At 66.8% G+C, this 56525-nt stretch carries 56 protein-coding genes (1 of these 56 running past the window's edge); 27 read left to right on the top strand and 29 right to left on the bottom strand.

The features are described 5' to 3' along the window. Positions 1-716 carry the 3' portion of an ATP-binding protein gene (locus tag Q0309_RS16145; RefSeq protein ID WP_299443542.1) on the top strand. The gene continues 151 nt to the left of window position 1, outside the view, so the window shows 716 of its 867 coding nt (coding positions 152-867); its start codon lies beyond the left edge, outside the window; it ends in the stop codon at positions 714-716. Positions 717-729: 13 nt separating this feature from the next. Here Q0309_RS16145 and Q0309_RS16140 read toward each other — a convergent pair whose 3' ends face one another. The 7 genes from Q0309_RS16140 to Q0309_RS16110 form a co-directional block, all read right to left on the bottom strand. Continuing rightward, complete coding sequence (locus Q0309_RS16140) at positions 730-1338, bottom strand: MerR family transcriptional regulator (protein WP_299443539.1); 609 nt, start codon at positions 1336-1338, stop codon at positions 730-732. Positions 1339-1379: 41 nt separating this feature from the next. Then, positions 1380-1697 (bottom strand): integration host factor subunit alpha, encoded by a 318-nt coding sequence (gene ihfA, locus Q0309_RS16135; protein ID WP_299443536.1) that lies wholly within the window; start codon positions 1695-1697, stop codon positions 1380-1382. Positions 1698-1977: 280 nt separating this feature from the next. Further along, the gene (locus tag Q0309_RS16130; protein ID WP_299443533.1) at positions 1978-2952 is read right to left on the bottom strand and encodes a beta-ketoacyl-ACP synthase III; all 975 of its coding nucleotides are present in this window, start codon (positions 2950-2952) and stop codon (positions 1978-1980) included. After that, on the bottom strand, positions 2952-4013 hold the full coding sequence (gene plsX / locus Q0309_RS16125) for a phosphate acyltransferase PlsX (protein ID WP_299443530.1): 1062 nt from the start codon (positions 4011-4013) through the stop codon (positions 2952-2954). Before plsX ends, Q0309_RS16130 begins: the two co-directional genes overlap by 1 nt. Positions 4014-4082: 69 nt before the next feature. Next, positions 4083-4265, bottom strand: coding sequence for a 50S ribosomal protein L32 (rpmF, locus tag Q0309_RS16120; RefSeq protein WP_299443527.1), 183 nt, complete (start codon positions 4263-4265; stop codon positions 4083-4085). A gap of 148 nt (positions 4266-4413) precedes the next feature. Next, positions 4414-4989, bottom strand: coding sequence for a DUF177 domain-containing protein (locus tag Q0309_RS16115; protein ID WP_299443524.1), 576 nt, complete (start codon positions 4987-4989; stop codon positions 4414-4416). Continuing rightward, complete coding sequence (locus Q0309_RS16110; RefSeq protein ID WP_299443521.1) at positions 4986-5627, bottom strand: ubiquinol-cytochrome C chaperone family protein; 642 nt, start codon at positions 5625-5627, stop codon at positions 4986-4988. The genes Q0309_RS16115 and Q0309_RS16110 overlap by 4 nt, the downstream gene beginning before the upstream one ends. Positions 5628-5810: 183 nt before the next feature. On the opposite strand from Q0309_RS16110, the gene bamE reads away from it, so the two are divergent. Further along, a complete protein-coding gene (bamE, locus tag Q0309_RS16105) occupies positions 5811-6314 on the top strand; it encodes an outer membrane protein assembly factor BamE (protein ID WP_299443518.1) in 504 nt (167 codons plus the stop codon). Positions 6315-6337: 23 nt separating this feature from the next. Here the strand turns inward: bamE and Q0309_RS16100 are convergent, their stop codons facing one another. The 4 genes from Q0309_RS16100 to Q0309_RS16085 are packed head-to-tail and all read right to left on the bottom strand — an operon-like array spanning position 6338 to position 9718. Then, positions 6338-7276 (bottom strand): branched-chain amino acid ABC transporter permease, encoded by a 939-nt coding sequence (locus Q0309_RS16100; protein WP_299443515.1) that lies wholly within the window; start codon positions 7274-7276, stop codon positions 6338-6340. Then, entirely contained in the window at positions 7276-8139 is an 864-nt protein-coding gene (locus Q0309_RS16095) for a branched-chain amino acid ABC transporter permease (protein ID WP_299443512.1), read from the bottom strand. Before Q0309_RS16095 ends, Q0309_RS16100 begins: the two co-directional genes overlap by 1 nt. A gap of 20 nt (positions 8140-8159) precedes the next feature. After that, the gene (locus Q0309_RS16090; RefSeq protein ID WP_299443509.1) at positions 8160-8864 is read right to left on the bottom strand and encodes an ABC transporter ATP-binding protein; all 705 of its coding nucleotides are present in this window, start codon (positions 8862-8864) and stop codon (positions 8160-8162) included. Further along, positions 8861-9718: an ABC transporter ATP-binding protein gene (locus Q0309_RS16085; RefSeq protein WP_299443506.1), complete on the bottom strand. Its 858-nt coding sequence runs from the start codon at positions 9716-9718 to the stop codon at positions 8861-8863. The genes Q0309_RS16090 and Q0309_RS16085 overlap by 4 nt, the downstream gene beginning before the upstream one ends. Before the next feature lie 281 nt (positions 9719-9999). Here Q0309_RS16085 and uvrA point away from each other — a divergent pair, with 281 nt between their 5' ends. The 7 genes from uvrA to Q0309_RS16050 all read left to right on the top strand — a co-directional run bounded on the left by uvrA (position 10000) and on the right by Q0309_RS16050 (position 16323). Then, positions 10000-12858: an excinuclease ABC subunit UvrA gene (gene uvrA / locus Q0309_RS16080; RefSeq protein WP_299443503.1), complete on the top strand. Its 2859-nt coding sequence runs from the start codon at positions 10000-10002 to the stop codon at positions 12856-12858. Positions 12859-12951: 93 nt separating this feature from the next. Beyond that, entirely contained in the window at positions 12952-13827 is an 876-nt protein-coding gene (locus Q0309_RS16075) for a DUF2971 domain-containing protein (protein WP_299443500.1), read from the top strand. Further along, on the top strand, positions 13827-14624 hold the full coding sequence (locus tag Q0309_RS16070) for an Rpn family recombination-promoting nuclease/putative transposase (protein ID WP_299443497.1): 798 nt from the start codon (positions 13827-13829) through the stop codon (positions 14622-14624). Before Q0309_RS16075 ends, Q0309_RS16070 begins: the two co-directional genes overlap by 1 nt. 26 nt (positions 14625-14650) lie before the next feature. Next, a complete protein-coding gene (locus Q0309_RS16065) occupies positions 14651-14977 on the top strand; it encodes a nucleotidyltransferase family protein (protein WP_299443494.1) in 327 nt (108 codons plus the stop codon). Between the two features lie 74 nt (positions 14978-15051). After that, positions 15052-15357, top strand: a complete 306-nt coding sequence (locus Q0309_RS16060) for a nucleotidyltransferase substrate binding protein (protein WP_299443491.1) — start codon at positions 15052-15054, stop codon at positions 15355-15357. Between the two features lie 18 nt (positions 15358-15375). Beyond that, on the top strand, positions 15376-15819 hold the full coding sequence (locus Q0309_RS16055) for an Rpn family recombination-promoting nuclease/putative transposase (protein ID WP_299443812.1): 444 nt from the start codon (positions 15376-15378) through the stop codon (positions 15817-15819). 45 nt (positions 15820-15864) lie between these two features. Then, a complete protein-coding gene (locus tag Q0309_RS16050; protein ID WP_299443488.1) occupies positions 15865-16323 on the top strand; it encodes a hypothetical protein in 459 nt (152 codons plus the stop codon). 16 nt (positions 16324-16339) lie between these two features. Here Q0309_RS16050 and Q0309_RS16045 read toward each other — a convergent pair whose 3' ends face one another. From Q0309_RS16045 to ectA, 3 genes are all read right to left on the bottom strand, one after another. After that, complete coding sequence (locus tag Q0309_RS16045) at positions 16340-16732, bottom strand: ectoine synthase (RefSeq protein ID WP_299443485.1); 393 nt, start codon at positions 16730-16732, stop codon at positions 16340-16342. 106 nt (positions 16733-16838) lie between these two features. Further along, entirely contained in the window at positions 16839-18131 is a 1293-nt protein-coding gene (ectB, locus tag Q0309_RS16040) for a diaminobutyrate--2-oxoglutarate transaminase (RefSeq protein WP_299443482.1), read from the bottom strand. A 58-nt stretch (positions 18132-18189) separates the two neighbouring features. Next, positions 18190-18693, bottom strand: coding sequence for a diaminobutyrate acetyltransferase (gene ectA / locus Q0309_RS16035; RefSeq protein ID WP_299443479.1), 504 nt, complete (start codon positions 18691-18693; stop codon positions 18190-18192). A gap of 714 nt (positions 18694-19407) precedes the next feature. Between ectA and Q0309_RS16030 the strand changes: the two genes are divergently transcribed. The 11 genes from Q0309_RS16030 (at position 19408) to Q0309_RS15980 (ending at position 31706) form a co-directional block, all read left to right on the top strand. After that, positions 19408-19650 (top strand): hypothetical protein, encoded by a 243-nt coding sequence (locus Q0309_RS16030; RefSeq protein ID WP_299443476.1) that lies wholly within the window; start codon positions 19408-19410, stop codon positions 19648-19650. 262 nt (positions 19651-19912) lie between these two features. Next, positions 19913-20572, top strand: a complete 660-nt coding sequence (locus Q0309_RS16025; protein WP_299443473.1) for a VTT domain-containing protein — start codon at positions 19913-19915, stop codon at positions 20570-20572. 158 nt (positions 20573-20730) lie between these two features. Beyond that, entirely contained in the window at positions 20731-22491 is a 1761-nt protein-coding gene (frdA, locus tag Q0309_RS16020; RefSeq protein WP_299443470.1) for a fumarate reductase (quinol) flavoprotein subunit, read from the top strand. Next, the gene (locus tag Q0309_RS16015) at positions 22488-23237 is read left to right on the top strand and encodes a succinate dehydrogenase/fumarate reductase iron-sulfur subunit (RefSeq protein ID WP_299443467.1); all 750 of its coding nucleotides are present in this window, start codon (positions 22488-22490) and stop codon (positions 23235-23237) included. Before frdA ends, Q0309_RS16015 begins: the two co-directional genes overlap by 4 nt. Then, on the top strand, positions 23234-23626 hold the full coding sequence (locus Q0309_RS16010) for a hypothetical protein (RefSeq protein WP_299443464.1): 393 nt from the start codon (positions 23234-23236) through the stop codon (positions 23624-23626). The genes Q0309_RS16015 and Q0309_RS16010 overlap by 4 nt, the downstream gene beginning before the upstream one ends. A gap of 2 nt (positions 23627-23628) precedes the next feature. Further along, entirely contained in the window at positions 23629-23976 is a 348-nt protein-coding gene (frdD, locus tag Q0309_RS16005; RefSeq protein WP_299443461.1) for a fumarate reductase subunit FrdD, read from the top strand. 32 nt (positions 23977-24008) lie between these two features. Beyond that, positions 24009-27095, top strand: coding sequence for a malto-oligosyltrehalose synthase (gene treY / locus Q0309_RS16000; protein ID WP_299443458.1), 3087 nt, complete (start codon positions 24009-24011; stop codon positions 27093-27095). A 177-nt stretch (positions 27096-27272) separates the two neighbouring features. Beyond that, on the top strand, positions 27273-27566 hold the full coding sequence (locus tag Q0309_RS15995; RefSeq protein ID WP_299443455.1) for a hypothetical protein: 294 nt from the start codon (positions 27273-27275) through the stop codon (positions 27564-27566). A 118-nt stretch (positions 27567-27684) separates the two neighbouring features. Beyond that, the gene (locus tag Q0309_RS15990) at positions 27685-29205 is read left to right on the top strand and encodes a UbiD family decarboxylase (protein ID WP_299443452.1); all 1521 of its coding nucleotides are present in this window, start codon (positions 27685-27687) and stop codon (positions 29203-29205) included. Between the two features lie 99 nt (positions 29206-29304). Next, positions 29305-30648: a TldD/PmbA family protein gene (locus Q0309_RS15985; RefSeq protein WP_299443449.1), complete on the top strand. Its 1344-nt coding sequence runs from the start codon at positions 29305-29307 to the stop codon at positions 30646-30648. Positions 30649-30656: 8 nt separating this feature from the next. Next, positions 30657-31706 (top strand): low specificity L-threonine aldolase, encoded by a 1050-nt coding sequence (locus Q0309_RS15980; protein ID WP_299443445.1) that lies wholly within the window; start codon positions 30657-30659, stop codon positions 31704-31706. 38 nt (positions 31707-31744) lie between these two features. Here Q0309_RS15980 and glgC read toward each other — a convergent pair whose 3' ends face one another. Beyond that, positions 31745-33070 carry a glucose-1-phosphate adenylyltransferase gene (glgC, locus tag Q0309_RS15975; protein WP_299443442.1) on the bottom strand — a complete coding sequence of 442 codons (1326 nt, stop codon included), beginning with the start codon at positions 33068-33070 and terminating at the stop codon, positions 31745-31747. 234 nt (positions 33071-33304) lie between these two features. Here glgC and glgA point away from each other — a divergent pair, with 234 nt between their 5' ends. Beyond that, a complete protein-coding gene (gene glgA, locus Q0309_RS15970) occupies positions 33305-34747 on the top strand; it encodes a glycogen synthase GlgA (protein WP_299443439.1) in 1443 nt (480 codons plus the stop codon). Positions 34748-34812: 65 nt separating this feature from the next. Continuing rightward, positions 34813-37290: a glycogen/starch/alpha-glucan phosphorylase gene (locus tag Q0309_RS15965; RefSeq protein WP_299443436.1), complete on the top strand. Its 2478-nt coding sequence runs from the start codon at positions 34813-34815 to the stop codon at positions 37288-37290. Positions 37291-37330: 40 nt separating this feature from the next. Here the strand turns inward: Q0309_RS15965 and Q0309_RS15960 are convergent, their stop codons facing one another. Both Q0309_RS15960 and Q0309_RS15955 read right to left on the bottom strand, forming a co-directional pair. Next, complete coding sequence (locus Q0309_RS15960; protein ID WP_299443433.1) at positions 37331-38101, bottom strand: sulfite exporter TauE/SafE family protein; 771 nt, start codon at positions 38099-38101, stop codon at positions 37331-37333. Then, positions 38098-39321 carry an MFS transporter gene (locus tag Q0309_RS15955; RefSeq protein ID WP_299443430.1) on the bottom strand — a complete coding sequence of 408 codons (1224 nt, stop codon included), beginning with the start codon at positions 39319-39321 and terminating at the stop codon, positions 38098-38100. Before Q0309_RS15955 ends, Q0309_RS15960 begins: the two co-directional genes overlap by 4 nt. 176 nt (positions 39322-39497) lie before the next feature. Here Q0309_RS15955 and Q0309_RS15950 point away from each other — a divergent pair, with 176 nt between their 5' ends. From Q0309_RS15950 to Q0309_RS15930, 5 genes are all read left to right on the top strand, one after another. Further along, complete coding sequence (locus Q0309_RS15950; protein WP_299443427.1) at positions 39498-40469, top strand: HAD-IIA family hydrolase; 972 nt, start codon at positions 39498-39500, stop codon at positions 40467-40469. An 83-nt stretch (positions 40470-40552) separates the two neighbouring features. Then, the gene (locus Q0309_RS15945) at positions 40553-42550 is read left to right on the top strand and encodes a methyl-accepting chemotaxis protein (RefSeq protein ID WP_299443424.1); all 1998 of its coding nucleotides are present in this window, start codon (positions 40553-40555) and stop codon (positions 42548-42550) included. 41 nt (positions 42551-42591) lie between these two features. Beyond that, positions 42592-44388: a SpoIIE family protein phosphatase gene (locus Q0309_RS15940; RefSeq protein WP_299443421.1), complete on the top strand. Its 1797-nt coding sequence runs from the start codon at positions 42592-42594 to the stop codon at positions 44386-44388. A gap of 103 nt (positions 44389-44491) precedes the next feature. After that, complete coding sequence (locus tag Q0309_RS15935) at positions 44492-44908, top strand: hypothetical protein (protein ID WP_299443418.1); 417 nt, start codon at positions 44492-44494, stop codon at positions 44906-44908. Further along, positions 44905-46077: an extracellular solute-binding protein gene (locus tag Q0309_RS15930; protein ID WP_299443415.1), complete on the top strand. Its 1173-nt coding sequence runs from the start codon at positions 44905-44907 to the stop codon at positions 46075-46077. The genes Q0309_RS15935 and Q0309_RS15930 overlap by 4 nt, the downstream gene beginning before the upstream one ends. A 17-nt stretch (positions 46078-46094) precedes the next feature. On the opposite strand, the gene bfr is transcribed toward Q0309_RS15930, so the two are convergent. From bfr to Q0309_RS15870, 12 genes are all read right to left on the bottom strand, one after another. Next, positions 46095-46583 (bottom strand): bacterioferritin, encoded by a 489-nt coding sequence (bfr, locus tag Q0309_RS15925; protein ID WP_299443412.1) that lies wholly within the window; start codon positions 46581-46583, stop codon positions 46095-46097. Positions 46584-46761: 178 nt separating this feature from the next. Continuing rightward, positions 46762-47004, bottom strand: a complete 243-nt coding sequence (locus tag Q0309_RS15920) for a (2Fe-2S)-binding protein (protein WP_299443409.1) — start codon at positions 47002-47004, stop codon at positions 46762-46764. 75 nt (positions 47005-47079) lie between these two features. Then, on the bottom strand, positions 47080-47730 hold the full coding sequence (locus Q0309_RS15915; protein ID WP_299443406.1) for a class I SAM-dependent methyltransferase: 651 nt from the start codon (positions 47728-47730) through the stop codon (positions 47080-47082). Next, a complete protein-coding gene (locus Q0309_RS15910) occupies positions 47730-48428 on the bottom strand; it encodes a methyltransferase (RefSeq protein ID WP_299443403.1) in 699 nt (232 codons plus the stop codon). The genes Q0309_RS15915 and Q0309_RS15910 overlap by 1 nt, the downstream gene beginning before the upstream one ends. After that, positions 48425-48895, bottom strand: coding sequence for a YtoQ family protein (locus tag Q0309_RS15905; protein ID WP_299443400.1), 471 nt, complete (start codon positions 48893-48895; stop codon positions 48425-48427). Before Q0309_RS15905 ends, Q0309_RS15910 begins: the two co-directional genes overlap by 4 nt. Before the next feature lie 25 nt (positions 48896-48920). Next, positions 48921-50549 carry a lysine--tRNA ligase gene (locus Q0309_RS15900; protein WP_299443397.1) on the bottom strand — a complete coding sequence of 543 codons (1629 nt, stop codon included), beginning with the start codon at positions 50547-50549 and terminating at the stop codon, positions 48921-48923. Positions 50550-50753: 204 nt separating this feature from the next. Beyond that, on the bottom strand, positions 50754-51251 hold the full coding sequence (locus Q0309_RS15895) for a CarD family transcriptional regulator (protein WP_299443394.1): 498 nt from the start codon (positions 51249-51251) through the stop codon (positions 50754-50756). Positions 51252-51801: 550 nt separating this feature from the next. Continuing rightward, positions 51802-52140, bottom strand: coding sequence for a ferredoxin FdxA (gene fdxA / locus Q0309_RS15890; RefSeq protein WP_299443391.1), 339 nt, complete (start codon positions 52138-52140; stop codon positions 51802-51804). 35 nt (positions 52141-52175) lie between these two features. Further along, on the bottom strand, positions 52176-52631 hold the full coding sequence (locus tag Q0309_RS15885) for a TerB family tellurite resistance protein (protein WP_299443388.1): 456 nt from the start codon (positions 52629-52631) through the stop codon (positions 52176-52178). 120 nt (positions 52632-52751) lie between these two features. After that, complete coding sequence (locus Q0309_RS15880) at positions 52752-53141, bottom strand: RNA-binding S4 domain-containing protein (protein ID WP_366940645.1); 390 nt, start codon at positions 53139-53141, stop codon at positions 52752-52754. After that, the gene (locus Q0309_RS15875) at positions 53138-55705 is read right to left on the bottom strand and encodes a helicase-related protein (protein ID WP_299443384.1); all 2568 of its coding nucleotides are present in this window, start codon (positions 55703-55705) and stop codon (positions 53138-53140) included. The genes Q0309_RS15880 and Q0309_RS15875 overlap by 4 nt, the downstream gene beginning before the upstream one ends. Before the next feature lie 82 nt (positions 55706-55787). Then, on the bottom strand, positions 55788-56129 hold the full coding sequence (locus Q0309_RS15870; protein WP_299443381.1) for an HPF/RaiA family ribosome-associated protein: 342 nt from the start codon (positions 56127-56129) through the stop codon (positions 55788-55790). Between the last annotated feature and the right edge of the window lie 396 nt (positions 56130-56525).

Genomic DNA, 56525 nt, shown 5'->3' with positions numbered 1-56525 from the left:
GGGTCAACCGGATTCCCCTGGACCTGTTGCAAGGCATTGATCGCCAGATCGAGACCCTGGCCGAGAACACGCGCCGCTTCGCGCGCGGCCTGCCGGCCAACAACGCCTTGCTGTGGGGTGCGAGGGGCACGGGCAAGAGCTCGCTGGTCAAGGCCGTGCACGCGGCGATTGTCGCGGACGTGCCGGACGCCCGGCTGGCGCTGGTCGAGATTCACCGCGAGGACATCGCCACCCTGCCCCGGCTGTTGTCGATCCTGCGGTCGGTGGACCGGCGGTGCCTGCTGTTCTGCGACGACCTGTCGTTCGATGCGCATGACACCAGCTACAAGTCGCTCAAGGCGCTGCTGGAAGGTGGCATTGAGGGGCGACCGGAGACCGTGCTGTTCTACGCCACCTCCAACCGCCGGCACCTGCTGGCCCGCGAGATGGTCGAGAACGAGCAGTCGACCGCCCTGCACGCCGGCGAGGCGGTAGAGGAAAAGGTTTCCCTGTCGGACCGGTTCGGCCTGTGGCTGGGGTTCCACAACGTGGATCAGCCGACGTTCGTCTCCATCGTACTGGGCTACGTTCGTCACCACGGGCTGAGCATCGACGAGGAGACCGTCAGGCGGGAGGCCGTGCAATGGGCCACCACCCGGGGCAGCCGCTCCGGCCGTGTCGCGTGGCAGTACATCCAGGATCTGGCGGGCCGCCTGGGGCAGCCGCTAGCGGAGTGAGCCGTCGGTCCCGTCACCACTCCGGCGGCGGGGGCGGCGGCCGGGTTGCGTCCAGCGCCTGGCGCAGAAGCCCCTGCAACGTGGCCAGTTCGTTGACCGCCTTTGACAACTCGGCGCGCACCGGCGCGCTCAGGGACGCGGCCGAGTCGCCCGCCTCGGCGTCATCCTGGTCGGCCCCGATGGAGGCCGCCTCCAGCGCGTCCGTTTGCGATGGCTCGTCCGCTTCGTCTCCAGTCTCGGCGTCCTCTTCGCGCGCCTCGGACATAGCCAAGCCGACCGGGCCGACCATGCCGCCCTCGGCCTTTTCCTGGCGTTCCTTGATGGTATTGACCAGGGCCTTGGCGCCGTTGTCGCGCAGCAGCTTCTGCACGCCCTTGATGGTATATCCCTCGCGGTACAGCAGGTCGCGCAGGGTCGTCAGCAGGACGACGTCCTCGGGCCGATAGTATCGCCGACCGCCCCCGCGCTTCATGGGGCGAATCTGGGTGAACTTGGTCTCCCAGAAGCGCAGAACGTGCTGGGGGACGTCCAGTTCCGTGGCGACCTCGCTGATCGTGCGGAACGCGGCGTCGGACTTCTGCGACCGACGGCTTCCCCCGTCTCGGGCCTGGCCTTCCGCCACGGCCTTCTCCTTTCGATCCGGACTGCCGGCGCCGGGGGCCATCACGAACGCCCGGTGCCAGCCGTGGCGGCCTTGTTGATGCGGGTTTTCAGCAACTGAGAAGGGCGAAAGACCAGAACCTTGCGCGGCATGATGGGCACTTCTTCGCCGGTCTTGGGATTTCGCCCGACGCGCTGCCCTTTCTCGCGCACCGAAAAGCTGCCGAACGACGAGATCTTCACGGTCTCGCCCCGCGCCAGGGCCTGCGACATTTCGTCCAGCACGGACTCAAGCAGGTCGGCCGATTCGTTGCGGGACAGGCCAACCTCCTGGTAGACCGCCTCGCTCAGTTGCGATCGCGTTATCGTTTGCCCGCTCATGCCACACCGGCCCTTCGTGTTCTTACCGTGACGTGCGCCGTCCGTCTGAACGCAACGGCGCGGCCATCTCGTCCATTCTTGGCGGAGGGTCTTGCCCGGGTGGGTGCGCGGGAATGCGCCACGACCGTTCCGCCGCGAACGCTTCCACGGGCGACGGGCCGGACCAAGACAGGGGCAAGCCTCGAACCAGATACGAAGAGTACCGGGTCGGCGGAAAGTCGTCAATATCAGTGATTTGCAGGGGCGAGATTAAACCGCCGTGGAAGCACTCGCAGGACCGTCACAGACGGATCAGAGCCGATCCCCACGTGAATCCGCCGCCCATGCCTTCCAACAGCACCAATTGCCCCGGCCGGATGCGTCCGTCGCGTCGGGCCTCGTCCAGGGCCAGCGGCACCGATGCCGCCGAGGTGTTGGCATGGCGAGCCACCGTGGAGATGACCTTGTCCGCGGACAGTCCGATTTTGCGGGCGGTGCCATCGAGGATGCGCTGGTTGGCTTGGTGTGGGACCAGCCAGTCAAGGTCATCGATCGACATCCCGTTCGCCTGCAACGCCTCGTCGGCCACCTGCGCCATGTTGGCCACCGCGTGCCGGAACACCTCCTTGCCCTGCATCCGGAGGTATCCAGTGGTCTGGGTCGACGAGGGTCCGCCGTCCACATACAGAAGGTCGTGCTGGCGGCCGTCGGCGTGCAAATGGGTCGACAGAATACCCCGCTCCGTGGCGTCGCCCTGCCCTGCCCCCGCACGCAGGACCACGGCCCCGGCTCCGTCGCCAAACAATACGCAGGTGGCGCGATCCTCCCAGTCGAGGATGCGCGAGAATGTCTCCGCGCCGATCACCAAGGCAGTTCGGGCCTGGCCGACTCGGACGTAGGCGTCGGCCGTGGCCAGGGCGTAGAGGAAGCCGGTGCAGACGGCCTGGATATCGAAGGCAATGCAGCCGAAAGCCCCCAACGCCGCCTGAACCTTGGCGGCCGTCGCCGGAAACGTGTGATCCGGCGTGGCCGTCGCCAACACGATCAGGTCCAGGGCCGCCGGGTCGATGTCGGCGTCCTCGACGGCCCGGCGCGCGGCGGCGATCGCCAGATCCGAGGTCAACTCACCGGGGGCGGCGAACCGGCGTTCCTCGATTCCCGACCGCTCGCGGATCCACGCATCGCTGGTGTCCACGGTCTGGGCCAGTTCGTCGTTGGTGACCACGCGGGAGGGAAGATAGGCGCCGGATCCGACAAGGAGCGACCGTGTGACCATCAGCCGTTCGCCGCCTCTTCCAGCCCTTTGGCGTCGAGTCCCGAGGCGCGCTGCACCTTCATGAACTCGCCCTTGATGGTGTCGTTGAAGCCGTGTGACACGAGGTCGACCGCGACGCCGACGGCATTGGCGAAGCCCAGCGGATCGGTGCCGCCATGCGATTTGACGGCGATTCCGTTCAAGCCGAGGAACATGGCCCCGTTGTAGCGGCGCGGATCAACACGCGCGCGCACCTTGTTCACGGCCGAGCGCACAAGCAGGTACCCGAGTCGCGTAACGATCGAACTCTCGAACGCGCCGCGGATGAAGGCCGAATAGAGCTTGGACGTCCCCTCGATGGCCTTCAGGGCGACATTGCCCGTGAAGCCGTCGGTGACCACCACGTCGACCGTGCCCTTGCCGATGTCGTCGCCCTCGACGAAGCCGTGAAAGCGGATCGGCAGCGAACTGGTCTTCAGGATGGCGGAGGTCTGGCGCAGGGTTTCCGTGCCCTTCTGGTCCTCGGTACCGATGTTCAACAGGCCGATCGTGGGCTTCTCAAGGCCCAGCACGGTGCGGGCGAACACCTCGCCCATGATGGCGAACTGCACCAAGTTGTCCGCGTCGCACTCGGCGTTGGCCCCGAGGTCAAGCATCACCAGGTCGCCCCGCTGGGTGGGCATCATGGCGGCGATCGCCGGACGGTCGATGCCCGGCAGCGTGCGCAGGGACAGCTTGGCCATGGCCATGAAGGCACCGGTGTTGCCGGCCGAGACCATGCCGGCGGCCTCGCCCTCCTTGACCGATTGAATGGCCTGCCAAAGGCTGCTGTCGCGGCCGCGTCGCAACGCTTGCGAGGGCTTTTCGTCGTTACCGACGACGCCCTCGGCATGGCGGATGTCGCAGACCTCGGCCAGCGTCTTGTCCCGCTCGACCATGGGACCCAGCACCGCCTCGTTGCCATGCAGCAGGTAATGCGCGTGCGGATGGCGCGTGCGAGCGATCTTGATCCCCTTCAGGACCATGTCGGGCGCTTGATCGCCCCCCATGGCATCCAGGGAGAGAGTGAGGCGTGCACTCACGGGGACCCCATTCAACGGTCACGGTTGCCGGCGCCGCCCCGTGCCGAGGCGCGCCTTTGGATCACCCTATCAGGCCGCCTCGGGATTGACGACCTCGCGGCCGTCGTAGTGGCCACAATGCGCGCAAACATGGTGCGGGCGCTTCAGCTCGCCGCAGTTCGGGCATTCGTTGTACGGGCCGCTTTTCACGGCGTGATGGGCGCGCCGCATGTTGCGCCGGGATTTCGAGATTTTGCTCTTGGGTACCGCCATCGGACCTGTCCACGTTCTCTGAACTGCAGGAAGCCTGAGGAAAAACAAGCGAGGCCACCGCCTCGGGGCGCCCCAGGCGCGAGCGCGTCTATGTAGCGGAATTCGCATGGCCCCGCAAGCGACCGGACGGAACGATCGCGGTGTTTTTTCAGGTTCCGGACGACCCGGTCTTGAGGGCCGCCAGGGCGGCGAAGGCTCCGGGGGCAGTCTCTCCCGCGTCGTCCTCGTCCGACCACGCCGCCGAGTCGAAGACGGCACCGGGCGCGCGGGGGTGCGGATCCAGCGCCAGCCCCAGCGCCTCGGCCAGAACCTCGCCAATGTCAATCGTGCCGTCGACGATCGGATCGGCCTCGTCGTCGTCCTCCCCCGGATGGACATCCAGCACGGCGGCGGTGTCGTCCGTCGCGCTGTCGTCCGAAAACCGCCGCCGCACCGCCTCGGCGATCCGGCCCGGCACCCGATCGAGCGTAACCACGCAGGTCTGTTCGACGTCCGCCTCAAGGTCGGCCGACACTTCCACCTGTGTCACGCCGCGCCCGGCGCCCAGCGGGCGAACCAGCACTGTCGCCGCGAAGCGATGCAGTTCCGTCAGGCCGAAACGCGCGGCCAGGGCGGCGCGTTCGGCCTCGGACGCCTCGACCCCGACCGTTCGGCCCTCGGGCGGCAGGGACACCACGCCGATCGGTCGCGAAAACTCCAGGTGTGGGTCTTGCGGATCACTCATCGGACGGTCTCTTTGGCAGGGATGTTCACCCGCTGGCCTTGCGGGTCGGGGTAGTGAATCGATCCATGCGCCAGGGCGTCCCACGTCCAGGTTTCCGACGCGGCCACGAGCGCCTGAACATACCCGGCCAACGCCGTCAGTCCCTCCGGCGGGGCCGCTACCTTGTGATAGACGTTGCGGTCCAGGGCGTCTCGCAACGCCTGTTCGTCGCCCGCGTCCAGCGCCGTGTCGTAGATCGCCACCCGCCCGTAGAATCCTTTCGCGAGCTTCTTCATACGCGCGCCGATGCGCATGTCGCTGACCCCGGCTTCGCGCAGGTTGGTGTCCAGGTCCCAGACCATGTGGTCGAACAGGGCCTGGGAGAGCCCGGCGGCATCGGTGTCCGCCTCCGCGTGTCCCGTCTGGGCCGCCTGCTCCCGTTGCAAGGCGCCCAGGCGGCGAAACAGCGCATGGACGTGCAGGACAAGGACGTCGTAGCGCCCTTCGAGCGTATCGGGCACGCCCCAGTCCTGGTAGAAGATGGATTGGCGTGTGCTACGCACGGCCTCACCGTACAAACGCTCCACGACCGCGCGGGCCTGCGCGCGCTCTTCGGATCGTGCCCGGGCGCGGGCACCAAAAAAACGACTGATGACCATGAGTCTGGCGGGGTCCATTCCCTCGTGACAACAGCCTTGGCGGTCGGCGGTGGCCGTCCGGCAGGCGCTTTTTTTGCAGTGTCAGGGTGGTATATTAGTGACCGCCTCGGTCCGGTGCAAAGCCTTGATCGGCCGCCCAGGCAGCGGCGCCGGACCCTTCCAACGGCAAAGGGAGAGCCATCCGTGATCACCCGTCCGGTTTCCCGTCAGTTCAGGGCCTCACGCCTGGCCGCGACGGTTGGCGTCTGCGCGATCGTCTTCGCCGTGGGGGCCTGCGCCCCGGAAATCAGCGCCCGTGGCAACCAGCCGAAGCGCGACCTTCTGTCAGAGGTCGAGGCCGGCAAGCAAACCCGGGCCGAAGTCGCCGCGTTGCTGGGGACGCCGTCCGCGACCGGCACCTTCGACAACGAGACGTGGTACTACATCAGTGCCCGCACACAGCAGTACGCGGTGTTCGAGCGCGAGGAACTGGACCGGCGGGTCGTGGCGATCTCGTTCGACGACGCCGGGGTCGTCAGCGAGGTGCGGGAACTGGATCTGGCCGATGGCAAGAACGTCGCGGTGGTGGAGCGCGAGACCCCCACCCTTGGCAACGAACTGGGGATCCTGGAGCAGTTGCTCGGCAACCTGGGCCGGTTCGAGGGCGACAACGGCCCCGGGCTGACACAAGAGATTCCGGGGCTGTAGTCGCCGTCCGGCGCGGGGCGGGTCTACCCCCGCCCCTTGCGCCGCGCGTGCTCCGGCAGGATGCCCTGCGGGCGGGCGATCAGGATCACCTGCAACAGCACGCCGATCAGCAGCACGCGGAGCGCGCCGGCCTGCGTGGCGTACTCGGCGCCCAGGGCGTCGGTCAGGAACTGGGTGGCGGACCACAGCATCCAGATGGCGAAGGCCCCCAGCACGGCGCCCCGGTTGTTGCCGGCGCCACCGGCGATCAGCATCACCCACACCAGGAACGTCCCGTACAGCGGCATGAACGCCTCGGGGCTGATGAAGCCGATGAAGTGGGCGTACAGGCCGCCGGCCATGCCCATCAGGCTGGAGCCGAACACGAACGCCTGCAGGCGGAAGCGCGCCACGTTCTTGCCGGCAGCCATGACGCCATCCTCGTTCTCGCGGATCGCCCGCAGCACGCGACCCCAGGGCGAGCGCCGGGCCTGCTCCACCAGCCAGTAGGCCAGCAGGACGAACGCCGTGACGACGCCGAGCGACACCAGCGGGTTCGCGCCCAGGGTTTCCACGAACGGGCGCGGAATGCCGGGCACGCCGCGCACGCCGTTGGTCAACCAGTCCTCGTTCTTGAATACGATGCGGATGATCTCGGCGATGCCGATGGTGGCGATGGCCAGGTAGTCCGAGCGCAACCGCATGGTCACCCAGCCGATCCCCACCGCCACCACGGCCGACGTGGCCATCGCCCCGGCGATCCCCACCAGGAAGGGCAGATCGAACCCGCCAAGGTGGGCGGTGCTGGTGGCCGTGGTCAGGATGGCGCTGGTGTAGGCGCCGACGGCGAAGAACCCGGCGATGCCGATGTTGATCTGCCCGGTCAGGCCGTACTGCACGTTCAGGCCCAGCGCCAGCACCGCGTAGATGCCGGCCTGGGTCAGGAAGAAGACGCCGTAGGTGGCAAGCCCGCCCAGTTCCATCACGGGTTCCCCTTGAACAGGCCCTGCGGCCGCACGACCAGCATCAAGACCATCAGCGCGAACGCCACCGCCGGTTTGTAGGTGGGGTTGATGACCATGGTCGACATCTCCATGGCCAGGCCGATCACCATGCCGCCGGCGATGGCGCCGTAGGGCCGGCCGATGCCGCCCAGGATGGCCGCCGCGAACACCGGCAACAGCAATGACCACCCCATCACCGGGTGCAGGCGCGTGTCCATCCCCAGGAAGATGCCGGCGACCGCCGCCATGCCGCCACCCACGGCCCAGGTGACCAGGATCACCCGCTCGGACGGGATGCCGGAGACCAGGGCGAGGTCCATGTTGTCGCTCATGGCGCGCATGGCCTTGCCCATCTTGGTGCGCGTCAGGAACAGGTGCAGCAGGATCACCAGGACCACCGCGCCGAGGACGATCCAGACGTGGTCCGGCTTGATGACGATATCGCCGATCCGCCAGGGCAGTTGGATCCCGCTCTGGTAGACTTGGTTGTGCGGCCCCCAGATGAGCTGCACGACACTGCGCAGGGCAATGGCGATGCCGAACGAGGAGATCAACAGGATGATCGGCGAGGCGCGGCGCAGGTGCCGATAGACCGTCTGGTCGATGGTCATCGCCGCTAGCGCGGCCCCGGCGACGGCGAAGGGCGCCGACGCCCACACCGGGAAGCCCAGCCCGACCACCATCGAGAACGCGAAATAGGCGCCCAGCGTCATCAGGTCGCCGTGGGCGAAATGGGCGAAGCGCAGGATGCCGAAGATCAGCGAAACGCCGATGGCCCCCAGGGTCAGGATGCTGCCCGACACCACGCCGTAGATCGCCAGTTGCAGGAGTTCCGTGCCCATTCCGCCGTCAGCCCCCCGAATCAGCCGCCAAGAAACATTTCGGCCACGTCCTTGTTGGCCAACAGATTGGGGCCGGTGTCGTCGATCCGGTTCCGCCCCATGGTCAGCACGTACCCGCGATCACACACCGCCAGCGCCTGCTTGGCGTTCTGCTCGACCATCAGAATGCCGATTCCGGCCTCGTTGATCTTGCGGATACGGTCGAAGGTCTGGTCGATGAAGATCGGCGACAGCCCCGCCGTCGGCTCGTCCAGCAGCAACAGCTTGGGGTCCAGCATCAAGGCCCGACCCATGGCCAGCATCTGCCGCTCGCCCCCGGACATGGACCCGGCCACTTGGTTGCGGCGCTCGGCCAGACGCGGAAAAAAGTTATAAATTCGATCCATTTGTGGGCGGATATCATCATTCCGGATGAAGGCGCCCATCTCCAGGTTCTCCTCCACGGTCATGGAGGGAAACACGTTCTGTTCCTGCGGGACGTAGGAGATCCCCTGGCGCACGATCTGATCAGGGCGCAAAGGCGTGATGTCGCGCCGCTCGAACAAGACGGCGCCCTCGCGGATCTTCACCAGTCCGAAGGCCGCCTTCATCAGCGTCGACTTGCCGGCGCCGTTGGGGCCGATGATGACCACCATCTCGCCCGGCTCCACCCGTAGGTCGACGCCGTGCAGGATGTCGGCGCCACCGTAGCCGCCGGTCACCCCCTCGATGGACAGCAGGGTCATGGCCGCCACTCCTCGTCGGTCCCGTCCGCGCCAACGGTCGCGCCGTTGCCGCCCTTGCCGATGTCGTCCTCGGCCATGGCCGACACGCCTCGCCCGGACACCCCGCCGCCCAGATAGGCGTCCTGCACCTCGGTGTTGGCGCGGACCTGGTCCATGGAGCCCTGGGTCAGCACCCGTCCCTGGGCCATCACCACCACCGGATCGCAAAGCTGGGCGATCAGGTCCATGTCGTGCTCGATCAGGCAGAAGGTATAGCCGCGATCCTGGTTCAGCCGCCGGATGGCGTCGCGGATGTTGTTCAGCAGGGTGCGGTTGACGCCGGCGCCTGGCTCGTCGAGCAGCACCACCTTGGCGTCGATCATCATGGTGCGGCCCAGCTCCAGCAGCTTTTTCTGCCCGCCCGACAGATTGCCGGCCAGTTCGTCGGCCACGTGGGTCAGGTTCAGGAACTCCAGCACCTCGTCGACCTTGGCGCCGATGACGCGGTCCTGGCGTTTCACCATGCCCCAGCGGAACCAGGCGTTGGGCAGCACCTCGCCGGACTGGCCCGGCGGCACGATCATCAGGTTGTCCCGCACCGTCATGCGGGAGAACTCCTTGGGGATCTGGAACGTGCGCACCAACCCGCGATGGAACAGCTTGTGCGGTGGCAGGCCCGTCACGTCCTCGCCGTCCAGAAGGACACGCCCTTCGTCGGCGTTGAGAAACCCAGCCAGGATCGAGAACAGCGTGGTTTTTCCGGCACCATTGGGACCGATCAGGCCGGTGATGCCGCCGGTCGCCACGGTGAAATGCACCGAGTCGACGGCCCGCAGGCCACCGAATGCCTTGGAGATGCCTTCGATCTGGATCACGGGAGAAAAACCTTCCGTCGCAACGGGATCACGCGGCCAGCATCGCGTCGAGGGAACGACCACCCCGGAACAATCCCCCGGGCGGCGCGGCTGTGTAGACCAAGGCGGCCCCGGGGGCAAGCCCCGAGACGACTCGGATCGAGCATCTCACCATGACGGGGGGAGCCGCACCCCGCAAGATCCGCGCGCGACGGCGGCCAGGGGCGCGCGCTTGTCCGGACGCCGGCAGGCTTCTATGTACCGGGAACCCGCCCTTGGCCTCACCGATCCCATGGAAGACCATGACCCAGGACATCCGCGTCATCGGCGCGCGCGAGCACAATCTGAAGGGCATCGATGTCACCCTGCCCCGCGACCGGCTGGTGGTGATCACGGGGCTGTCCGGGTCGGGCAAGTCGTCGCTGGCGTTCGACACCATCTATGCCGAGGGCCAGCGGCGCTATGTCGAATCCCTGTCGGCCTACGCGCGGCAGTTCCTGCAGTTGATGCAGAAGCCCGACGTGGAGTCCATCGAGGGCCTTTCGCCGGCCATCTCCATCGAGCAGAAGACCACCAGCCGCAATCCGCGCTCCACCGTCGGCACGGTCACCGAGATCCATGACTACATGCGCCTGCTGTGGGCGCGGGTCGGCGTGCCGCACTCGCCAGCCACCGGTCTGCCCATCGAAAGCCAGACCGTCAGCCAGATGGTGGACGCCATTGCGGCCATGGACGAAGGGACACGGCTGTACCTGCTTGCCCCCATCGCGCGCGGTCGAAAGGGGGAGTTCCGGAAAGAATTGGCGGACCTGCGCAAGCGCGGGTTTCAGCGGGTGAAGGTGGACGGCGAGGTCCACGACATCGCCGACGTGCCGGCCCTGGACAAGAAGCGCAAGCATGACATCGCCGTCGTGGTGGACCGGGTGATCGTCAAGCCGGGCCTGGAGACGCGCCTGGCCGACTCGGTGGAAACCGCCCTGGGCCTGTCCGATGGCCTGCTGATCGCCGAGAACGCTTCCACGGGCGAGGAGACGGTCTTTTCCGCCAAGTTCGCCTGCCCGGTCTCCGGCTTCACCATCGAGGAGATCGAGCCGCGCCTGTTCTCCTTCAACAACCCGTTCGGCGCCTGCCCGGCCTGCGACGGTCTGGGGGTCAAGCTGTACTTCGATCCCGACCTCGTCGTGCCCAACCCCGACAAGACCCTGCGCGACGGCACCGTGGCGCCGTGGTCGTCGTATGGTCAGCCCTCGCCCTACTACGCCCAGGCGTTGGCCAGTGTGGCGGCCCACTTCGGCAGCGACATGGACACGCCCTGGCAGGACATGCCGGAGCGGGCGCGCGAGGCCATCCTGCACGGCTCGGGCGACGAGATCATCGCGTTGCACTTCGACGACGGCAGCCGCTCCTATCGCACCGAAAAACCGTTCGAGGGCGTGATTCCCAACATCGCCCGGCGTTGGCGCGAGACGGAGTCCCAGGGGATGCGCGACGAGTTGTCGCGCTATCAGGCCTCCCACTCCTGCGAGGCCTGTAACGGGTTCCGCCTGAAGCCCGAGGCGCTGGCGGTCAAGATCGACGGCCGCCACATCGGTGAGATCTCCGACCTGTCCATCAGCGCGGCCCTGGACTGGTTCTCGGGCCTGGAGGAGCGCCTGCGCCCCAAGGACCGCGAGATCGCCCACCGCATCCTGCGCGAGATCACCGAGCGGCTGGGGTTCCTGACCAGCGTGGGCCTGACCTATCTGACCCTGTCGCGCACATCGGGCACGCTGTCCGGCGGCGAAAGCCAGCGTATCCGGCTCGCCAGCCAGATCGGATCCGGCCTGACCGGCGTGCTCTATGTGCTGGACGAACCGTCCATCGGCCTGCACCAGCGCGACAACGACCGCCTGCTGACGACCCTGAAGCGGCTGCGCGACCTGGGCAACACCGTGATCGTGGTCGAGCACGACGAGGACGCCATCCGCGCCGCCGATTATCTGGTGGACATGGGACCCGGGGCCGGCGTCCACGGCGGCCGGGTGGTGGCCGAGGGCACGCCGGATGAGGTGATGGCCAATCCCGCCAGCCTGACCGGCCAGTACCTGACCGGCCGCCGCGTCGTGCCGGTGCCGGAGGCGCGCCGGCCCGGCAACGGCAAGGTGCTACGCGTCGAGGGCGCGCGCGCCAACAACCTTCAGGATCTGTCGGTGGACATCCCGCTGGGCACCTTCACCTGTGTGACCGGGGTGTCCGGCGGCGGCAAGTCGAGTCTGGTGATCGAGACGCTTTACAAGGCTTTGGCGCGCCAGCTTCACGGCGCCCGCGAGCTGGCCGGCGCGCACGCGGCCATTCGCGGCGTCGACCATATCGACAAGATCGTCGACATCGACCAGTCGCCCATCGGCCGCACGCCGCGCTCCAACCCGGCCACGTACACCGGCGCCTTCACGCCCATCCGCGACTGGTTCGCCAACCTGCCGGAGGCCAAGGCGCGCGGCTACAAGCCGGGGCGGTTCTCGTTCAACGTCAAGGGCGGGCGCTGCGAGGCCTGCCAGGGCGACGGCGTCATCAAGATCGAGATGCACTTTCTGCCGGACGTCTACGTCACCTGCGACGTCTGCAAGGGCAAGCGGTACAATCGGGAGACGCTGGAGGTGCTGTTCCGGGGCAAGTCCATCGCCGACGTCCTCGACATGACCGTTGAGGAGGCGGAAGATTTCTTCAAGGCCGTGCCCATCATCCGGGACAAGATGGCGCTGTTGCAGCGGGTGGGCCTGGGCTACATCCACCTGGGGCAGCAGGCGACCACCTTGTCCGGCGGCGAGGCGCAGCGGGTCAAGCTGTCGAAGGAATTGTCGCGGCGGGCGACGGGGCGCACGCTCTACATTCTCGACGAGCCGACCACCGGCCTGCATTTCGAGGACGTGCGCAAGTTGCTGGAGGTGTTGCACCACATCGTCGACCAGGGCAACACGGTGCTGGTGATCGAACACAACCTGGAGGTCATCAAGACCGCCGACCACATCATCGACCTGGGGCCGGAGGGTGGCTCCGGCGGCGGCCGGCTGGTGGCCGAGGGCACGCCCGAAGAGGTCGCCGAGGCGCGGGACAGCTACACCGGGCAGTACCTGAAGGGGCATTTGCTGGAGGCGGCGGCACGGAAGCGACGGCCGGCGTAGTGACAAAGAAAAGGCTTGATCTTTTCACCATTAAGAGTCTGCAAGACGTTTAAGTGCATGATTTTTGTTTAGTTAAGAAAGGAGAAGGCTAGAATGACGCAAAATGACAATACGAATTGCAGTGGCGGCTCTGTTTTTAAGTTCGTTTCGGGCGTATCGGCTGTGGAACACTTACTGTGTGGCAGGCTAAAATTTACGAGAATTAGGGATTTGAATGATCCTTCTGAGCTACTGCCTACCGTTGACAAACAAGAGCTCAAAGAAAGCTTGAACGCACTACGTCAAAGAGGGCATAGCCAAGAAGATATCGTGGCGTTACGCCAAGCCGAAAAACTAATGAGCCTCCTGAGCCCAAAGGAAGTTGTTATTTCTGCGCCGTCGGACACAATACAGGCGGATAACATATTACAGTATCACATATATGATAATATTGAATACATGATCAAAAAAATAGGCATTACCGCAGAGAATTTTAGAAACAAGATTGGCTTGTTCTGCGCTAGCCGGACATACGACTGCTTGCCGATGTGGGCACACTACTCAAACAATGCAAAGGGGTATGTAGTAGAGTTTGCTGGTTTGGCTGACGCTTTCCCTAAAGACGATACCGGATTGATCGGTGAACTTCTTCCTGTGACTTATGATCGGCATATTTCAGGCGTAACTTTTGATCCACAATCTTACAAATCCATCTTTCTCGCCAAATATCCAGACTGGAGTTATGAAAGAGAGAGAAGAATAATACAGCCATTAAATCTATGTGAAACAACTACATTACCGGATAGAAGCGAGATATATACAAGATCGATAGAAAAATCACGCGTCCGCTCTTTAATATTTGGCTGGCATAGTCCGAATTGTGAAAAAGAACACCTCGCGTCTTTTGTTAACTCTATAAATCCAACCGTGAAATGCTACACAGCAAACGTTGATATGGGCTCTGTAGTCTTAAGTGACTTAAATAGGTAATGTTTATACTGAATGGGCCGGACGTCTACCTCTACCTGCTGCTGGAGTTCCAGTCGACGCCGGACTGGTGGATGGCGGTGCGCGCCCAGGTCTACGAGGGCCTGCTGTGGCAGCACGTGATCGCCGAACACCGCCTGAGCCCAGGGGACCCGCTGCCGCCGGTTTTTCTGATGGTGCTCTACAACGGCGCCCGGCCATGGGCGGCACCGACCGACACCACGGGCCTGATCGGCCTGCCGGAAGACTCACCATTGTGGCCTTGGCAGCCGAGAATCCGCTATCATCTTCTGGACATGGGCCGGATGCCCGAGGATGCGTTGACCGGTCGGGATTCGCTGACGTCTCTTTTGGTTCAGTTGGAACGCCCGCACGAGCTCGAGGCCCTGAAACAGGTGATCGACGCCGTCGTCGGCTGGTTCCGGACACATCCGGACTATACGGACCTGCGGCGGCTGTTCACCGAACTGATCGGTCAGGCGATGGCGGGCGGTGGTCTGCCGGGGCCGGTGCCCCGCGACCTGATGGAGATGCGAACCATGCTGGAGATTCTGATCGAGGAGTCGAAGCGCAAGTGGCGAGCCGAAGCCTTGGCTGAAGGCAAGGCTGAAGGCGAAACGAAGGGGCGATCCGAGGGGCAGAGGCAGATGCTCATGCGGTTGCTCGAGCACCGCTTCGGCCCGCTTTCGGATGACCGGTGCGCCCGAATTCTTTCCGTCGACGAGGCCACGCTCGCAACGTGGGAAAAACGGCTGTTCGACGCCCAGAGTATCGACGATATCCTGGCGCCGCCGCACTGACCGGGGCACTGATGCGGCCCGCCGCCATGACCACGCTGGATCAGGAAACGGAGCCCGACCGCCACGCCCGCTACCTCGCCACGTTGCGCGCGGTGGTGCGCAAGGCGTTGGCCGGCACGGGCGCGCGGGCGTGGCTGTTCGGGTCCCGGGCGACCGGCACGGCATATCCCGGCAGCGACGTGGACATCGCCATCGACGCCCCGCCGGAGATGTCGTCCCTGATCATCGGCGACCTTCGCGAGGCGCTGGAGGACACCAACGTCCCCTGGGTTTGCGACGTTGTGGACCTGCGCAGGACATCGGATGATTTTCGCGGTCGTGTGTTCAGGGAGGGTCTCCCGTGGACAGAGTGACGGAACGCCTCGGTCTGGCGGGAAAGGCGTAGGCGACGCTGTTCGCGGCGCTGGACAACGATGCCCTGCCCGCCGTGGAACGCCGCGACGTCTGTATACTCCGGTTCGTGTATTCGTTCGAGGCCACCTGGAAAGCTGCCCAGGCCGTGTTGCGGGAGCGCCACGGAGTCATCGCCAACACGCCGCGCGCGGCCATCCGTTCGTGCGTCACCGCCGGCATTCTTGATGAGCCAACGGGTGAATCCACCCTCACCATGGTCGATGACCGCAATCTGGCCTCCCACACCTACAACGAGGAACTGGCGCGGGGTCTTGAACGGAATCTCCCCACCCACGCCGCCGCCCTGCGCGCCTGGCTGGAGGGGCTGAAAGATGCCTGACCCAACGTCCATCGAACGATAACCGACGCCGACACGCTCTATCACCGTCTGTTCTCGCACCCGCTGATGGTCGAGCAACTGGTGCGCGATTTCGTGCCCGATGCCATGGCCGTGGGGCTGGATTTCGCCCGGATGGCGCGGGTCTCGGCCAAGTTCCACGGCCATCGCGTCGGCACCCGCCGGGACGGTGACGTCATCTGGCGCCTGCCGACCCAGACCGGGCCGGACGTCTACCTTTACCTGCTGCTGGAGTTCCAGTCGACGCCGGACTGGTGGATGGCGGTGCGCGCCCAGGTCTACGAAGGCCTCCTTTGGCAGCACATTATCGCCGAACACCGGTTGAGGCTCGGTGCCCCCCTGCCTCCTGTGCTGCTGATGGTGCTCTACAACGGCGCCCGCCCATGGACGGCGCCGACCGACACCACGGGCCTGATCGGCCTGCCGGAAGGCTCGCGGTTGTGACCTTGGCAGCCCCGAATCCGCTATCATCTTCTGGACATGGGCCGGATGCCCGAGGACGATCTGGTCGGTCGGGAGTCGCTGGCGTCCCTGCTGGTGCGTCTGGAACGGTCGCCGGAGCCACGTGATTTCGCGCGCCTGACCGAAGGCGTCATCGCCTGGTTCCGGCGGCATCCGGACTACGCCGACCTGCGGCGGCTGTTCACCGAGATGCTGGGGCAGGCCATGACGGGCGTTGGCCTGCCCGGCCCCATGCCCGACGACCTGATGGAGGTACGAACCATGCTGGCGACCCTGGGCGAGGAATGGAAGCGCAAGTGGCGGGAGGAAGGCCTCGCCGAAGGCCAGGCCAGAATGCTCATCCGGTTGATCGAACACCGATTCGGTCCCCTGCCGGAGCACGATCGCGCCCGTATCCTGTCCGCCGACGAGGCCACGCTCGCAACGTGGGAAAAGCGGCTCTTCGACGCCGAGAGCACCGACGACATCCTGGCGCCGCCGCACTGACGGCGCCAGAACCCGGTCACGCCTCGGTCAAAAGCGGATAGACGCCGTTCTCGTCATGCACCTCGCGGCCGGTCAGCGGCGGGTTGAAGACACAGACCATCCGCATGTCGCGGGATCCGCCGCGCAGCTTGTGCCGCTCGTGGCCGTTCAGCGCATACAGCGTGCCGTCCTTGAGGGGATGGACGATGCCGGTCTCCAGGTCCTCGATCTCGCCGTCCCCCTCGACGCAATACACCGCTTCCAAGTGATTGGCGTAGTGGATGTAGGTCTCGGTGCCGGCGCGGATGATTGTGTCGTGCATGGAAAAGCCCATGCCGTCCTTGCGCAGCAGGAACCGGCGGCTGACCCAGTTGCCGCCATCCACTTCGGCGTCGGTGCCCGCGAGGTCATCGAGCTTCTTTACGATCATGGATTAACTCTCTTCTGTAAGGTGTTGTTCTCAGACACAATTATCCCTGCCCGCCGCCAGAAACGGGACGCGGGCAGGGATACGCAGGGATCGGGGCTGAGCCGGATCAGGCGGCCGCGACGGTGTTGTTGGCGACGCGGGCGGCCACGGCGTCAACGGCGCGGGCCATGATGTCCAGGCCCTCGCGCAGGGCGTCCTCCGGGATGGTCAGCGGCGGCAGCAGCTTGGCGACCTCGGAGTCCGGCCCGGAGGTTTCCATGATGACCCCGTTCTCGAACGCGTGCGCGCACACGGCCGAGGCCGCGCCCGGGACATCCAGGGCGATGCCGCACATCAGGCCACGGCCTCGCACCTGCGGCTTCAGTTCCGGGTGCTTGTCCGCCATCGCGGTCAGGGCCTCTTGCACGATCTCGCCCTTGCGCAACACCTCGCGGGTCAGGGTATCGTCGGTCCAGAAGCGCAAGGACTCGGTCGCGGTGACGAAAGCCGTTGAGTTGCCCCGGAAGGTGCCGTTGTGTTCGCCCGGACCGAACAAATCCATGTCAGGACGCACCAGAACCAGCGCCATCGGCAGGCCGTAGCCGCTGATGGACTTGGACAGGCAGACGATGTCCGGCTTGATGCCGGCCGGCTCGAAGCTGAAGAACGGCCCGGTTCGGCCACAGCCCGCCTGGATGTCGTCCACGATCAGCGGCAGGTCCCAGCGGGCGCACAGGTCGTTCAGGCGCTTCAGCCAGCCGAAGGAGGCAGCGTTGATGCCGCCCTCGCCCTGCACCGTCTCGACGATCACGCCGGCCGGCAGGTCCATGCCGGAGCCGCCGTGTTCCAGCATCCGTTCCAGGTAGGACAGGCTGTCGAAGCCTTCCTCCAGGAAATCGGCGAACGGCATGAAGACCGTGTTGTCGAGCGGCAGGCCGGCACCGCCACGCTTGAAGCTGTTGCCCGTGACCGCCAGCGAGCCCAGGGTCATGCCGTGGAAGGCGTTGGTGAAGCTGACGATCTTTTCGCGCCCCGTGACCTTGCGGGCCAGTTTCAGGGCGGCCTCGACGGCGTTGGTGCCGGTCGGCCCCGGGAACAGGACCTTATGCTCCAGGCCGCGCGGGGCCAGGATCACCTCGTGGAAGCGTTCCAGGAAGCGGGCCTTGGCGGTGGTGCCCATGTCGAGCGCGTGGGCAATGCCGTCCCCGGCGATGTACTCGATCAGCGCCGCCTTCATGGCGTCATCGTTGTGGCCGTAGTTGAGCGCGCCGGCCCCGGCGAAGAAATCGATGTAGGACCGGCCGCTCTCGCCCTGGACCAGGTGCCCCTTGGCGGTAGTGAACACGTCCGGGAAGGACCGGACATAACTGCGGACGGCGGACTCGTGGCGATCGAAGACATCCAGGGATGCGGAGGTCATGAAGCGGTTCCGTTTCTTGGGACTGGAAGAGGTTGTTCGCTGGGGCAGGCGGAGCGCGTTACGCCGCCTTCGCCTGCCGCAACGGACCGATGCGGAACAGGTGTTCCGGCTCGAAACTGGCCTGCGCCTCGTGCGGCGGCGGGAACGCGTCTTCTTCGAACAGGGGCGCGATCTCGCAGGAGACGCCGTGGCGGCGCGCGATGCCCTTGAACAGCCGCGCGGACGGTTCGTTGGACGGCGTGACCGAGGCTTCCAGCCAGCGGGCCTGGCCGTCCAGCGGCGCCGTCCACAGCAGATGCTCGATCATGCGCGAGGCCAGACCCTGCCCCCGCACCGTTTCGGACACGGCGACCTGCCAGACGAACAGCGCGTTCGGGCGCGCCGGCGGCGCGAAGCCGATGACGGAGCCCACCGGCTCGTCGTCCTTTTCCGCGATGATGCAGGTCTGCGGGAAAAAATGTCCCATCATCAGATAGGCATAGGGCGAGTTCAGGTCCAGCTTGCCGCTATCGCGGGCCAGGGTCCAGATGGCCGATCCGTCCTCGGCGGTCGGATGGCGCATGTGAACGCCACCGGTCTGCGGCGGCTGTGGGACCGGGCGGGCGGCAGTCTTCGTCCGGATGGAGGAGATTGATGCTTCGGTCATCGTTCCCTCGGGCGAATGGCTAGGGTGCGTGTCACGCCGGATGCGCGGCGCGTCATCCGGTTCCGGAACAGTCATGATCCTGAGAAACACCGGCTCGGTGAGTGTTCGTACGGAAACGACCACGCTCCCTGGGAGTTCAGGTGAAGCGATCGGGTTGCCCCAACCGCCAACGACGATGCCACCCGGTGGGCGGCTGACGGAGATCGGGCCGGTCGATCTCCCCTCGTTGGCCAAGAGAATACCTCACCACGGGAAATTGTCAACCCTGTTGTCACAACATCACGCGGGCTATGAAAAGTGAATAATTGGAAATAAAATTTATTTCGCCTGACAGCCTATCGGTTATGACCTTCAATAAAATCATTTTCATTCATCAATGTCACATTTTTTTCTCTTTAGGGGGTTGCGTTTTCCCGTCGGATCCGTATTATCCCGTCTCGATGTCGCGCGTCCCCGTTCGGACGAACCATCCGGACACCGGGCAGGACCCAGACCCAGCGGTGTTGAGGCGACGCAGGTTGAGCGCCGCCCGGACGTGCCCTGGACACGCGACGAGGCTCGGGGGCCCCCACGATTTCCAGACCGCCCCCTCGCTTTTTCCCATTCAATACTTGATGGAGGACTTCCGTCATGAAAGGTCATATTGTCGTCGTTTCGCATCATGCGGACGGCTATCATGCCGACGTTGTCGGCGTTCGGAATTGCGGCGCCGTCGGCCCGACCGTGGACGATGCCGTCAACGAAGCCTCCAAGGCGCTGAATGCCCTGGCACGCGGCGGTGCGTCGCTGCCGGCGCCGCGTCCGTCGATCGCCATGCTCGACGAGGTCGAACGGCGGGACGGTGTGGCGGGGGCTTGCCTGCGGGTGGCCTGATCGACGCGCGCGGTGGCGCCGGCCGGCCGAGATCGCCACCCGGGTCGCGGCGCTGGTCGCGGAATGATCACTGGGATCGGGATGCGCGTGGCGATACCCTACCGCCATGTCGCATCTGGATCCTGAGTGCCCGACACCCCAGCCGCCGCCGGAAAGCGGGGAGCCGCGCCTCCGAGAGGCCCTCCGAGAGGTACGGTCCGCCGGCCCCCGGCGGGTACCTTGGGCGCGCGCCGCTTTTCTGGCGAGCTTGCTCGGCGCCGGTGTGCTTGTGTGGCGGCTGACGCCACTCGCGGAAGCCGTCTCGCCTGACACCCTGCTTGCTTGGCGTGACGCTCTGGGCGCATGGCCCTACGCCCCAGCCGCCGCCATCGCCCTGATGGCCGCGGCGATGCTGCTGATGGCCCCCCTCATCCCGCTGACGCTGGCCATGGCGCTGGTGTTCGGACCGGTGCACGGCAGCCTCTACAGCTCCATCGCCGCGCTGATCAGCGCGGCGATCGGCTGTCAGGTGGGCCGCGCCCTGGGCCGCGATGGCCTGCGCCGTCTCATGGACCGTCATCCTCAGGTGCGCCGGGCCGTGCGCGCCATCCGCCAGCACAGTCTGAAGGCCGTGATCGTCGCGCGCGTCGTGCCGATCCTTGTGTATGGCGTGGTCAACATCGTCTGCGGGGCCACCGGCCTCGCCTGGCGTCCCTATCTGCTCGGCACGATCCTCGGCATCGTTCCCTTGATCCTCGTCGTCAGCACCATCGGCGCCGGCCTGGAGCAGGCGGCGCGGACATCCCTGGGCGCCCCAACGCTGGCGATCGCCGCCGTGGGGCTTGCCGGATTGGTCGCCGTCGGCTGGTCGATCCGCGACGTTTCGCGGCGGCGCGCGCCGGTCAATGACGCGGACAAGCCGGAGCCCCACGGGAATCCCTGAGGGTGGACCCTCGAACTTTCACAGGGCGGACATCACATCCGGCGTACACGCCGGCGCCCCGATCTGTTAGCGTTTGACCCCCGTCGTTCAAGACCCCTCATCGTTCAAGAACAGGTCCGGTTCCGACCATCCGGATCGCAGACCGTGGAGCCCACCTCATGGAAACCATCGAGTCCGATGTCGTCATCGTCGGCGCCGGCGGTGCGGGGTTGCGTGCCGCCATCGCCCTGGCCGAGGCCGACCCTGGACTGCGCGTCTCCCTGCTGTCGAAGGTCTATCCGATGCGCAGCCACACCTGCGCGGCCGAGGGCGGCGCGGCCGGCGTGGCCGGAGCCGACGACAGCATGGACCTGCATTTCAACGACACCGTCGGCGGCGGCGACTGGCTGTGCGACCAGGACGCGGTGGATTTTTTCATCAACGAGGCCCCCAAGGAACTGACCCGCCTGGACCACTGGGGCTGCCCCTGGAGTCGGGACAAGGACGGTCGGGTCAGTGTTCGCCCGTTCGGTGGCATGAAGATCAAGCGCACCTGGTACGCCGCCGACAAGACCGGCTTTCACCTTCTGCACACCCTGTTCCAGACGTCGTTGCAGTTCGAGTCCATCCGTCGCTTTGACGAGGTCTTCACCACCGACCTGCTGGTGGTCGACGGCAAGGTCCAGGGCTGTTGCGCCGTCGAGATGCGCTCGGGCGAGATGAAGCAGTTCCTGGCCCCGGCGGTGATCCTGTGCACCGGCGGCGGAGGCCGAATCTTCCCCTTCACCACCAACGGCGCCATCAAGACCGGTGACGGCATGGCCCTGGCCTATCGCGCCGGCGTGCCGCTGAAGGACATGGAGTTCGTGCAGTACCACCCCACCGGCCTGCCGGCGACGGGCATCCTGCTGACCGAGGGGTGCCGTGGCGAGGGCGGCGTCCTGCGCAACAAGGACGGCTACCGCTACCTGCAGGACTACGGCATGGGACCGGAGACGCCTCTCGGCGAGACCGTCCTGAAGACCATGGAACTGGGGCCGCGTGACCGCCTCAGCCAAGCCTTCTGGCATGAACAGCAAAAGGGCAACACGGTTCCCACCAAATGGGGCGACTGTGTCCTCCTGGACATGACGCACCTGGGCGAGAAGAAAATCCACGAGCGCCTGCCCTTCGTCCAGGAGCTGGCGCACGCCTACGCCAGCGTGGACATCGTCAAGGAGGCGGTACCCATCCGCCCCGTGGTGCACTACATGATGGGCGGCATCCACACCGACATCAACGCCGCCACCCCCCTGCCCGGCCTGTTCGCCGCCGGCGAATGCGCCTGTGTCAGCATCAACGGCGCCAACCGCCTGGGCTCCAACTCGCTGACGGAACTGTTGGTGTTCGGCAAGCGCGCCGCCGAAAGCGCGGCCGAATACGTGCGCTCCGCCGCGCCCAAGACGGACAGGGCCGCCGCCGACCAACAGGCCAGCGCCGCCGAGGCCCGCGTGCGGGCGCTGTTCGAGCGGACCGAGGGCGCGGAAACCATGACCGCCATTCGCAACGCCATGACCCACACCATGGAGACAGGCGCCGGCATCTACCGCGACGAAGCCATGCTGACCGACACGGTCAACACCCTGGCCGACCTGCGCAGCCGGCGGTCCGGCATCGCCCTGCGGGACAAGAGCAAGGTCTTCAACACCGAATTCACGCAACTGCTGGAACTCGACAACATGCTGGACGTGGCCCAGGCGGTCGCCGTCAGCGCCCTGGCCCGCAAGGAATCGCGCGGCTCGCACCAGCGTCTCGACTATGTGGAGCGCAACGACGACACCTACCTCAAGCACTCGATGGCCCATTACCAGGGCGAGGACGCGCCGCGCATCGACTATCTGGACGTCGTCATCACCAAATCCCGTCCCGGGGTGCGCGACTACTCGGGAGCGAAGTCATGAGCCAACGGCAGATCACGTTCGAGATTCTCCGCTACGATCCGGAAACGGAGTCCGAGCCCCGCTTCCAGGCCTATTGCGTGCCGTGCGAGGAAGAATGGGTGGTGCTGGACGCCCTCAACTACATTAAGGACAACCTCGACGGCACGCTCAGCTACCGGTGGTCCTGCCACATGGCCGTGTGCGGCAGCTGCGGCATGATGATCAACGGCGAGCCCATGCTGTCGTGCAAGGCGTTCGTGCGTGATTTCCCCAACGGTGGAAGCATCCGCGTCGAGCCGCTGACCCATTTCCCGATCGAGCGCGATCTGGTGGTCGTCATGGACGACTTCATGGACAAGCTGCAGGCGGTGAAGCCCTACGTTATCCCCAAGAAAAAACGTACGGTCGAGGACGGCACCTACAAGCAGACACCGAAGCAGCTCCATCAGTACCAGCAGTACTCGATGTGCATTAACTGTATGCTCTGCTACGCCGCCTGTCCGCAGTACGCCCTCGCGCCCGATTTCATCGGTCCCGCCGCCCTGGCGCTCACGCATCGCTACAACCTCGATTCGCGTGACCACGGCCGCCCGCAACGCCAAGAGGTCGTCGCCGCCCACGAGGGTGTGTGGGAATGCTCGTTCGTGGGCGCCTGTTCCGAGGTCTGCCCCAAGGATGTCGATCCCGCCGGGGCCATCCAGCAGATGAAGATCGCCAGCACCGTGGACTGGTATCTGGAGCACCTGATGCCGTGGAGGCGCAAATGAGCCGCAACCCCTATGTGCGCGAGGTCCCCCGGACCACATGGTACATGCGCAACCGCCGCTACATCCGGTACATGCTGCGCGAGGTCACCTGCGTGTTCATTGGCCTGTACGCGGCCAGCCTGACCGTGGGCTTGGTGCGTCTGGCCCAGGGGCCGGGCGAGTGGGCCGTTTACGTCAACGGGATCTCGTCACCGTCGGGCCTTCTGTTCAGCCTGCTGGCCCTCGGGTTCGCCTGTTACCACTCGATCAGTTGGTTCAACGTCACGCCCAAGGCCATGCGCATTCCCAGGGGTGACGACTTCGTTCCCGGCCCGGCGATCATCAGCGCCCACTACATCATCTGGGGCGTGGTTTCGCTGGTCTTCCTGCTGATGATGGGAGTCCTCTGACCATGGCCAAGTCCAACAAGCCCATCGTCTGGGGCCTGTTCGCCGCCGGCGGCACCGTTGCCGCCTTCGTCATCCCCGTCATGATCCTGATCACCGGGTTCCTGCTGCCGCTGGGCCTGTTCGGGTCGGGCGAGGCGTCGTACGAGCGCATGAGCGAGATCGTCGGCAACCCGCTCGTCAAGATCGTGCTGTTCGGGATCATTGTCCTTGCGCTGTGGCACGCCGCTCACCGACTGCGGATCACCGCCCACGATTTCGGGATCCGGAATGACGCGCTGGTGGCCCGCGGCGTCTATGGCTTCGCCGCGTTGTTCAGCCTGATCGCCCTCATGGCCCTGCTGTCGATTTGATCCCTCGGGTCCCGGTCACGAAAGGGCGAGGCATGGTGTCCGAACAGGTCGGCCGCACGGGCGGTGGGGATACCTCCGGAGCGGGGCGTGCCGCCGTACCCGATCATCCGCGCGCCACCTTCAGGCTCCAGCTTTCGCCGGATTTTGGTTTCGATGCCGCCGCTGCCGTGGTGCCGACCCTGGCCGCGCTGGGGATCAGCCACGTCTATCTGTCGCCGATCCTGATGGCCCGGCCGGGCTCGCAGCACGGCTACGACATCATCGACCACAGCCGTATCAACCCGGAACTGGGCGGCGAGGAGGCGTTTCGCCGCTTCAGCGATACCCTTCTGGACCATGGCCTCGGCCTGATCCTCGACTTCGTGCCCAATCACATGGGCATCGGCGTCGACGAGAACCGGTGGTGGCGCGACGTGCTGGAGTGGGGCCGCGAGAGCCCGCACGCCGACTGGTTCGATATCGACTGGGAACCGGCCGAGCCGTCCCTGCACGGCAAAATCCTGCTGCCGGTCCTGGGCGACCACTACGGCGCCATCCTGGAACGGGGCGAACTGACGCTGCGGTACGACCGGGATTTGGGCGGATTCGTGGTCCGCTACTATGAGCACACCTTCCCGATTCGCCCGCATGACTACGGCGATATCCTGCGGCGCGGCGTGGCGGCCGGCCATGCAGAGGATAATGTTCTCGCCCTGGTGATGGCCGGCGCCGATTCATTGCGCGCCGGCGACCGGGAGATCGGCGGCGTGCTCGGCCGGCGACGCACCGCCACCGTCGTCAAGCGCCGGTTGGCCGAACTCTTGGACGAGAGCGACGAGGCCCGGGCCGTGGTTGCCGCCGCCGAAACCGCCTTCGCCGGCGAGCCCGGGCGACCGGCCAGCTTCGACGACCTTGATGCGTTGATCGAGCGCCAGTCCTACCGCCCGGCGTTCTGGCGCGTCGCGGCGCATGAGATCAACTACCGCCGGTTCTTCGAGATCAACGACCTCGCCGCCCTGCGCATGGAACGCGAGGACCTGTTCGATACCGCGCACCGGCTGATCCTGCGCCTGATCGCCGAGGGCCGGGTGCAGGGGGTTCGGCTCGACCACGTGGACGGGTTGTGGGACCCCGAGACCTACATGCGGCGCCTCCAGGCCGAAGCCCGGTCCGCACGTGTGCGTGGCCTCGAGTCCGGGACGATCGCGGCCGACCCGGCCGCCGAACCGGGCGGCTTGCTTGGACCTTCGCCGTTCGGCCCCGACCAACCGTTCTATCTACTCGTAGAAAAAATCCTGGCGCCGCACGAGCGCCTGCGCGACGGTTGGCCCATCGCCGGGTCCACCGGCTACGAGTTCATGAATCAGGTCCTGGGTCTGTTTGTGGATCCCGAGGGGGAGCCGGACCTGGAGCGGGCCTATGCGCACGGTGTCGGCGGCGTCGTCCCCTACGAAACCCAGGTGCGCGCGGCCAAGCGGCAGGTCATGGAAGAGTCCCTGGCCAGCGAAATTGGCGTCATGGCCAACCGGCTGAGCCGCCTGGCGAAACGATCGCGGGCGACGCGGGACTACGCTCGGCTGGCCTTGCGCACGGCGCTGATTAACGTGATCGCCCACTTCCCCGTGTACCGCACGTACGTCAATCCGCACGCCCTGGCCGACTGGGCGAACCTTTCCGAGGAGGCGGACCCCCATGCCCGCATCGACGAACAGGACCGTCGCGACCTGCAGTGGGCCATCGGCCGGGCGCGCAAGGCGGCGCGCACGCCGGACCTGTCCATCTACGACTTCCTGTACGACGCGCTGACCGGCGATCTCGCCCTGAAGGGCGCCGGCCACCCGCCCGACGAGGTCCTGGACGTGGCCATGCGGGTGCAACAGCTCACCAGCCCGGTGATGGCCAAGGCCATGGAGGACACGGCGTTCTACCGGTATGTCCGTCTGGCGGCCCTGAACGAAGTGGGGGGCGAGCCGGACCGGTTCGGCCTGTCGCCGACCGCGTTCCATCACGCCTGTCTGGCGCGTCTCGAGAACTGGCCCTTCGGCCTGCTGGCCACCGCCACGCACGATCACAAACGCGGCGAGGATGCCCGGGCGCGCCTGGCGCTGATCTCGGAGTGTCCGGACGCCTGGAGCCGTCGGGTCCAGCGCTGGCAGGACTTGAACCAGCGTCGGCTGACGGTCCTGTCCGAGAACCGTCGCGCGCCCAGCGCCAACGACGAGTACCTGTTCTACCAGAGCCTGCTGGCCAGCTGGCCGCTGGAACTGGCGGAGACGGACGCGGACGGCGCCGTCGCCGCCATGGACGAGGGCGCCCTGGAGGCATACGCCGAGCGCATGGTGGCCTACATGTTGAAGGCCGTGCGCGAGGCCAAGGTGGAAACCGCCTGGACCGCGCAGGACCCCGAGTACGAAGCCGGCGTTGAGGGGTTTGTCCGCTCCGTCCTGTCGCCCACGTACGCCACCGCGTTCCTGACGGACATGGCGGCGTTCGTGGCCCGTCTTGCACCCGCTGGCGCGGTCAACGGTCTGGCGCAGACGACCCTGAAACTGACCGTGCCCGGTGTCCCCGATCTGTACCAGGGCACCGACCTGTGGGACTTCAGCCTGGTCGATCCCGACAACCGCCGTCTGGTGGATTTCGAGGCACGGGCGCGCTGGCTGTCGGAGGGTGGCCGGGTGGCCGACCATCTGCCCTCTTGGCGAGACGGGCGTGTCAAACTGCTGCTGATCGCCACCCTGCTCGATCTCCGGCGCCGTGCGCCAGCCCTGTTCGCGCGCGGATCCTACATTCCCCTGGACGTGGTCGGGGACCACGCATCGCGGGTGCTGGCGTTTGCCAGGGTTGCCCCGCGCCCGGAAACGGACGACAACCCGCCGAACGCGTCCCGTGCCATGATCGTGGTGGTGCCACGCTTGGTTTGGCCCCTGATGCAGGACACAACGGTGCCTCTGCCGCAGGGTTGGGGCAGCACGCAGGTTCTTTTGCCCGCCGAGGCAGCCTGGTCCGCAGGTCCGTGGCGTCCGGCCCTGGACGGCCCCGATGCGCCGCCCGTGCAGCCGGACCGGCACGACGGCGCTCTGCCGCTCGCGCACCTGCTGGCGGAGACCCCAGTCGCGGTGCTGGTGAACGAGGCTTGAATATCAGACTCCCCCCGTGCAATATTTGGATCGGGCAAGACAAGGGGCCGGCTCACGACTTGAGCGCAGGGGCGCCGACAGTCGCGAGCACGGGGGGATGGCGGTCGCTCCGCGTGGCGGGGGCCGTGCGTGAATCGTCTGTCACCGCTCCCACGGGCCTCCGGCGAGGCATGAACCATGAGCTTTTTCAGACGCTTGATGGGTGCCATGGGGGCGAACATGACCCCACGGCACGGCATTGAGGTGGGCGACCGATTCGTCAAGACCGACGGGCAGTACCAGTCCGTCTGGACGGTGCGCCAGATCGTCCATTTCGACGGCATCCCGCCCCATGTTCGTCTTGTTCCCGACCACGAACAGGATCTGGGGTACCGGACGATTTCGGTGTTGGTGCTCCATGATGCCGACTTCTACCGGGCCGTCGCGCCCTCGTCATCCGGGCATGGCCGTCAACAGCGGGCGCGGGCCTGACCGGCCCCGCCGGCTCCGGCGGGAAATCAGGATAGCGCCGTAACACGCCAGATGGTAAGGGAAACGCTCGTCGAGCCTTTGCCACGCCGGACGCCGGTCCGGACCCGGAGACCCCTTCATGCCCTTTGAGTCCCTGCGCGACTTCATGGACCGTCTGGAACGGGACGGCCGGCTTTCGCGCGTCTCCACGCCGGTCTCGCCGGTTCTGGAAATGACGGAAATCCAGACCCGCCTGCTCGCCGAAAAGGGTCCGGCGGTGCTGTTCGAAACCGTGGTGGGCGACCACGGCCGCCGCTATGACATGCCGGTGCTGGTCAATCTGTTCGGCACCGTCGAGCGCGTGGCCTGGGGCATGAACCGGACCCCGGCGCAGTTGCGCGAGGTCGGCGAGACCCTCGCCTTCCTGAAACAGCCGGAGCCGCCCGGCGGCTGGCGCGATGCGCTGGAGATGATGCCGCTGCTGAAGACCGTGCTGGCCATGAAGCCCCGCTCCGTCTCCCGCGCGCCCTGCCAGGAGGTGGTGTGGACCGGCCAGGACATCGACCTCGCCCGCCTGCCGGTGCAAACCTGCTGGCCCGGCGAGCCGGCGCCGCTGATCACCTGGCCGCTGGTGGTCACCCAGGGGCCGCAGGGCGGCAAGGGCGGCCGGCGCGAGGACGCCTTCAACCTGGGCATCTACCGGATGCAGGTGACGGGCCGCGACACCACCTTGATGCGCTGGCTGAAGCATCGCGGCGGCGCCCAGCACTACCGCCGCTGGGCCGCCGAGAAGAAGCAACCGCTGCCCGCCGCCGCCGTGATCGGTGCCGATCCTGGTGTGATCCTGGCCGCCGTGACGCCGGTGCCCGATACGCTGTCGGAGTACCAGTTCGCAGGCCTGCTGCGCGGCAAGAAGGTGGACCTGGTGGACTGCAAGACGGTGCCGCTGAAGGTGCCGGCGACCGCCGAGATCGTGCTGGAGGGCCACGTCATGCTGGACGAGTTCGGCGACGAAGGCCCCTACGGCGATCATACGGGCTACTACAACGCGGTCGACCAGTTCCCCGTGTTCCGCATTTCCGCCATCACCATGCGGCGCGATCCGATCTACCTGAGCACCTTCACCGGCCGCCCGCCGGACGAGCCGAGCGTGCTGGGGGAGGCCCTGAACGAGGTGTTCATTCCCTTCCTGATCCAGCAGTTCCCGGAGGTGGTCGATTTCTGGCTGCCGCCCGAAGGCTGCTCCTACCGCATCGCCGTGGTCAGTATGCGCAAGGCCTACCCGGGCCATGCCAAGCGGGTGATGATGGGCGTGTGGTCCTTCCTGCGCCAGTTCATGTACACCAAGTTCGTCATCGTCGTGGACGACGACATCAACGCCCGCGATTGGACGGACGTGATGTGGGCGATCTCGACCCGCATGGACCCGGCCCGCGACATCACCGTTGTCGAGGGCACGCCCATCGACTACCTGGACTTCGCCAGCCCGGAAAGCAGCCTGGGCGGCAAGATCGGCCTGGACGCCACCAACAAGTGGCCGCCCGAGACGCACCGCGAGTGGGGCACCCAAATCCGTATGACCGACGACATCATCGAGCGGGTGACCGGCAAGTGGCGGGACTACGGCCTGCCCGGCTCCGGCACCCCGATCTGGCGTTGAGCCCACCATTCACAGCCCCCGACCGGGTGCTATAGGATCGCCCGCGCCCGCCAGGCCCCATGGCCCGCCGCTTTCCCTCGCCCACCGGAGACCGACCGAATGCCGGAAACCGATTCCCAAGCCCTTCTCGAAGACCTGATCGACCGCGCCCGCAAGGCCGGAGCGGACGCCGCCGATGCCTTGCTGGTGGACGGGGTGTCCGTCTCGGTGGCGTGGCGCATGGGCGCCCTGGAGCGACTGGAACGCGCAGAGGGTGGAGACATCGGCCTGCGGGTGTTCGTCGGCAACCGCCAGGGCATCGTGTCCAGCGCCGAGCGCTCGCCGGCGGCGTTGCGGGATCTGGTGGACCGCGCCGTGGCTATCGCCCGGACAGTCCCCGAGGATCCGTATTGTGGCTTGGCCGAACCGGAACAGCTCGCGCGAGACCTGCCGGTCCTCGACAGCCGCGATCCGACGGAACCCTCGGCCGAGACCCTGACCGAGATGGCGCGAACGGCCGAGGACGCCGCCCGCGCCGTGCCGGGGGTCACCAACTCCGAGGGCGCCGAGGCAAGCTGGTCCCTGACCAGCGTGACTCTGGCGGCCTCGAACGGGTTCGCTCACCGCTACGAGCGGACAGGCAGCTCCCTGGCTGCCAGCGTCATCGCCGGCTCGGACAGCGACGGCATGGAGCGGGACTACGACTACTCCGCCGCCGTTTTCCGCGCCGATCTGCGCGATCCGGCCGAGGTCGGGCAAAGCGCCGGCGAGCGGGCGGTGCGGCGCTTGGGCGCGCGCCGGCCGGCCACCATCAAGGCCCCGGTGGTATTCGATCCGCGCATCGCCCGGTCCCTGGTGGGGCACCTTCTGGGGGCGATCAACGGTGTCGCGATCGCCCGGGGCACCAGTTTCCTGAAGGACCGCATGGGCGAGCCGGTGTTCGCCCCCGGGATCACGATCATGGACGACCCGCACCGGCACCGGGGGCTGAAGTCCCGCCCCTGCGACGCCGAGGGCCTGCCCACGCGTCCCATGGCGTTGGTGGACGACGGCCGTCTGACCACGTGGTTGCTGGACCTGCGTTCGGCCCGTCAACTGGGGTTGGACAGCACCGGCCACGCCAGCCGGGGCGCCGGCTCTCCGCCCAGTCCGGGCGCCAGCAATGTCTATCTCAGCCCCGGCGCCGTCACGCCGGACGCGTTGATCTCGGACATCAAGGAAGGCTTCTATGTCACGGAGGCCTTTGGACAAGGCATCAACATGATCACCGGCGACTACTCGCGGGGCGCGGCCGGGTTCTGGATCGAGAACGGCGAGATCACCCACCCCGTCAGCGAATGCACCATCGCCGGGACGTTGCAGGAGATGTTCCGAGCCCTGACCCCGGCCGATGACCTGGTGCTGCGCTACGGCACCGACAGCCCGACCGTGCGCATCGACGGCATGACCATTGCCGGGCAGTGACCGAAGCCATGGACCTGCGCAGCGACAACGTGACCGGCGCAGCGCCGGAGATCATTCGGGCCTTGGCCGCCGCCGCCGAAGGACCGGCCGAGAGTTATGGCGCCGACCCGTGGACCGAACGCCTGCGCGTTCGGCTTTGCGAGGTGTTCGAGACCGATGTCGAGGTGTTTCCGGTGGTGACCGGAACGGCGGCGAACGCCCTGGCCCTGTGGCAACTCGTCCCCCCTTACGGCGCCGTCTTCTGCCACGAGGACAGCCACGCCAACACGGATGAGTGCGGCGCGCCGGAGATGTTCACGGGCGGCGCCAAGATGGTCGGCCTGCCCGGCCCCGCTGGCAAGATCCGGCCCGACGCGCTTGACGCGGCCGTTCGCCGGACCGGCTACCGCCCCGTGCACCGGGTTCGCCCGTCGGCGGTGAGCGTAACCCAGGCGACCGAGTGCGGCACCGTGTACACGGCGGACGAGGTGCGCGCGGTCGCCGACGTCTGCCGGCGGCACGGCCTCGCCCTGCACATGGACGGCGCACGGTTCGCCAATGCCCTGGTATCACTGGGGTGCAGGCCGGCCGATCTCACCTGGCGCGCGGGCGTCGACGTCCTCAGTCTGGGGGCGACCAAGAACGGGGCCTGGGCGGCCGAGGCCGTGGTGTTCCTCCGGCCCGGCCTGTCGGCGGACTTCGCCGAACGGCGCAAGCGGGCCGGCCACCTGCTGTCCAAGATGCGCTTCGTCTCGGCCCAACTGCTGGCGTATGTCGAGGACGACCTGTGGTGCCGTAACGCCGCCCACGCGAATGCCATGGCGCGCCGCCTGGGTAAAAGCCTGGCTGCCCTGCCGGGGATCGAGGTGCCCGATCCCGTGCAGGCCAACATGGTCTTCCCAATCCTGCCACGGCCGGTCCGAGAGGACCTGCGCACGGCCGGGTTCGCGTTCCACGACTGGCCGTCGGACTACGACAGCATGGTGCGTCTGGTGACCAGTTTTCAGACCACACCGGACGACGTGGATGCGTTCATCGCCGCAACGGCGCGGGCGCTCGCGGCCCACGCCGTCGTGTAGGGGTCTTCGGGGGGCACGGGGGGCGTCGGACAGACGCCCTACCCCTCCAGCTTGTCGAGCATATCCTGTGTGATCAGGGTCACGCCGCCCTTGGTGTGGACAAACCGGCGCGCGTCCTCTTCCGGATCCTCGCCGACCACCAGGCCGGCCGGAATCTGAGCCCCGGCGCCGACCACCGCCTTTTTCAGGCGCGCGTGGCGACCGACGTCCACGCCGGGCAGAATGACGCACTGGTCAACCGCTGAATAGGAATTGACGCGGACGTCGTGGAACAGCAGCGACCCGCGCACCGATCCGCCCGAGACGATACACCCCGCTGACAGCACGGAGTCGACCGCCATCCCGCGCCGTTCGTTCTCGTCGAACACGAACTTGGCGCCGGGGCGCTGAACCACACTGGTCCAGATCGGCCATGCCGGATCGTAAAGATCTAGGTCGGGTGTCACCGTCACGAGGTCCAGGTTGGCCGCCCAGTAGGCATCGACCGTGCCCACGTCGCGCCAGTAGGGCTCGTCCCGCGCGTGCGGGGGATAAACGCAGCTTTCCTCGAAGCGGTGCGCGACCATGCGTGACCGGCCCAGCAGCGCCGGCAAAATGTTCTTGCCAAAGTCGCGCGACGAGTTGGGATTGCGCGCATCCTCCTCCAGCACCTCCATCAGGAAGTCGGCGTTGAACAGATAGATGCCCATGCTGGCAAAGGCGCGGTCGGGCTTGCCGGGAATACCCGGCGGATCGGCGGGTTTCTCCAGGAATCCGGTGATGGTGTCGTTTTCGTCCACGTCGACCACACCGAAGGCTGTCGCCTCCATGCGTGGCACCTCGATGCAGGCCACCGAAACGTCGGCGCCCGCCCGCAGATGCGAGGCCATCATCTTCGAGTAGTCCTGCCGGTAGACGTGGTCGCCCGCCAGCACCAGGATATGGTCGGCGCCGTGGGACTGGATCTGCTCGATGTTCTGATACACGGCGTCGGCCGTGCCCTGGTACCAGGCGGCGGAGGCCGTCTGCTGCTGTGCCGGCCACAGTTCGACGAATTCGCCGACCTCGCTGCGCAGGAAGCCCCAGCCGTGTTGAATGTGGTGGATGAGTGTATGGGCCTTGTACTGAGTCAGAACACAGATGCGGCGCAGGCCGGAGTTGATGCAGTTCGACAGGGGGAAGTCCACGATCCGGTACTTGCCGCCGAACGGTACGGCCGGTTTGCTTTCCTTGTCGGTCAGGTCGAGCAGTCGGGAGCCCCGGCCTCCCGCCAGCACCAGAGACAGCGTTCCACGCATCGCCTGGTTGACATCATTGGCGAAGGCCAGTTCATCGGCGATCGCATGGCCATACCGTGACGATGGCCCGCTCGCGTGGTCAGTCATTCGGTTCGCTCCTTATCCGTGCCGCACCCTGTTTCTTGGCCATGAGTGGCGCCGTCGGCGCGACATTTACATGACTCTGGCGGTCAATCAATGAACGGAATGTGACGGCATCGCCCCGGCTTCGGAACGGTGTTGTGGATGGAAACCAGCCGACCATTGCCGCGGGGCTTTGCTTCGCGGCGACGGAAGGGTAAGGTCCCGCGCACTGCACCACAGACACCAGGATTTCCGTTCATGCGCGTCCTCTTCGTGACATCGGAAGCCCACCCGCTGGTCAAGACAGGCGGCCTGGCCGATGTCGCCGGCGCCCTGCCCCTCGCCCTCGGCCGGTTGGGCGTGGATGCCCGCATTCTAATGCCCGCCTATGCCGGTCTTCTGGACCGGGTCGAGGTGACCGGGCCGGCCCGCAACCTTGGTGAGGTGTTGCCCAACGTTCGGGCGCAATTGGTGCCCGCACGTGACCCCGATGGCGGGCGCCAGCTTCTGCTGGTGAACTGCCCGGCCCTGTTCGAGCGGCCCGGCGGCCCGTACCTCGACGAACATGGGCACGACTGGCCGGACAATTTCCTGCGATTTGGGTTGCTTGGACGCGTCGGCGCCATGGTAGCCGTCCAGGGCGCCTGGCCGGAGTGGGCGCCGGATGTGGTCCATGCCAGCGACTGGCAGGCCGGCCTGACGCCCGCCTATATGTCGCTGTTGGGCGCCCGTCGCCCGGTGACGGTCTTCACGGTGCACAATCTGCACTATCAGGGCATTTTCGGCCGCGAGATCCTGCCGATGGTCGGACTGCCGGATGTGCTGTTCTCGATCGAGGGCCTCGAGTTCTACGGCCATGTCTCTTACCTGAAGGCCGGCCTGTACTACAGCCAGTTCCTGACCACCGTCAGCCCGACATACGCACGCGAAATCCAGACCCAGATGGGGGGCGAGGGTCTGCACGGCCTGCTGTCGAACCGCGCCGCGCACCTTCAGGGCATTCTGAACGGTGTTGATCAGGACGACTGGAACCCCGCCATCGATCCGCACATCGCGGCACCGTTCAGCGCGGACGACCCGTCCGGAAAGGCCGCCTGCAAGGCGGCGTTGCAGCGTGAAATGGGGCTCGCCGAACGGCCCGATGCGCCGCTGTTCGGCGTGGTCAGCCGCTTCGTCGAACAAAAGGGCATCGATCTGGCCCTGTCCGTCATTTCCACGATCGTCGACAACGGTGGACAGATCGTGATCCTGGGCTCGGGTGACCCCGGGCTGGAGTGGCATGTCCGTGGCGCCGCCGGTGCCATGCCAGATGCGGTCGCCGCCCGGATCGGCTATGATGAGGGCCTGTCGCATCGGATCCAGGCCGGGTGCGACGCCTTGTTGGTTCCGTCTCGGTTCGAGCCCTGCGGCCTGACACAGCTTTACGCCATGCGCTACGGCACCGTGCCGGTGGTGCGCCGGACGGGCGGTCTGGCCGATACGGTGATCGACGTTGACGAGGCCAGCGCGGGCACCGGCATCGTGTTTGACCATCCCCTTCCCAGTGAGTTGATCGGCGCCGTCCGCCGCACCGTAGACCTGTACCGAACCCCGGACGCGTGGCGGGCCACCATGCTCAACGGGATGAGGCTTGACCACAGTTGGGACCGCGCCGCCCGCGAATACCTTGGGCTTTATGGCGAAGTTCTCCACGCGGACTGATCCTTCCGCCAGCCATTGGCGACCACCCTACCCGCCACCACGTTTGCTCACGAGGATGCCCGACCATGGATCAGTTGGTGAAGGAAGCCTTGGACGGTGAGTTCCGCGTCAATCTTCAAGATGCCGAGAGCATCCGGCGCGGGCTGATCGCCTATATGGTGCGGGTGGTCGGGCACGATCCGCTATCCGCCGGCACGCGCCAGTGGTTTCAGGCGCTCGCCCACATGATCAAGGGCGTTCTGTCGGAACAGGGCATGAGCACCAGCCGCGCCCAGTACGGGCACGACATGCGGCGGGTCTACTACCTGTCCATGGAGTTCCTGACCGGCCGGCGCCTGATGAAACACCTGCTGGACCTCGGCCTGGAGGACAAGGTCCGCGAGGCCCTGGAGGCGCTGGGACAGGATCTGGATACCCTGGCGGCGGAGGAGCCCGACCCGGCCCTCGGCAATGGCGGCCTGGGCCGGCTGGCGGCGTGTTATCTGGATTCCATCGCCACGCATCGCTACCCCGGACACGGCTACGGCATCCGCTATGAATTCGGCATGTTCTCGCAGACCATCGATGACGGCCAGCAGGTCGAGCACCCCGACAACTGGTTGCATCGCGGCAATCCGTGGGAATTCGTCCGCCACAGCGTGACCTATCCCGTGCGTTTCCACGGCCGCATCGTCTGTTTCCGCGACGAGCAGGGCCAGGAGCGATGCGAATGGGTGGACACCGACGACGTCCACGCCATTGCCTATGACCTCAAGGTGACCGGGTACGACAGCCCGGTGATCTCCAACCTGCGCCTGTGGGCGGCCCGGGCCACGACCGACTTCGATCTGCGGTTCTTCAACGAAGGCAACTATATCGAGGCGGTGAAGGCCAAGACCACGTCGGAGACGCTGTCCAAGGTGCTGTACCCCATGGACACCACGGTCCTTGGCCAGGAACTGCGCCTCAAGCAGGAGTACTTCTTCGTCTCCGCCTCGCTGCAGGACATCCTCGCCCGGTACCTGCGCGTGCACGATGACCTTAGCCTTCTGCACAAGAAGATCGCCATCCAACTCAACGACACGCACCCCGCTCTCGCGGTGCCCGAACTGATGCGTCTTTTGGTTGATCTCCATGGAATGAGCTGGGAGACCGCCTGGGGGGTGACGCGCGAGACCTTCTGCTACACCAACCACACCCTGCTGCCCGAGGCGCTGGAGACCTGGCCCATCGGGATGCTGGAGCATGTGCTGCCGCGTCATCTGGAGATCATCTATCTGATCAACCACGACCACCTGCAACAGGTCCGGTTCCGCTTCCCCGGCGACATGGAGGTGTTGCGCAAGATGTCGCTGGTGGACGAGGGCACCCAGCGCATCCGCATGGCGCACCTGGCGATCGTCGGCAGCAAGCGGGTCAACGGCGTGGCGGCGCTGCACACGCAGTTGCTGCGTGACACAGTGTTCCCGGAGTTCGACGAAATGTACCCGGGCAAGTTCGTCAACGTGACCAACGGCGTGACCCAGCGGCGCTGGCTGTTGCAATGCAATCCGCAACTGGCCGACCTGATCACCGAGGCCATCGGCGATGCCTGGACGACCGACCTGACGGCCCTGCGCGGTCTGGAACCGCTGGCGGGCGACACCGCGTTCCGCGAGCGGTTCACCGCCATCAAGCTGGCCAACAAGCAGCGCCTGGCCGCTCACCTGCTGGCTCAGACCGGCGTGACGGTCGATCCCGCCAGCCTGTTCGACGTCCAGGTCAAGCGCATTCACGAGTACAAACGCCAGCTTCTGAACGTGCTGCACGTCATCCACCTCTACACCCAACTGCGCGACGGCAAGGTGGAGAACCCGGTCCCACGCACCGTCATCATCGGCGGCAAGGCGGCTCCGGGTTACTTCCTGGCCAAGCAGATCATCCGCCTGATCAACGACGTGGCGCTGACCATCAACAACGACCAGCGGGTCAACGACGTTCTCAAGGTCGTCTTCCTGCCCAACTACAATGTCTCGAACGCCGAGATCACCATTCCCGGCGCCGACCTGTCGGAGCAGATTTCCACCGCCGGCACCGAGGCCTCCGGCACCGGCAACATGAAGTTCGCCCTGAACGGGGCCTTGACCATCGGCACGCTGGACGGCGCCAACATCGAGATCAAGGAAGAGGTCGGCGACGACAACATCTTCATCTTCGGGCTGACCGCCGGGGAAGTCGCCGAGACGAAGCGAAAAGGCTACAACCCCTGGAAGATCGCGGACGGAGACGCCGACCTCAAACGCGTGCTCGACATGATCTTTTCCGGCTACTTCAATCCGCAGCAGGTGGGCCGTTACACCCCGATCCGCGACACCCTGTTCGACGGCGGCGACCAGTACCTCGTGCTGGCCGACTTCCGCGCCTATATCGAGGCCCAGGCCAACGTCGAGACCACGTTCCGCGATCCCGACGCCTGGGCGCGCAAGGCCATCCTGAATGTCGCGCGCATGGGGCTGTTCTCGTCCGACCGCTCCATCCACACCTACGCCGGCAAGATCTGGGACATTGAGCCGATGGAGTTCTGATCCGGAGAGTGCAGCTCTCAGGATCTGTCCGGACGGGCTCTCAGATCACGGCCACCAGGATCAGCCCGCCGCCCGCCACCAGCAGCCCGGCCATGATCAGGCGCCGGAACAGGTGGTCGTCCAGGCGCTGGCGCAGGGCGCGCCCAAGCGGATAGCCGGCCAGCAGGACCGGCGCCATGGCCAGCGACGCGACCACCAGCGGCGGGGTCAGCAGCGTCGTGGCGCCGAACGCGATCAGCATGAGCACGTTGGCGACCGACCACAACGTGCCGATGGCGGCGACGTAGGTCGCCCGGTCCAGCCGCAACGCCGTCATGTACATGATCACGGGCGGGCCGAAGATGGTGGTGGTGCCGGCCAAAAGGCCGGTGACCGCCCCCAGCACGGCGCCCGCCACCTTCTCCTGACCGGGACGCAACCGCAACCGGGGCATCCGCTCGCCAAACAGCGAGAAGGTGACGATCACCACGCCGAGCACCATCAGCAGCGGACGGGTTGGGATCCAGGCCAACAGCATCGCGCCGAGGCCGATGCAAACCGCCTTCGTCACCAACAAGGGCCAGAACCGGACCAGGATCTCGTGCACCCGCCCGCCCTCGCGCATCATGGCCAGGTTTCCCGCGAACGCCGGCAGCACGGTCAGGGCGATCGCTTCCTTGACCGGGACAGCCAACGTCAGGATCGACAGCGTGACGATCGGCACACCAAACCCGATCGCCCCCTTGATGACGCCCGCCAGCAGCACGGCCCCCAACAACACCGCCCATTGCGTCGGCGAATAGGCCGGCAGGGGAATATCCCAGGGGATCATGAGCGCACCTCTCGGCGGCGGGCGCGCAGGATCAGCACGGTTCCGGTCAACGCGAACAGACCAATGGCCGGGAAGGTCACCGCGTATCCGCCCAGCACCGGCACCAGGGCGGAGAACAGCGCGGGACCAACGGCGACGCCACCGAAGGTGAAGAACAGGGCGCCACCAGTGGCCGCCCCCACCTGCCCCGGCGGGCACAGGCGCGCCACCTCGGCCAGGAACACCCCGTTCCAGCCGATGGCCGAGACGCCGAAGACGACCAGCACCCCAACCAGCGGCCACAGCGGCCAGGCCGGCGTCATCGCGCCGGTGACCAGCGCGCAGCCGAACGAGATCAGGCCGATCGCGGCCAGCGTGGCGAGGCCGCCGCCCAGCCTGTCCGCCAGCCAGCCCCAGAACACGCGACCCACCGCCCCCGCGATCTGCACGCCGGACGCCACGGCGCCGGCCAGCACCAACGATCGCTCCAGGCCCTCCACCAGCAGGGTTACCAGGAAGGTGCTGAGGCACAACTGTACGGCGGCGAAACAGAACGTCATCAGGGCCAAAGCCCGCAACGGTGGGTGGCGCCACACGACCGTCAGGCCGGCCAACGGCGTGCCCTGACGCCGCGCGCCGGGACGGCGGTCGTCGTCCCAGGCCGCGCGCACCGCCTGCAACGCCACCGCCACCGTCAGCGCCAGCACGGCCGTCACGACCAGCCCGGCTTGCCATCCGAAGGCGAGGCTCACGGTCGGCAGCATCAGCCCGGCCACGACTCCGCCGAGCGGCACGCCGGTCTGTTTCAGCGAAAAGATCAGGTTGCGCCGGTGGGCGGGCGTGAAGCGGAACAGCACGTGCGACGAGGCCGGGTTGGTCATGCCGTACCCCCAGCCGATCAGCGGCGAGGCCACGGCCAGCGCCCACAGGCTCCCGGTGCTTCCCAGGGCGCATCCGGCCCCACACAGCACCAGCGCGGCCTGGCTGGTCCTCCCGGCGCCATGACGGGCGACCGTTCCGCCCGCCAGCACCGCCGAGACAGCGCCAGCGAGGTAGACTAGGCTCATCTGATACCCGACCGTTTCCGGCGCCACCCCAAGGGTGCCCGTGATCTCCGGCCCCAGGGTGGCCACCGTCAGGGTGGCCAGCGTCACCAGGGTCTGGACCAGGGTCGTGGCGCCGACAACCACGGGAAGGCTGCGCGCCGACGGGGTGTCGCGCGGGGTCGATGCGGAATGCACGGTCGTTTCACCCAAACGGGGAGGCGGGCGAGAACGGTAGCAGGCCCCTTCCCCACCGTCCACGCGCGGCGTTCTCGGCGCGATCGGACGTCGACCGCCGCTGGACAGGGACCTCCACCGCCGCTATGCAGGCGCCTGCCCTCGCCAGTCCCCGCCCCCAACACCGGACCACCCTGATGCTCACCCAGGATTTCGACACCGCCTGGGACACCTATCTTCAATCCCGTGATTGGTTCCCGCCCCTGCCACCGCCCGTCACCCCGTGCCCGGTTCATGGGCTGGCCGAGGTGCTGGATACCGAGGACATCGCCGTCGTCGTGCTCGACGCCTACGGTGTCCTGCACACAGGCAGCGAGACGCTACCCGGCGCGCGCGAGGCCATCGACGATATCCGGCGCCGGGGCCTATCGGTGTGTGTGCTCACCAACGACGTGACCCACGAACCAGCCGGTGTCGCCGCCGGACTGCGCCGGCGCGGTCTCGACATCCGGGCGGACGACGTGATTTCGGGACGCGACCTGCTGCCCGACGCCCTGGCCGCCGTGGGCGGCGGCGCCGGGTGGGGCGTGATCGCCATTCATCCCCGCGACATCACCGCCCGGTTCCCGTCGCTGTCCGTGGTCGAGGATCTGGCCGCCGGCAGCCCTTCGGACTGGGACCACATCGACGGCTTTGTGCTGGTCGACTGTTTCCATTGGACCGAGGCGGATCTGGCCGCGTTCCGCGCCCTCATGCGGCATCGGCCGCGCCCCCTGATCATCCCCAACCCGGACGTCGCCTGTCCCTATGACGGCGCCCTGACGATCGAGCCGGGCAGCCTCGCCCTGGCGGCGGCGCGCCAGCACGGCGTGGCGGTGCGGTTCCTCGGCAAGCCGTTCCCGGCACTGTACGAGCGGGTCAAGGCGCGCCATGGCACTGTCAATCCGCGTCGCATTTTGATGGTGGGCGACAGCCCGCACACCGACGTTCTCGGCGCGCGAGGAGCAGGCCTGCGGTGCCTGCTCGTGAAGACGGGACTTCTGAACGACGAACCCGTTGGCACACGTCTTGCCGAGTGCGGACTCTGGCCAGATTTCATCGCCGACGCGATCTTGCTCAGCACGTCGAAAAGCTGTATCACTTCTAAGTCAAATGTAAACAATCTGTAATCAATTTTGTCCGAAACACGACTAGCGGCATCCGACAAGACGACGCTCCGGCCCAGCGACGTGGTCATCTCCAGGAGGCACCCATGGCATTCCAAAACGTGCGCATTCGTTCGAAGATTTGGCTGCCGACCGTTGTCGCGGGGTTGGGTTTGATTGCCTTGGTCGCCTTCTCGTCCTTCCAGGTTCGAAACGAAATCATGACGGAACGGATCGGCAGCGTCCGGTCCGTCGCCGAATCGGCCGCCGCCCTTGCCGCCGAATACCATCGCCGCGCCGAAGCTGGCGAGATCGACATGGAGACGGCAAAGACCCGGGCTCGGAACGCGATTCGGAGTATGCGCTACAATGACGGCAAGGAATACGTGTTCGCCATCTCATACGATGGGACAGTGCAAGCCCTAAGGCCTCGGCCCGACTGGGAGGGCACGGACAAACGCGACCTGACGGACACGGAGGGAAAGCGGTTCATTGTCGACCTGATCAAGGCCGCGCGGACCGGCGGCGGATCGGTGGACTACCGCTTCCCGCGCCCCGGCTCCGACAAACCGGAGCCGAAAGTCTCCTGGGCCGAGCCCTTTGGCCCCTGGCAGTGGATGATCGCCACGGGGGTCTACGTCAGTGATGTCGACACCCTGGCATTCAACAAAGCGATGCGTCTGGCGGGAATCGCCCTGCTGGTTCTGGTCCTCGCCGCAGGGTTCGCCATTGTCATCATCCGTGGCATCACCCGGCCGTTGGCCCAGCTAACGAACACCATGTCCGACCTGGCCAAGGGCAATCTCGAGGTCACCGTGACCGACACCGGGCGTCGGGACGAGATCGGGCAGATGGCCGATGCCGTGCAGGTGTTCAAGGACAACGCGAAGGAGGTCGAGCGCCTGAACTCGGAACGGGCCGCCCTGGCCCGCCGCAACGAGCGCAGGGTGAAAGGCGAGATGCTGGCCTTGACCAACGCCCTGGACGAGGAGGTGCGCAGCGCCATGTCCATCGTCATGCAACAGGCCGACGCCATGCACAAAGCCGCCGTCGACATGGCTCATGCCGTCACGGACACGGAACAGGGCGCCGGGGCGGCCGCCTCGGCCTCGCGAGAGGCCTCCTCCAGCGTCGATGCCGTCGCCGCCGCCGCCGAACAGATGGCCAGTTCCATCGCCGAGATCGGCAAGCAGGTCACCAACGCCGCTTCCGTGGCCCACCGCGCGGTCGAGGAGGCCGAAACCACCAACCAGCGGATCGCCGGCTTGGCGGGCGCCGCCAACCAGATCGGCGAGGTCGTCAACCTGATCAGCGACATCGCGAAACAGACCAACCTGCTGGCCCTGAACGCGACGATCGAGGCGGCGCGGGCCGGCGAGGCCGGCAAGGGCTTCGCCGTGGTGGCCAACGAGGTCAAGACCCTGGCCAATCAGACCGCCAACGCCACCGAGCAGATCGCCAGCCAGATCGGCGGAATGCAGACCGCCACCGGCGAGGCTGTGGAAGCCATCAAGGGCATCACCACCGTTGTCGGCCAGCTCAACGAGATCACCACGGCGATCTCGACGGCGGTCGAGGAACAAAGCGCGGCGACCAACGAAATCTCGCAAAACGCCCAACACGCGGCACACAGCACCCAGGACTCGTCCGGCAATATCGACCGTGTTTCGCAAAGCAGCGGCGAGACCGGACACCATGCCCGCGAGGTCAAGGATTCGGCCGAGGAGGTCCGCACCCACATCCGCCACATGCAGACCGCTCTGGAACAGATCGTGCGCTCAACCACCGACGAGGACCGCGAAAACAACATGCTGCGGACCGTCAACGTCGCCGTGAGCCTCGATTTCGGCGGCGGCCGCACAACCTCCTGCCTCCTCAACGACATCGCCCTGAGCGGGGCGGCGACCCTGGATCAGAGCGTCAAGGCCGAGCGCGGCCAGGAGTTCACCGTGACGCTGCCCGATGTCGGCACCCTGAACGGGGCGGTCATTGCCCGCACCGACGTGTCGACCCACGTTCGTCTGGACCTCTCGGAAGAGCAAGGGGCGGCCCTGCGCCAGTTTGTCACCCGGCACGGGCGGTCCGCATCCCGGCGCGGCGCGTAGACCGGGAAGAAAAACGCCCGTGACGCAGGAACATCCCGCCCATGCCGTCGATTCGCGCCCTCGTCGTTGACGACAACCGCCGCAGCCGCGACATGCTGGCGGGCCTGCTGAAGGCGCTCGACTACGACATCGCGCTGGCCAGCGACGGCGACGAGGCCTGGGACCTGCTGGAGCGCGAAGGCGACAGCTTCGACGTCGTGCTGCTGGACCGGCGGATGCCGCGCATGGACGGCATGGAGGTGCTGGCCCGCATCAAGGCGACGCCCCACCTGCAGGCGTTGCCGGTGATCATGCAGACCGCCGCCGACAGCGAAACCGAGGTCATCGAGGGTATCCGTGCCGGCGTCTTCTACTATCTCACCAAGCCGTATCAACCGCAGGCCCTGTTGTCGGTCACGGCCGCCGCCGTGGCGGACTACGCCCGCGTGCGCCGCCTGCAGCGCGACATCGACACCCAGGCATCGGCCCTTCTCCATCTGCGGGAGGGGCGGTTCCACGTCCGCACCCTGGAGGAAGCCAGTGATCTGGCGACATCGCTCGCCGTGGCGTTTCCCGACCCTCCACGCCAGGTCATCGGCCTCTCCGAACTGATGACCAACGCGGTCGAGCACGGCAACCTGGGCATAACATACGCGGAAAAGTCGGACCTGCTTGCCAGGGGCTGCCTCCAGGCGGAGGTCGAGGATCGCCTGAGCCGGCCCGAGTACCGCGACAGGGTCGTCGAAGTGACGATCCGGCGAGAGGTTGACCGGATCGCCGTCACGATCGCCGATCAAGGCGAGGGGTTCAACTGGCGTGACTACCTTGAGATGGACACCCAACGGGTGTTCGACATTCACGGTCGCGGCATCGCCCTGGCCCGAAGGATCAGCTTCGACAGTCTCGAATACAAGGGCCGCGGCAATGAAGTCGAGGCGTCGGTCGCCCTGCCGGCGCCGGCCAACGACACGATCGCCCAGCCGGATCGGGTGCCCCGGTCCGGCCGGGCGCCGCTGGCGGCCGGGGCGCCGGATCACATGCGTCTGGCGTCGGTCGAGGAACGGCTGATCCACACCCACGCCGACCTGCAGGCGTACCGCGCCCGGCTGGACGAAGACCTCGGCGCGGCCCACCGGATGCAACAGGATCTGTTGCCTGAGCCGGGCACGATTTCCGCCCTGGAAGAACGCCACGCCGTCCGCCTCGGCAGCCACTTCGAAAGCTCCTCGGAACTGGGCGGCGACCTGTACGGGCTGCACCCCATCGACGCCCACCGGTTCGCCCTGTGGATGGTCGATTTTGCCGGCCATGGCATCTCGGCGGCGCTGAATACCTTCCGCCTGCATACCCTGCTGACAGAGTTCCCCGAGTGGATGCGGCACCCGGGCGAATACCTGAGCCTGCTGGGGGCGCGCCTGAGCACCCTGCTACCCACCGGCCAGTACGCGACGGCTTTGTACGGCGTCGTCGACACCCAGGCCCATCAATTGCGCTACGCCGCCGCCGCCTCCCCTCCCCCCCTCATAGCGGACACGGCGACGGGCGCCGTCTCCTGGGGCGATGGATCCGGTGTGCCGTTGGGCGTCGACGCCGACGCCCTGTACGAGACGCGAACAGTGCCATTTCCGCCGGGCCACATGGTGTTCCTGTACAGCGATGCCATGCTGGAATGCGGGCGAGACTCGGGCAACGCCTTGGGGCGCGAGGGCGTGTACGCCCTGCTGGCCGAGGCGGTGGGCCGTCGCGGGGCCGGGATCACCCTTTCGGATGTCCTCGATCCGTTTCTGGAGCGCATGGTCCGGCCGTTGAGCGACGATCTGACCGCCTTGATGTGCCTGCGGCATCCGCGCGCCGACTGACGGTGCCCCATGCCGTTGGGGTGGGCCGAAAGGGGTGGGCGAGCAGGCCCCATTTGCTCTACGATCCCGCCGCATGTTTTTTTGGACCAGTGGCAGGGAGCCCATGATGGAAACTGTTGTCGAGCAGGACACCCCGACGGATCGCGACCGCATCAGCCGTATCATGGTGATCGCGGTCCACGCACTGTACCTGACGTCCCTGCCGCTTCTGCTCATACCCCTGGCCATGGCCATCCACGCGATGCCGACGCTGCCCATCTGGTTTTCCGCCGTGCCGCTGGCGGGGGGTGCCCTGTATTCCTATATGGTCCGGAAGAAAGCGCCCGAGAAATGGCAGACGCACTTTGACGAGGCGGTTCAGACGTTCTGGTCCTACATCTTCCTGATGATGCTCGGGGTTCTTTTCTATTTCGCGATGTTCATCGGCATCGTCTTCATGTTCGTCGCGTACTACATTGTCGTCCATCGCGCCATTCGCGGCATTTACCGCGCCATCAAGTGGTCCGGCGTGACCCCGTGAGCCCGCGACCGGCCCCCCCGCGCCTGCCGCGCCGCCGCCTGCTGGCCGCGATCCCGGCGGCGGCGGTTGGCGCGATGGCCGCTCGGGGGACCGCGGCCGAGGGCGCCAGCCGTCGGCTTCATGCCCTGGCCTATGAGGGCCAGTGGACGGACGGAGTGCGCCGCCACCTGGAGCGGACACACGGCATCGCCCTGGATGTGACCGTGGTGGCGACGCCCGCCGAGGCGCTGGACCGGGTGCGGCGCGCGACGCTGGAGGGGCCGCCCGGACCCGATAGGCGGACGCGGCCGGTCGATCTCGTCTCGCTCGGGGTGGAGGACGTCGCCGCATGGCGGGGGCTCGGCCTGCTGTCGCCGTTGCGGGCCGACGTGCCGGTGACGCACCGAAGCACCCTGTCCGCCCACGGCGCCATGGAGGGCGATGGCCGGGCGTGCTTTCTGCCGCTGTCGCTTGGCCTGGACGTGATGTTCGCCGCTGGCGCGGATGTGCGCGAGGCGTTCACGGCCGAACAGCCGCCGCCCTGGTCCGTGTTGCTTGACCCTTCCCTGAAGGACCGCGTCTTGATGGAACCCGCCGCCGCCGTGTGGATGGCGCTGCGGCTGGTGGACGCCGACGGTGCCCGCCTCGCGCAGGCAGGCCAGGACAAGGCGGCCGCCCGCGATCTGTTCAAGGCCGTGAACGAGACCCTGGCCCCGTGGCGCGCGCAACTGGCCTCGGTCTGGACCGACAGCGTGACCTTCGGCGCCGCGCTGTCGAAGGCCCGGCTGGCCGGCGCCGGGCGGGCGGGCCTCGCCTGGGACAGTCTGGCCCGTTGGCTCACGCGCACCTGGCCGGGCGACCCGCCGCCCGTAGCCACCGTGCCCGCCGAGGGCAGCCGCGCGTGGCTGGACGGCTTGGCCGTGCCAGTGGGGGCCACGGCCCCGGCGACCGCTCAGCGGCTCCTGAAGGCCATGACGGACCCGGCGGTTCAGGCCCTCTGGGCCAAGGGACAGAACGCGCTGCCGGCCGACCCGGCGGCGTGGTCGCGGCTGGATGAGCCGGACGCGCGGTGGGCGGAGACCGTCCTGCGGAACGGGGGCGGGCTCGAACGCCTGTGGTTCCCACCAGCCCTCACCGGCCCGGCCGCCGACGCGTTCGCCGACAGCCGCGACCGGTTCGAGTTCGCGTGACCGAAGACGGACCCGACCTATCCCTCGCCTTCTTCGCCGCCGAACATCTGCTGTTGCAGATAGCCGCTGACGCCGACCTGCTCCAGCAATGTCATCTGGGTTTCGAGCCAGTCGATATGGTGCTCGGTGTCGTCCAGGATCTTGCGCAACAGGTCGCGGGTCACGAAGTCCTGCTTTTCCTCGCACAGGGCCACGCCCTTCACCAGGCAGTCGCGCGCCCCGTATTCCAGGGCAAGGTCGCCCTTGTAGCACTCGGGAACCGTCTCGCCGATCCTCAGTGTGTGCAGGTCCTGCAGGTTGGGCAGGCCTTCCAGGAAAAGAATGCGCTCGATCACCCAGTCGGCGTGCTGCATTTCCTCGATGGATTCGTGATAAACCGTGTCGGCCAGACGCAGGTAGCCCCAGTCCTTCAGCATCCGGGCATGGAGGAAGTACTGGTTCACGGCCGTCAATTCGTTGGTCAGGACCGCGTTCAGATGGTCGAGAACAACTTTTTCACCCTTCATGCCCGCCTCCCGTGCGTGGTTCGGAACCGTTGTGTCGATACGAGATCGCGCCGTCTCGTGCAACACCAACGTCTCCCCAAGCCATACGGCATGTGGGCGCCCACGCAAAGCGGTTTTTTAGAAGAGTTCCAGAAAATGGCTTACGCCCTGGTGAACCACGGTCCAGCCGCCCAAAACCTCAGGCCTCCAGCCGATCGTCTTCGTTGTTGGGCGCGTCCGGCCATGGGTGGCACAGCTGGGTCGCGTGCTCCTCCTGGATCAGAACGACGATCCGGTGGACACACTTGGCGCATTGCGGGGTTTCCCCGCAGGCCTGAAACACCTTGCTGACGTGGCGGACGCCGCTGCGGATGGCCCCGCGAACGCGGGTTTCATTCAAGCCCTTGCAGTTGCAGACGTACATGGCGGGGGACGGTCCCATTCTGGCCTTGCCGAGAGAATGGCACTATACCGGCCGCCCCGCGCCAAGGCAAATGCAATTCACTCGCACAAACCCTCACCGCCGCCGCGCCAGCAACAAACCATCCCGAATCGGCACCAGACAGGCGTCGACACGCGCGTCGTCGCGGATCTTTGCCGTCAACGCCCGCAGCGCCACGGTGTCGGCGCTGGTGTTGGCGGGATCGGCCACCGTCCCCTTCCACAGCATGTTGTCGAGCGCGATCAGCCCGCCCGGCCGCACCAGGGTCAGCGCCTGTTCGTAATACCCGTCATAGCCTTCCTTGTCGGCGTCGATAAACGCCATGTCGAAGGTGCCCCCCTGCCCTTCGGCGATCAGCGTCGCCAGCGCCTTGGCGGCCGGACCGATGTGAAAGTGAAACCGCTCGGCCATGCCGGCGTTGGCCCAGTGGCGGCGCGCGATGTCGGCGAACGCCGGGGCGTGGTCGAACGCCCGCACCTCGCCGTCCGGCGGCAGGGCGTACGCCACCGCCAGCGCCGAGTAGCCGGTGAACGTTCCGATATCGAGCGCCCTGCGCGCGCCGATCAAGCCGGCAAGGAAGCCCAGAAGCGCCCCTTGCTCCGGACTGCTGACCCAGTGGGCGTTTTCCATGCGCTCGGTTTCTTCGCGCAACGCGGCCAGGGGGGCGGGTTCATCGATGCCCACCCGTCGCACGTAATCCGCCACCCCGTCGGGAAGATCCAGCATCAGGCCCCTCCCGGATCCGGGGGGCAGGACGGACGCAGGCGCAGGATCGTGGTCTCTCGCACGGCGCGGTCCTCCAACTCCAGGGTGGTGGGCACGGCGAACCGGGCCACCGGGTCCGTCCCCTCGCGAGTCACATAGGCACGCCCCGGATCGGCCAAAAGGACCAAGGCCCCGGTCCGCGCGTGCGCGGTCAGGAACCGTGTGACCGCGTCCGCCATGGGCTGTTCGTAACAGACGTCGCCGGCCAGGATCACGTCCCAGGCCGCCCCCTGCCCCGCTCCGGCCAGCAGGTCCCGCGTCACGGCCGTGACGCGATCGCCCAGGCCGTTCAACGCGGCGTTCAAGGCCACCGCTTCGGACGCCATGGGATCAATGTCGGCGCAGGTGACCGACGCGGCGCCGGCCCGCGCCGCCGCCAGCCCGGCCAGGCCGCTGCCGCTGGCGAAGTCCAGCACCGCGCGACCGCGCACCGTGTCGGGATGATCGAGAACATACCGCGCCAACGCCTGACTGCCTGGCCACGCGAAGGCCCAGAACGGCGGCGGCACGCCGGTCTTGCGCAACAGGTCCTCGGTGGCCTGCCACAGGGGCGTGACCTCGGTGGCCAGGTGCAGGCGCAGGTCCGGAACCAGCGGCGCCGTCGAAATCACCGTATGCGCCTGGATGAAGGCCCGCCGCGCGGTCTCGTCCGGACTCACCGCCCCGGCAACCGCCCGGTCTGCACGTAGGTCAGGATTTGAGCCACCTGCTCCGGCGTCTCGCACGTGGCCAGGGCGGCGCCGTTGATCTCCTTCAGCGCGTGGGTGTGCTCCGGCGGATGCAGCACGATCAGCGGCGTCCCCAGCGCGGCGGCATAGCCGGCGTCGAACGCCGCGTTCCATTGCTTGTACTTTTCCCCGAAGCGGACCACCACCACGTCCGCCTGTTCGATCAGCACCCGGGTGCGGATGGCGTTGACCTTGGCACCCTTGTGGTCGCGCCAGAACGCCGAGTCCTCCTCGCCCAGGATCGCGGCGCCGCAGTCGTCCGACGCCGCGTGGTCGGTCACCGGACCGGAGAACTCGACGCACAGGCCGGCCTCGTCACACGCGGCCATGACCTGGTCGCGCCAGTCGGTGTGAATCTCGCCCGAGAGGTAGACGGACAGGTCGCTGGGTCCAAGCATGGTGGCGTCCTCCGTTGCGGTGTGATCAGGCGGAGAGATCCTCGCCCGCAATCGCCCGGTCAAGCAACGCCAGCGTTTCGCTCCGCCCATACAGCGCGATGAACGAGCCCATGCGCGGCCCCTGATCCTGTCCCAGCAGGATCTGGTACAGCGCCTTGAACCAGCCCTTCAGGTCGCCGAAGGTCTCGCCGTGTTCCTTGCCGATCTCGTAGACGAGGGTCTGCAGGTCCTCGGCGGCGGCATCCGGGGGCGCCTCGGCCAGGGCCGCGCGCAACGCTTCCAGCGCCTTCGCCTCGGCCGCCGTCGCTGGCCGGTACTGCTTGGTCGGCAGCACGAAGTCCCGGTAGTAGGCGATGGCGTGGCGCACCAGGCCGTCCAGGATCGGCGCCGTCGCCGGCGTGGCGCCGGGAGCGTAGCGGCCGATGTAGTGCCATAGGACCGCCGGATCCTCCGAGTGGCACACACTGGCCAGGTTCAGCAGGATGCCGAACGACAGGTGCGCCGCCTCGCGCGGCGGCGTGCCGTTGTGGATGTGCCAGACCGGGTTGTTGAGGCGGTCCTTCGTCTCCTGGGTCTCGAACTTCCCCAGGAAGGTCAGGTAGTCGTCGACGTTGCGCGGGATGACGTCGAAGTGCAGCTTCTTGGCCGCCCTGGGCTTCTGGTACATGAACAGGGCGAGGCTTTCGGCGTTGGCGTACTTCAGCCAGTCCTCGACCGCCAGGCCGTTGCCCTTCGACTTTGAGATTTTCTGTCCCTTGTCGTCCAGGAACAGCTCGTACGTCAGGTTGACCGGCGGCTCGCTGCCCAAAACGCGGCAGATGCGGCTGGACAGGCGCACACTGTCGATCAGGTCCTTGCCGGACATCTCATAGTCCACGCCCAGCGCGTGCCAGCGCGTGCCCCAATCGGCCTTCCACTGCAGCTTGCAACGGCCGCCGGTGACCGGGGTTTCGACCCTAGTTCCGTCCGTGTCCTGGTAGACGATGGTGCCGGCGTCCGGATCGGTCTCCAGCACCGGCACTTGCAACACCTGCCCCGTCTTCGGGCACACGGGCAGGAACGGCGAATAGGTCGCCCGCCGTTCGTCGCCCAGGGTCGGCAGCACCACGTCCCGAATGGCGTCGTAATGGCGTAGCACGGCCAGCAACGCCTCGTCGAAGCGGCCCGAGGTGTAACACTCGGTCGCCGACTGGAATTCGTACTCGAACCCGAACGAGTCCAGGAACGACCGCAGGCGGGCGTTGTTGTGATGGCCGAAGCTTTCGTGCGTGCCGAAGGGATCGGGGATACGCGTCAGCGGCTTGCCCAGGTGGGCGGCGACGATTTCCTTGTTGGGGATGTTGTCGGGCACCTTGCGCAGGCCGTCCATGTCGTCCGAGAACGCGAACAGGCGCGTCGGGATCTCCGGTGCCAGAACCTGGAACGCCCGGCGCACCATGGTTGTGCGCACCACCTCGCCGAAGGTACCGATGTGCGGCAGGCCGGAGGGGCCGTAGCCGGTCTCAAACAGCACGTACCCCTTGTCCGGCACCTGCCCTTTGAGCCGGTCGTCCAGCAGCGTGCGCGCCTCCTGGAACGGCCAGGCGGTGCAGTCGCGGGCGAGGCCGCGGACGGTCTCGTCAACAGGGGGGGCAGCGACGGACGATTCGGGCATCACGCGGAGTCCTGGTCTGGTCTGGTCTGGTCTGGCCTAGTCTGGACGGGGCCATCGGGCGGCCGGGGCGGAGAGGATCGCGCCCACACCCTGGAACCCGTGGTCCGAAAACGCAAGCCGCGCCGTCCTGGAGAGTCTGGTCCAGGACGACGCGGCATGGTCATCAACGGTCTGACACCGACACCCCCACCGGGGGTGCGAGTCTCAGGCCGCCGACAGTAGTTTTTCGACCTTCTGGGTGGCGGTGTCGGCGTCGATGGATTCGATGGCCGCCAGTTCACCCACCAGCCGTTCCAACGCCTGTTCGTAGATCTGGCGTTCGGAATACGACTGCTCGGGCTGGGTCGCGCCCCGGAACAGGTCGCGCACCACCTCGGCGATCGAGACCGGATCGCCGGAATTGATCTTCTGTTCGTACTCCTGCGCCCGGCGGCTCCACATGGTGCGCTTGACGCGGGCGCGCCCCTTCAGGGTGCTCAACGCGGTCTGCATTTCCTGGCGCGAGGACAGCTTGCGCAGGCCCGATTTCGGCGCCTTGGCCACCGGCACACGCAGGATCATGCGGTCCCGCTCGAACGAAATCACGAACAGCTCAAGCTCCATGCCGCCGATGGTCTGGGTTTCGATCGCCTCGATCAAGCCCACGCCATGCGTCGGGTACACAACATGATCTCCAACGGAAAACGGCGCCTTTTTCGTCATGGCCTCACTCTTCAATACAAACAGCGGTTCAAGCAGCAGATCCGACCTGTCGCGAGCGGCCTAGCGCGACGCGATGCAACCGCACCGCCGTCCACGCCACCGCCGACACTCGTCACACACCTCATCACACAATCGGCCGCCGACCACGGACTGGTCGACGACCGTCGCACCGAGACGTCACCTCCGGCCTCCGCGCGCGGTGGCTCACCTCGGCGGATTGACGGATGGTCTGATCGCTGTCGCGCTCCCTCGGACCCGAAATGTCTTAGAGGGTCATCATGCTCCCACCAGCGCGGTTCTCGCGCCCGCCTCACCCCACGGACGGGCCACGGGACCCCGCGACCCCCTCCCTCTTTCGAATGACTTCCGTCATCCTACCAAAGAAGCACGCTCTACGGGAATGCCCAGGATTGCCCTGTGGATCGCCTTGTCTAACACAAAAGCTCAACAAATCCCAGTCTCTTGTGCACGCCTGTCCGATCGGTCCGCGCCGTCGCGTTCACGCCCTTCGAAAGGCGCGTCGGACGGACGATCGGTCTGACGATCGGCCTTACGTCGTTCCGGTGCCGGGATTTTCGCTCAGCAGGTCGCGCTTGCCTGGCTTGTCCTTCCAGTCGTCGGCGTCGGGCAAAGGATCGCCTTTGCGCGTTATATTCGGCCAACGCTCGGAAAAGTCTCGGTTGATCTCGAGCCAGTCGGCGGCGCGGTCATCCGAATCTGGCACAATCGCCTCGGCCGGGCATTCCGGTTCACAAACGCCGCAGTCAATACATTCGTCCGGATTAATAACGAGAAAGTTCTCACCCTCATAAAAACAGTCGACCGGGCAAACCTCAACGCAATCCTGAAACTTGCACTTGATGCAATTTTCGGTGACAACGTATGTCATATGAGTTCAACTCCACTCCTCACGGCGGCACCGCGTCACGACAAGCCGCGCCGCTCAAGAACCCGCTTCCGGGCCGCTCCGTTGTCCTGGTCGTCCACGTACAACAGCCCGCCCAACCGCCGCATGAGGCTGGCCTCGTACTCGTGCACAACGCCGTCGGCAAAGACGACATCCCACAGCATTTCCAGCAGTTCGACCCGCTGGTCGTACGAGAAGGCGTCCTTCAGAACCCGCGACGGACCGTACAACTCGACCTGTTCGTGCTGCGCGGCGGCGGCTTCGCGCATCAAGCTCTCGGCGTCCGAGGGCGACAGCGAGAACCGCTTTTCGAGCAGGGCGCGAATGCGGGTGCGCTCGGCGTCGTCTATGGCACCGTCCGAACTGGCTGCCTCGGTCAGGAGCAGCGCCGCCGCGAACCGAACTTCTTTCTGACCCGCCTCGGAATCCGATACTTCGTCTCCGAACAAGATCTTACGCAAGGACTCCAGCATGTGTCGGCGGCCCGTCGATGTCGAGGAATGTGTCAAGAAGGCGGTTTCCGGACCGGCGATCCGGATGGCCCACACTTAATCATTCATGGCCCGGGTCCGCAAGTGTCCGTTCGATGGGCTTTAGCCCGCAGTGTCGCGACCACGCAAGGCCTCGAACGCCCGCCGCTCACGCTTGGTCGGACGGCCGCTCCCCGCTGGACGCACCGGCGTCGGCGCCATGACGGGATCCTGCAACCGCTCGGGCGGTTCGATCTCTTCGTAGAGCGCTTGCGCTTCCGGGGCCGGACCCCGGCGCTGGCCCAAAGCCACCACCCGCACCCGCCGGCGATACGGCCCCAGGATGAGCTCAAGCTGATCCCCCGGCCGGACCAAAACGCTTGGCTTGGCGATGGTCGCCCCGTTCAGCGTGACGTGCCCGCCGGTGCACAGGTCCTGCGCCAGCCCCCGCGTCTTGCGAAAGCGTGCGTGCCACAGCCACTTGTCGATGCGCAGGGCGTCGTCAGCCATCATGCCCGCACCTTTTCCGCCAGAACCGCGAAGGGCGAGTCCGCCACGGGCGCCGTCCCGCGCGCCAGCCGCCGGCGCCGTTCGGCCGCCGTCTCGGCACGGTCGCGGGGGCGCCCTCGCTTGCCGCGCCGGTCAGCCCGGAACCGAACGCCGCCGGCGTCATCCCGCCAGACGCGGTAGCCCAGGGCCTGGCACAGCCCTTCCACCTCCTCGACCGACACGCCCAGCATGGGGGCCACGGCCGCCGGCAGCGGCGCCCCGCTGTCGCTCCCCCCAGCGTCCCGAAGCGCCCCCCGCAAGGTGGCGGCGAACCGTTCCAGCATGTCCGCCCGTACGGCCCGCCCGGCCATCAGCCGGAACCCGAGCGCCCGTTGGTAAACCTCGGCGAGGTCGGGGTCGGGCGGCTGTCCATCCTCGGGCGGGCAAAACGACACCCGCCCGGACGGCGGCGGGCGGAACGGCGTCACCCCCTGACTGGCCGCCCACAGCAGGCCCCGCAGGCGCTGCGCCGCCGGTTTCAACAGCGGCGGCATGAACACGCTCTCCACCCCCAGGCGCACCTGTCGGCGCGCCAGCGCCTTGCGGTCGACCGCCGTCAAACGCGTCACCTGCGGCGCCACGGCCGCGCGGGGCACGGTCCCCAAGGCTTCCACCAGTTGGTAAGCCAAGCCCCGCCCCGCCCCCGACAGGCCGTCCCCATCGCGCAAGACCAGCAGGGGCGCCAGGTCGCGGGCCACCAGACGGTCCAGCCACAGCGACAGCCGCGCCCGCACCCGACTCGCCCGCGCGCCGGCCAGGAACTCGTTCGCCGGCAGGTCGACCGACGGACGCAGCGGCTCCGGCCCGCGCCCCAGCCGCGCCACCACGACACCGTTCCAGGCGATGCTCCCGTCGTCGGTCAGGGTCAGGGCCGCCTCCTCGGCGGCCTCCAGCGCCAACACCCGTTGTCCGATCTCGCCGTGCAGCGCCTTGAGCGCCGCATTGAGCACCGCCTTGTCGCCGCGCCCACCGCCCTGCCGGTCCGGCGTGAAGGTGAACGCTTCCAGGCGGCCGACGTAGTGATCCTCGACCCGGACGCCGCCATCCTTGTCCACCACGGCGAACAGGTCGGCGCGATCGTTCAACTTGCGCATCAGCACGGCCGTCCGCCGGTCGACGAACCGCTGGGTCAGCCGTTCGTGCAGGGCGTCGGACAGCCGATCCTCGATGGCGCGGGTCCGGGCGCGCCAGTGCTCGGCGTCCGACAGCCAGTCGTTCCGATAGGCGACGTACGTCCACACGCGGATACTGGCGATGCGGTCGGTCAGCGCATGAATGTCGCCGTCGGTGCTGTCCAGGCGCTTGACGTGGCCGGCGATCCAGTCCGGCGGCAACCGCCCCGCCCGCGCCGTCAGATGGCGAAAGATCTGCCCCTGCAGACGGACGTGGGACTCCTCATGGATCTTGCGGAAGTCCGGCACGCGGCAGACCTCCCACAGCAGTTCCACGGCCTCGCGGCCCCGCGCCAGCGAGCGGATGTCATCCTCGCGGGTCAGGGCCTCCAGGGCGGCGTGGTCGTGGGCGTCGCGCGTGCGCTGCAAGACGTCAAGCGGCGGTGGCGCGTTCAGGCTGTTGTGCAGCGCGGCCACAGACGACAGGTCGAGCGCGCTGTTGCGCCACTGGATCCCGCGCACGGCCTGGAACTGGTGGCTCTCGACCCGCTCGACCAGTTCGGTCGGCAGCGGCCCCACGTCCGCCGTCGTGCCAAAAGTACCGTCGTTCATGTAGCGCCCGGCGCGGCCCGCGATCTGCGCGACCTCTGTACTGCGCAAGGCACGTTGGCGGGTGCCGTCGAACTTCTCCATGGCGGCGAAGGCCACATGGTCGACGTCCATGTTGAGGCCCATGCCGATGGCGTCGGTGGCCACCATGTAGTCCACCTCGCCGTTTTGGTAGAGCGCCACCTGGGCGTTGCGGGTGCGCGGGCTGAGCGCGCCCATGACCACCGCCGCGCCGCCGCGCTGGCGGCGCACCAGTTCGGCGATGGCGTACACGTCGCCGGCCGAGAAGGCGACGATCGCCGACCGCCGGGGCAGTCGGGTCAGCTTGCGCGGGCCGGTGTAGGTCAGGCGCGAGAAGCGCGGCCGTGTCTCGAACAGGCAATCCGGCAGCAGCCGCCGCAACAGCGGTTCCATGGTGGCCGCGCCGAGGAACATGGTCTCCTCGCGCCCGCGCGCGTTCAGCAGGCGGTCGGTGAAGACATGGCCGCGATCGCGGTCGGCGCAGAGCTGGATTTCGTCGATGGCCAGGAAGTCGACCGGCCGTCCCACCGGCATACTCTCGACCGTGCACAGAAAGTACTGCGCATCGGCCGGGATGATCTTTTCCTCGCCGGTGATGAGCGCCACCTTGCCCGCGCCCTTGGCGCGCGCGACCCGCTCGTAGTTCTCACGCGCCAGCAGCCGCAGGGGGAATCCCATCATCCCGGACGAGTGGCCGAGCATACGCTCGACCGCCAGCCAGGTCTTGCCGGTGTTGGTCGGGCCGAGCACGGCCCAGACCCGCGAACGGTCCGTCGGAGCGGTCATAACGCTCCCGAGCATGGGACCGTCGGGGCGGCTTGGCAAGACCGGGTTTGCCTCGGCCGCCCGTCCGCGAGTGGTGACGGGCTCAGCCCGTCTTGACGCGCTCCATGTAGTCCTTCAGGCGCCGTTCCATGGTGGAGAAGGCATCGCGCAAGGCCACGCCGATATCCTCGTGCGCCTTGGGATCCTTGGGACTGCGCCGCACCACCAGATCGTCACCCGGCACCTTGCAGGAAATCGTGATGTGATACGGCTCACCCTTGCGATGCAGGGAGGAAATGTTTTTGTGGTGGACCTCGACCACCACCCGGCAACTCGTGATGCGATCGCAGAACTGTTCCAGTTTGTCGACTTTTTCCCGGACGCGCGTCTCCACGGCGTCGGAGTGGTCCAGTCCATGAAACGCGATCTGCAAGGGAATCGGCATCGCTGTCTCCCAATCACCAAAAAAAGCCCCGTCCAGCGGCGTTGCACCGCCGGGGATGCCGTCGATACAGCCGGCGGGCCGGGCGGGTCAACGGTCTCCAGGCTCCATCATGACCGAAATTTGACGGCAGAGATACAGCGAACAGGTGCGCCGGCCCGCCACCCGAAAGCGATAACCACAGGGTTGCGCGCGGCCACCCTGTGGCACATATGAACCCGCCGAAGCCCCTCCCGGCGCACCCCCTTTGACACGGACCGCGCCGCGACACCGCAACAGAGTCCCAGAACAAACGCAGGGTCGCCCCCATGACGGACACCAAGACCGAAGACCGCCTGTCGTTCCAGGCCGAGGTCACCAAGCTGCTCGATATCGTCGTTCACTCGCTGTATTCCGACC

The sequence above is a fragment of the uncultured Rhodospira sp. genome, from assembly GCF_937138205.1.
Classification (GTDB): Bacteria; Pseudomonadota; Alphaproteobacteria; order Rhodospirillales; family Rhodospirillaceae; genus Rhodospira.
Note: the sequence above shows the minus strand (reverse complement) of the source record. Positions and strands in the feature narration are given on the sequence as shown.

Bases quoted from the DNA above. Each gene is read 5' to 3' on its own strand.
- Q0309_RS15920 (WP_299443409.1), bottom strand. From the start codon at position 47,004: ATGGGACCGTCCCCCGCCATGTACGTCTGCAACTGCAAGGGCTTGAAT.
- Q0309_RS16100 (WP_299443515.1), bottom strand. From the start codon at position 7,276: ATGGAACTGGGCGGGCTTGCCACCTACGGCGTCTTCTTCCTGACCCAG.
- Q0309_RS15900 (WP_299443397.1), bottom strand. From the start codon at position 50,549: ATGCCCGAATCGTCCGTCGCTGCCCCCCCTGTTGACGAGACCGTCCGC.
- Q0309_RS15945 (WP_299443424.1), top strand. From the start codon at position 40,553: ATGGCATTCCAAAACGTGCGCATTCGTTCGAAGATTTGGCTGCCGACC.
- Q0309_RS16030 (WP_299443476.1), top strand. From the start codon at position 19,408: ATGAAAGGTCATATTGTCGTCGTTTCGCATCATGCGGACGGCTATCAT.
- Q0309_RS16070 (WP_299443497.1), top strand. From the start codon at position 13,827: ATGTTTATACTGAATGGGCCGGACGTCTACCTCTACCTGCTGCTGGAG.
- Q0309_RS16095 (WP_299443512.1), bottom strand. From the start codon at position 8,139: ATGGGCACGGAACTCCTGCAACTGGCGATCTACGGCGTGGTGTCGGGC.
- glgC (WP_299443442.1), bottom strand. From the start codon at position 33,070: ATGACTGACCACGCGAGCGGGCCATCGTCACGGTATGGCCATGCGATC.
- Q0309_RS16130 (WP_299443533.1), bottom strand. From the start codon at position 2,952: ATGGTCACACGGTCGCTCCTTGTCGGATCCGGCGCCTATCTTCCCTCC.
- Q0309_RS16065 (WP_299443494.1), top strand. From the start codon at position 14,651: ATGACCACGCTGGATCAGGAAACGGAGCCCGACCGCCACGCCCGCTAC.
- ectB (WP_299443482.1), bottom strand. From the start codon at position 18,131: ATGACCTCCGCATCCCTGGATGTCTTCGATCGCCACGAGTCCGCCGTC.
- bfr (WP_299443412.1), bottom strand. From the start codon at position 46,583: ATGAAGGGTGAAAAAGTTGTTCTCGACCATCTGAACGCGGTCCTGACC.
- treY (WP_299443458.1), top strand. From the start codon at position 24,009: ATGGTGTCCGAACAGGTCGGCCGCACGGGCGGTGGGGATACCTCCGGA.
- fdxA (WP_299443391.1), bottom strand. From the start codon at position 52,140: ATGACATACGTTGTCACCGAAAATTGCATCAAGTGCAAGTTTCAGGAT.
- Q0309_RS16115 (WP_299443524.1), bottom strand. From the start codon at position 4,989: ATGAGTGATCCGCAAGACCCACACCTGGAGTTTTCGCGACCGATCGGC.
- frdA (WP_299443470.1), top strand. From the start codon at position 20,731: ATGGAAACCATCGAGTCCGATGTCGTCATCGTCGGCGCCGGCGGTGCG.
- Q0309_RS15875 (WP_299443384.1), bottom strand. From the start codon at position 55,705: ATGACCGCTCCGACGGACCGTTCGCGGGTCTGGGCCGTGCTCGGCCCG.
- Q0309_RS15885 (WP_299443388.1), bottom strand. From the start codon at position 52,631: ATGCTGGAGTCCTTGCGTAAGATCTTGTTCGGAGACGAAGTATCGGAT.
- Q0309_RS15905 (WP_299443400.1), bottom strand. From the start codon at position 48,895: ATGCTTGGACCCAGCGACCTGTCCGTCTACCTCTCGGGCGAGATTCAC.
- Q0309_RS15940 (WP_299443421.1), top strand. From the start codon at position 42,592: ATGCCGTCGATTCGCGCCCTCGTCGTTGACGACAACCGCCGCAGCCGC.
- Q0309_RS15950 (WP_299443427.1), top strand. From the start codon at position 39,498: ATGCTCACCCAGGATTTCGACACCGCCTGGGACACCTATCTTCAATCC.
- ihfA (WP_299443536.1), bottom strand. From the start codon at position 1,697: ATGAGCGGGCAAACGATAACGCGATCGCAACTGAGCGAGGCGGTCTAC.
- Q0309_RS15990 (WP_299443452.1), top strand. From the start codon at position 27,685: ATGCCCTTTGAGTCCCTGCGCGACTTCATGGACCGTCTGGAACGGGAC.
- Q0309_RS16015 (WP_299443467.1), top strand. From the start codon at position 22,488: ATGAGCCAACGGCAGATCACGTTCGAGATTCTCCGCTACGATCCGGAA.
- rpmF (WP_299443527.1), bottom strand. From the start codon at position 4,265: ATGGCGGTACCCAAGAGCAAAATCTCGAAATCCCGGCGCAACATGCGG.
- Q0309_RS15965 (WP_299443436.1), top strand. From the start codon at position 34,813: ATGGATCAGTTGGTGAAGGAAGCCTTGGACGGTGAGTTCCGCGTCAAT.
- Q0309_RS15870 (WP_299443381.1), bottom strand. From the start codon at position 56,129: ATGCCGATTCCCTTGCAGATCGCGTTTCATGGACTGGACCACTCCGAC.
- Q0309_RS16090 (WP_299443509.1), bottom strand. From the start codon at position 8,864: ATGACCCTGCTGTCCATCGAGGGGGTGACCGGCGGCTACGGTGGCGCC.
- Q0309_RS16110 (WP_299443521.1), bottom strand. From the start codon at position 5,627: ATGGTCATCAGTCGTTTTTTTGGTGCCCGCGCCCGGGCACGATCCGAA.
- Q0309_RS16010 (WP_299443464.1), top strand. From the start codon at position 23,234: ATGAGCCGCAACCCCTATGTGCGCGAGGTCCCCCGGACCACATGGTAC.
- Q0309_RS16045 (WP_299443485.1), bottom strand. From the start codon at position 16,732: ATGATCGTAAAGAAGCTCGATGACCTCGCGGGCACCGACGCCGAAGTG.
- Q0309_RS15880 (WP_366940645.1), bottom strand. From the start codon at position 53,141: ATGATGGCTGACGACGCCCTGCGCATCGACAAGTGGCTGTGGCACGCA.
- frdD (WP_299443461.1), top strand. From the start codon at position 23,629: ATGGCCAAGTCCAACAAGCCCATCGTCTGGGGCCTGTTCGCCGCCGGC.
- Q0309_RS15895 (WP_299443394.1), bottom strand. From the start codon at position 51,251: ATGACGAAAAAGGCGCCGTTTTCCGTTGGAGATCATGTTGTGTACCCG.
- uvrA (WP_299443503.1), top strand. From the start codon at position 10,000: ATGACCCAGGACATCCGCGTCATCGGCGCGCGCGAGCACAATCTGAAG.
- Q0309_RS15960 (WP_299443433.1), bottom strand. From the start codon at position 38,101: ATGATCCCCTGGGATATTCCCCTGCCGGCCTATTCGCCGACGCAATGG.
- Q0309_RS15995 (WP_299443455.1), top strand. From the start codon at position 27,273: ATGAGCTTTTTCAGACGCTTGATGGGTGCCATGGGGGCGAACATGACC.
- ectA (WP_299443479.1), bottom strand. From the start codon at position 18,693: ATGCGCCATCCGACCGCCGAGGACGGATCGGCCATCTGGACCCTGGCC.
- Q0309_RS16075 (WP_299443500.1), top strand. From the start codon at position 12,952: ATGACGCAAAATGACAATACGAATTGCAGTGGCGGCTCTGTTTTTAAG.
- Q0309_RS15980 (WP_299443445.1), top strand. From the start codon at position 30,657: ATGGACCTGCGCAGCGACAACGTGACCGGCGCAGCGCCGGAGATCATT.
- Q0309_RS15935 (WP_299443418.1), top strand. From the start codon at position 44,492: ATGATGGAAACTGTTGTCGAGCAGGACACCCCGACGGATCGCGACCGC.
- glgA (WP_299443439.1), top strand. From the start codon at position 33,305: ATGCGCGTCCTCTTCGTGACATCGGAAGCCCACCCGCTGGTCAAGACA.
- Q0309_RS15985 (WP_299443449.1), top strand. From the start codon at position 29,305: ATGCCGGAAACCGATTCCCAAGCCCTTCTCGAAGACCTGATCGACCGC.
- Q0309_RS16050 (WP_299443488.1), top strand. From the start codon at position 15,865: ATGCCCGAGGACGATCTGGTCGGTCGGGAGTCGCTGGCGTCCCTGCTG.
- Q0309_RS15915 (WP_299443406.1), bottom strand. From the start codon at position 47,730: ATGCTGGATCTTCCCGACGGGGTGGCGGATTACGTGCGACGGGTGGGC.